The organism is Actinoplanes utahensis, assembly GCF_016862455.1.
GTDB lineage: Bacteria > Actinomycetota > Actinomycetes > Mycobacteriales > Micromonosporaceae > Actinoplanes > Actinoplanes utahensis.
The window spans coordinates 115,343-165,892 of the sequence record NZ_BOMZ01000027.1; the positions used below are offsets into that span (position 1 = coordinate 115,343).

At 71.3% G+C, this 50,550-nt stretch carries 42 protein-coding genes and 1 tRNA gene (1 of these 43 running past the window's edge); 20 read left to right on the forward strand and 23 right to left on the reverse strand.

Features of this window, described 5'->3' with window-relative positions; translation table 11 throughout:
* The 3 genes in view from Aut01nite_RS09145 to Aut01nite_RS09155 are tightly spaced (at most 46 nt apart) and all read left to right on the forward strand, a layout consistent with a single transcriptional unit that may run on beyond the window.
* Positions 1–2,487, forward strand: the end of a protein-coding gene (locus Aut01nite_RS09145; RefSeq protein ID WP_043522917.1) for a type I polyketide synthase. It extends 3,027 nt beyond the left edge of the window; 2,487 of the gene's 5,514 nt are visible here — the last part of the coding sequence; its start codon lies beyond the left edge, outside the window; the stop codon is at positions 2,485–2,487.
* Between the two features lie 46 nt (positions 2,488–2,533).
* A complete protein-coding gene (locus Aut01nite_RS09150; protein WP_052163254.1) occupies positions 2,534–7,987 on the forward strand; it encodes a type I polyketide synthase in 5,454 nt (1,817 codons plus the stop codon).
* Positions 7,984–8,814, forward strand: a complete 831-nt coding sequence (locus Aut01nite_RS09155; protein WP_083998521.1) for an SDR family oxidoreductase — start codon at positions 7,984–7,986, stop codon at positions 8,812–8,814. The genes Aut01nite_RS09150 and Aut01nite_RS09155 overlap by 4 nt, the downstream gene beginning before the upstream one ends.
* Before the next feature lie 55 nt (positions 8,815–8,869).
* Here Aut01nite_RS09155 and Aut01nite_RS09160 read toward each other — a convergent pair whose 3' ends face one another.
* From Aut01nite_RS09160 to Aut01nite_RS09180, 5 genes are all read right to left on the reverse strand, one after another.
* A complete protein-coding gene (locus tag Aut01nite_RS09160; RefSeq protein ID WP_043522918.1) occupies positions 8,870–9,208 on the reverse strand; it encodes an acyl carrier protein in 339 nt (112 codons plus the stop codon).
* 43 nt (positions 9,209–9,251) lie between these two features.
* Positions 9,252–9,968 carry an SDR family oxidoreductase gene (locus tag Aut01nite_RS09165; RefSeq protein WP_043522919.1) on the reverse strand — a complete coding sequence of 239 codons (717 nt, stop codon included), beginning with the start codon at positions 9,966–9,968 and terminating at the stop codon, positions 9,252–9,254.
* The gene (locus tag Aut01nite_RS09170) at positions 9,961–10,251 is read right to left on the reverse strand and encodes an acyl carrier protein (RefSeq protein ID WP_052163255.1); all 291 of its coding nucleotides are present in this window, start codon (positions 10,249–10,251) and stop codon (positions 9,961–9,963) included. The genes Aut01nite_RS09165 and Aut01nite_RS09170 overlap by 8 nt, the downstream gene beginning before the upstream one ends.
* Positions 10,248–11,708 (reverse strand): class I adenylate-forming enzyme family protein, encoded by a 1,461-nt coding sequence (locus tag Aut01nite_RS09175; RefSeq protein WP_043522920.1) that lies wholly within the window; start codon positions 11,706–11,708, stop codon positions 10,248–10,250. The genes Aut01nite_RS09170 and Aut01nite_RS09175 overlap by 4 nt, the downstream gene beginning before the upstream one ends.
* 80 nt (positions 11,709–11,788) lie before the next feature.
* The gene (locus Aut01nite_RS09180; RefSeq protein ID WP_043522921.1) at positions 11,789–13,150 is read right to left on the reverse strand and encodes a condensation domain-containing protein; all 1,362 of its coding nucleotides are present in this window, start codon (positions 13,148–13,150) and stop codon (positions 11,789–11,791) included.
* 181 nt (positions 13,151–13,331) lie between these two features.
* On the opposite strand from Aut01nite_RS09180, the gene Aut01nite_RS09185 reads away from it, so the two are divergent.
* Together Aut01nite_RS09185 and Aut01nite_RS09190 are read left to right on the forward strand one after the other, a co-directional pair.
* A complete protein-coding gene (locus tag Aut01nite_RS09185; protein ID WP_083998523.1) occupies positions 13,332–15,218 on the forward strand; it encodes an ABC transporter ATP-binding protein in 1,887 nt (628 codons plus the stop codon).
* Positions 15,215–17,011, forward strand: a complete 1,797-nt coding sequence (locus Aut01nite_RS09190) for an ABC transporter ATP-binding protein (protein ID WP_052163256.1) — start codon at positions 15,215–15,217, stop codon at positions 17,009–17,011. Before Aut01nite_RS09185 ends, Aut01nite_RS09190 begins: the two co-directional genes overlap by 4 nt.
* On the opposite strand, the gene Aut01nite_RS09195 is transcribed toward Aut01nite_RS09190, so the two are convergent.
* The 8 genes from Aut01nite_RS09195 to Aut01nite_RS09230 all read right to left on the reverse strand — a co-directional run bounded on the left by Aut01nite_RS09195 (position 16,999) and on the right by Aut01nite_RS09230 (position 25,310).
* Positions 16,999–18,177 (reverse strand): 2-oxo acid dehydrogenase subunit E2, encoded by a 1,179-nt coding sequence (locus Aut01nite_RS09195; RefSeq protein WP_043522923.1) that lies wholly within the window; start codon positions 18,175–18,177, stop codon positions 16,999–17,001. The genes Aut01nite_RS09190 and Aut01nite_RS09195 overlap by 13 nt on opposite strands.
* Positions 18,170–19,228 (reverse strand): transketolase C-terminal domain-containing protein, encoded by a 1,059-nt coding sequence (locus Aut01nite_RS09200; protein WP_236642543.1) that lies wholly within the window; start codon positions 19,226–19,228, stop codon positions 18,170–18,172. The genes Aut01nite_RS09195 and Aut01nite_RS09200 overlap by 8 nt, the downstream gene beginning before the upstream one ends.
* Positions 19,225–20,160, reverse strand: coding sequence for a thiamine pyrophosphate-dependent dehydrogenase E1 component subunit alpha (locus tag Aut01nite_RS09205; RefSeq protein ID WP_236642544.1), 936 nt, complete (start codon positions 20,158–20,160; stop codon positions 19,225–19,227). The genes Aut01nite_RS09200 and Aut01nite_RS09205 overlap by 4 nt, the downstream gene beginning before the upstream one ends.
* Positions 20,157–21,317, reverse strand: a complete 1,161-nt coding sequence (locus Aut01nite_RS09210; RefSeq protein ID WP_043522925.1) for a glycosyltransferase family 4 protein — start codon at positions 21,315–21,317, stop codon at positions 20,157–20,159. Before Aut01nite_RS09210 ends, Aut01nite_RS09205 begins: the two co-directional genes overlap by 4 nt.
* 4 nt (positions 21,318–21,321) lie before the next feature.
* Positions 21,322–22,617, reverse strand: coding sequence for a glycosyltransferase (locus tag Aut01nite_RS09215; RefSeq protein WP_043522926.1), 1,296 nt, complete (start codon positions 22,615–22,617; stop codon positions 21,322–21,324).
* A gap of 29 nt (positions 22,618–22,646) precedes the next feature.
* The gene (locus Aut01nite_RS09220) at positions 22,647–22,976 is read right to left on the reverse strand and encodes an acyl carrier protein (protein WP_161790581.1); all 330 of its coding nucleotides are present in this window, start codon (positions 22,974–22,976) and stop codon (positions 22,647–22,649) included.
* 133 nt (positions 22,977–23,109) lie between these two features.
* Positions 23,110–24,435: a condensation domain-containing protein gene (locus Aut01nite_RS09225; RefSeq protein WP_152628505.1), complete on the reverse strand. Its 1,326-nt coding sequence runs from the start codon at positions 24,433–24,435 to the stop codon at positions 23,110–23,112.
* Positions 24,432–25,310: a thioesterase II family protein gene (locus Aut01nite_RS09230; protein WP_083998535.1), complete on the reverse strand. Its 879-nt coding sequence runs from the start codon at positions 25,308–25,310 to the stop codon at positions 24,432–24,434. Before Aut01nite_RS09230 ends, Aut01nite_RS09225 begins: the two co-directional genes overlap by 4 nt.
* Positions 25,311–25,345: 35 nt before the next feature.
* Here Aut01nite_RS09230 and Aut01nite_RS09235 point away from each other — a divergent pair, with 35 nt between their 5' ends.
* Complete coding sequence (locus Aut01nite_RS09235; protein WP_052163258.1) at positions 25,346–26,098, forward strand: thioesterase II family protein; 753 nt, start codon at positions 25,346–25,348, stop codon at positions 26,096–26,098.
* Positions 26,095–26,361 carry an acyl carrier protein gene (locus tag Aut01nite_RS09240; protein WP_268871685.1) on the forward strand — a complete coding sequence of 89 codons (267 nt, stop codon included), beginning with the start codon at positions 26,095–26,097 and terminating at the stop codon, positions 26,359–26,361. The genes Aut01nite_RS09235 and Aut01nite_RS09240 overlap by 4 nt, the downstream gene beginning before the upstream one ends.
* Before the next feature lie 205 nt (positions 26,362–26,566).
* Here the strand turns inward: Aut01nite_RS09240 and Aut01nite_RS09245 are convergent, their stop codons facing one another.
* Positions 26,567–28,447, reverse strand: coding sequence for a serine/threonine-protein kinase (locus tag Aut01nite_RS09245; RefSeq protein ID WP_307837479.1), 1,881 nt, complete (start codon positions 28,445–28,447; stop codon positions 26,567–26,569).
* 527 nt (positions 28,448–28,974) lie between these two features.
* Between Aut01nite_RS09245 and Aut01nite_RS09250 the strand changes: the two genes are divergently transcribed.
* Complete coding sequence (locus Aut01nite_RS09250) at positions 28,975–30,090, forward strand: oxidoreductase (protein ID WP_043522933.1); 1,116 nt, start codon at positions 28,975–28,977, stop codon at positions 30,088–30,090.
* Positions 30,060–30,356, forward strand: a complete 297-nt coding sequence (locus Aut01nite_RS09255) for an antibiotic biosynthesis monooxygenase family protein (RefSeq protein WP_043522934.1) — start codon at positions 30,060–30,062, stop codon at positions 30,354–30,356. Before Aut01nite_RS09250 ends, Aut01nite_RS09255 begins: the two co-directional genes overlap by 31 nt.
* 58 nt (positions 30,357–30,414) lie before the next feature.
* On the opposite strand, the gene Aut01nite_RS09260 is transcribed toward Aut01nite_RS09255, so the two are convergent.
* Together Aut01nite_RS09260 and Aut01nite_RS09265 are read right to left on the reverse strand one after the other, a co-directional pair.
* Positions 30,415–31,203 (reverse strand): SDR family NAD(P)-dependent oxidoreductase, encoded by a 789-nt coding sequence (locus Aut01nite_RS09260; protein WP_043522935.1) that lies wholly within the window; start codon positions 31,201–31,203, stop codon positions 30,415–30,417.
* A gap of 52 nt (positions 31,204–31,255) precedes the next feature.
* On the reverse strand, positions 31,256–32,176 hold the full coding sequence (locus Aut01nite_RS09265) for a zinc-binding dehydrogenase (RefSeq protein WP_043522937.1): 921 nt from the start codon (positions 32,174–32,176) through the stop codon (positions 31,256–31,258).
* Positions 32,177–32,415: 239 nt separating this feature from the next.
* Between Aut01nite_RS09265 and Aut01nite_RS09270 the strand changes: the two genes are divergently transcribed.
* Positions 32,416–33,837, forward strand: a complete 1,422-nt coding sequence (locus tag Aut01nite_RS09270; RefSeq protein ID WP_161790582.1) for an AfsR/SARP family transcriptional regulator — start codon at positions 32,416–32,418, stop codon at positions 33,835–33,837.
* Here Aut01nite_RS09270 and Aut01nite_RS09275 read toward each other — a convergent pair.
* From Aut01nite_RS09275 to Aut01nite_RS09285, 3 genes are all read right to left on the reverse strand, one after another.
* The gene (locus tag Aut01nite_RS09275) at positions 33,722–35,311 is read right to left on the reverse strand and encodes an FAD-dependent oxidoreductase (protein ID WP_043522939.1); all 1,590 of its coding nucleotides are present in this window, start codon (positions 35,309–35,311) and stop codon (positions 33,722–33,724) included. The two genes, Aut01nite_RS09270 and Aut01nite_RS09275, sit on opposite strands and share 116 nt — an antisense overlap.
* Positions 35,308–36,285 (reverse strand): quinone oxidoreductase family protein, encoded by a 978-nt coding sequence (locus Aut01nite_RS09280; protein ID WP_043522940.1) that lies wholly within the window; start codon positions 36,283–36,285, stop codon positions 35,308–35,310. Before Aut01nite_RS09280 ends, Aut01nite_RS09275 begins: the two co-directional genes overlap by 4 nt.
* A 93-nt stretch (positions 36,286–36,378) precedes the next feature.
* Positions 36,379–37,836 carry a DHA2 family efflux MFS transporter permease subunit gene (locus Aut01nite_RS09285; RefSeq protein WP_043522942.1) on the reverse strand — a complete coding sequence of 486 codons (1,458 nt, stop codon included), beginning with the start codon at positions 37,834–37,836 and terminating at the stop codon, positions 36,379–36,381.
* A 189-nt stretch (positions 37,837–38,025) separates the two neighbouring features.
* Between Aut01nite_RS09285 and Aut01nite_RS09290 the strand changes: the two genes are divergently transcribed.
* From Aut01nite_RS09290 to Aut01nite_RS09300, 3 genes are all read left to right on the forward strand, one after another.
* Positions 38,026–38,484, forward strand: coding sequence for a MarR family winged helix-turn-helix transcriptional regulator (locus Aut01nite_RS09290; protein WP_052163260.1), 459 nt, complete (start codon positions 38,026–38,028; stop codon positions 38,482–38,484).
* Between the two features lie 25 nt (positions 38,485–38,509).
* The gene (locus tag Aut01nite_RS09295; RefSeq protein WP_043522944.1) at positions 38,510–39,523 is read left to right on the forward strand and encodes an MsnO8 family LLM class oxidoreductase; all 1,014 of its coding nucleotides are present in this window, start codon (positions 38,510–38,512) and stop codon (positions 39,521–39,523) included.
* Between the two features lie 78 nt (positions 39,524–39,601).
* Positions 39,602–41,539, forward strand: a complete 1,938-nt coding sequence (locus Aut01nite_RS09300; RefSeq protein ID WP_052163261.1) for an AfsR/SARP family transcriptional regulator — start codon at positions 39,602–39,604, stop codon at positions 41,537–41,539.
* Positions 41,540–41,595: 56 nt separating this feature from the next.
* Here the strand turns inward: Aut01nite_RS09300 and Aut01nite_RS09305 are convergent.
* Positions 41,596–41,667, reverse strand: a tRNA-Val gene (locus tag Aut01nite_RS09305).
* A gap of 52 nt (positions 41,668–41,719) precedes the next feature.
* Positions 41,720–42,094, reverse strand: a complete 375-nt coding sequence (locus Aut01nite_RS09310; RefSeq protein WP_043522945.1) for a TIGR02611 family protein — start codon at positions 42,092–42,094, stop codon at positions 41,720–41,722.
* A 310-nt stretch (positions 42,095–42,404) separates the two neighbouring features.
* Between Aut01nite_RS09310 and Aut01nite_RS09315 the strand changes: the two genes are divergently transcribed.
* From Aut01nite_RS09315 to Aut01nite_RS09330, 4 genes are all read left to right on the forward strand, one after another.
* On the forward strand, positions 42,405–42,836 hold the full coding sequence (locus Aut01nite_RS09315) for an SsgA family sporulation/cell division regulator (RefSeq protein WP_014446635.1): 432 nt from the start codon (positions 42,405–42,407) through the stop codon (positions 42,834–42,836).
* A gap of 190 nt (positions 42,837–43,026) precedes the next feature.
* Positions 43,027–43,905: a helix-turn-helix domain-containing protein gene (locus Aut01nite_RS09320; RefSeq protein WP_043522947.1), complete on the forward strand. Its 879-nt coding sequence runs from the start codon at positions 43,027–43,029 to the stop codon at positions 43,903–43,905.
* A 64-nt stretch (positions 43,906–43,969) separates the two neighbouring features.
* Complete coding sequence (locus Aut01nite_RS09325) at positions 43,970–44,425, forward strand: RrF2 family transcriptional regulator (protein WP_043522948.1); 456 nt, start codon at positions 43,970–43,972, stop codon at positions 44,423–44,425.
* Between the two features lie 63 nt (positions 44,426–44,488).
* Positions 44,489–44,671 carry a DUF4236 domain-containing protein gene (locus Aut01nite_RS09330; protein WP_043522949.1) on the forward strand — a complete coding sequence of 61 codons (183 nt, stop codon included), beginning with the start codon at positions 44,489–44,491 and terminating at the stop codon, positions 44,669–44,671.
* Positions 44,672–44,675: 4 nt separating this feature from the next.
* On the opposite strand, the gene Aut01nite_RS09335 is transcribed toward Aut01nite_RS09330, so the two are convergent.
* Positions 44,676–45,575: a hypothetical protein gene (locus Aut01nite_RS09335; protein WP_043522950.1), complete on the reverse strand. Its 900-nt coding sequence runs from the start codon at positions 45,573–45,575 to the stop codon at positions 44,676–44,678.
* A gap of 65 nt (positions 45,576–45,640) precedes the next feature.
* Here Aut01nite_RS09335 and Aut01nite_RS09340 point away from each other — a divergent pair, with 65 nt between their 5' ends.
* The 3 genes from Aut01nite_RS09340 (at position 45,641) to Aut01nite_RS09350 (ending at position 49,462) form a co-directional block, all read left to right on the forward strand.
* Positions 45,641–47,242 (forward strand): fibronectin type III domain-containing protein, encoded by a 1,602-nt coding sequence (locus tag Aut01nite_RS09340; RefSeq protein ID WP_052163262.1) that lies wholly within the window; start codon positions 45,641–45,643, stop codon positions 47,240–47,242.
* A 168-nt stretch (positions 47,243–47,410) separates the two neighbouring features.
* Positions 47,411–48,916, forward strand: a complete 1,506-nt coding sequence (locus Aut01nite_RS09345; protein ID WP_236642545.1) for a GGDEF domain-containing protein — start codon at positions 47,411–47,413, stop codon at positions 48,914–48,916.
* A gap of 33 nt (positions 48,917–48,949) precedes the next feature.
* Entirely contained in the window at positions 48,950–49,462 is a 513-nt protein-coding gene (locus Aut01nite_RS09350) for a mycothiol transferase (RefSeq protein WP_043522953.1), read from the forward strand.
* Positions 49,463–49,708: 246 nt separating this feature from the next.
* On the opposite strand, the gene Aut01nite_RS09355 is transcribed toward Aut01nite_RS09350, so the two are convergent.
* Complete coding sequence (locus tag Aut01nite_RS09355; RefSeq protein ID WP_043522955.1) at positions 49,709–50,485, reverse strand: endonuclease/exonuclease/phosphatase family protein; 777 nt, start codon at positions 50,483–50,485, stop codon at positions 49,709–49,711.
* Between the last annotated feature and the right edge of the window lie 65 nt (positions 50,486–50,550).

Here is a 50,550-nt window from a genome sequence, read left to right on the forward strand (position 1 = left end):
GCGCTGACGACTCCCGGACTCACGGCGGGTTCTGCCGGTACGTCACCGAGTGACCGGCTCACCGACACCATCACCACGGTGACCGCCGCCCTGCGGGCCGCATCGGCGTTCCAGCGCCGGACCGGGCGTCCGACACGGCTCGTCCTCCTCGGCTCCCACCTGATCGACGTCACCGGCGGCGACCGTGTCGACCCGCACGGAGCCGCCCTCACCGCGCTGATGCGAACCGCCGCGCAGGAGGCGCCGGCGGTCACGTGTCAAGTGATCGACCTGGGTTCGCGCCCGGCCCCGGACGCGGTCGTCGCCGCCCTGTCCCGGGCCGACCTGCCGCTGCAGGCCGTGCGCGGCGTCGCCCGGTGGGTGCCCCGGCTGGCACCGGTGCGCGAGGGCACCGGCACGGTATCGGCGCCATCGGCGCCGCGTCTACGCCACGGCGGCACCTATCTGGTGACCGGTGGCCTCGGCGGGATCGGACTGGTCGTCGCCCGCGCGTTGGCGGAGACCGGCCTCCGTCCCCGGCTCGCCCTGCTGAGCCGGACACCGCCGGCCGGCCGGCCGGACCGCGACGGCATCGCCACCGCACTCGCCGGGCTGGCCGAGGCGGGCGCCGACGTCGAGGTGGTGACAGCCGACGTGGCCGATCTCGACTCGCTACGGGCCGCGGTCCATGAGGTGGAGCGTCGGCTCGGGCCGATCGGCGGCGTCGTCCATGCCGCCGGAGTCGCGGGCGGCGGCCTCCTCGAACGTCGATCCGCTGACGAGATCCGGGCTGTGCTGCGGCCCAAGGTGGACGGGTTGCACGCCCTCGAAGCGGTCTTCGCCGACAGGTCTCCCCTGGATTTCCTGGCCGTCTTCTCCAGCGCAGCCGCCGTGGCCGGCATGTACGGCAGCGGGGACTACGCCGCGGCGAACGCGTACCTCGACGCGTACTGCCGGGGTGAATCCGGAGGGCCGCGCCGTACCGTCTCGGTGCAGTGGCCGGGCTGGGCCGAGGTCGGCATGCTCGCCCGGTCCGCCGCGGGCCAGACGATCCTGGGTGCCGGCGACGCCCGCGCCGCTACGGACGGCACCGCTGCCGCCGTCGGCGCCGGCGACGGTGCGCCCAAGGGCGCCGAGGTCGCTGTGGAATGGATCCGTGAGGCGGGCCGCGACTGGGAATTCGACGAACACGTCTTCGAGGGCACGCCGGTGCTGCCCGGCACCGCGATGCTCGAACTCGTCGCCCTCGCCGGGCGCCACGCGGGGGAGCGTGGGGACTGGCCGGTCGCCATCCGGGATCTCGTGTTCCTGTCTCCGGTCGTCGGTGACCGGCGCCGTCAGGTGCGTGCGGTCATCCGCCCGCTCCGCCGGGGCCACAAAGTCATCGTCCAGTCGCGCGGTGCGGGCACCAGTGAACCGTGGACCGATCACGCCACCGCGACCGTGGCCGCGGCAACCGAACTCGCGGAACAGCCGAGGTTTCCGCTGCCTGAGGACGGTCCGAAAACCGAGGCCATCGACGCCCCGCTCGCCGACTGGGTAGCGTTCGGTCCCCGGTGGGAGACGATGACCGAAGTGCGCGGCGACGACACGGAACGAACCGCCCGGCTGATTCTGCCCGAGCGCTACCACCACGACTTCGCTGATCACCCGGTGCATCCGGCGATCGTGGACGTCGCCGCGGGCCTTCTGCACGACCTGGACCGAGGTCAGTCGTTCGCCCCGTTCATCTACCGCAGTGTGACCGTCTTCGCTCCTCTCACCGGCGATGTCCGGGTGCACGCCCGGTTCAGCGCACAGAGCCGGACCGCGCGGCGGGCCGTCGACTTCGACATCTACGACACCGCCACCGGGCGGCTGCTGTTCCGGGCGGAGTCCTTCGCGATGCGCGAGGTCGCGGAGCGCCGGTTCGGGGCCACGGACGGCACCGTCCGCGAGGAGCCGGCCCGCCACGACAAGGCCGCCCGCGTCGAGGAGCACGTGTCGCCCGTTCCCTCGCGGCCAGCCGGGCCGCCACCCGGCCTTCTGCTCCCGGCCGAGGGTGCGGCCGCATTCCTGAGGCTGCTGAACGACGGCGAACCGGCGGTGGCACTAGTCGACCTGGTCGATGTCGCGCTGCCCGTACCCGGCCTGCCGTGGTCGGACACGCCGCCATCGGAGGCCCCGGCCACGCTACCGGCGATCGCCTCCACTGCGGCGCCCCGTCCGGTGGAGGCGGCACCCCCGCCCCCGGCAGTCAGCACGCCGGCCGCGGCCGGCGGCGACGTGATCGCCGTACTGCGGGAACTGTGGACAGCCGCACTCGGGGTGAAGGATCTCGGGCCGGACGACGACTTCTTCGAGGTGGGCGGCAACTCTCTGGCCGCGGTGCAACTCACCGCTCAGATCAACGCTCACTTCGGCACCGACCTGGGCGCCGGGACCCTGTTCGACCATCCGACCATGCGAGCGCTGGCCTCCGAGGTTCCGGCTCTCCGGGAGGCGTCCACCGACCGTGGCGCCCCCTGATCAGCCCGATGCCGACAGACCCAGCCGACGACTCGGAGGAGTCACCATGCCGTCATCCATCGCCATCATCGGCATGGCCGGCCGTTTTCCCGGGGCCATGGACATCGAGGCCTTCTGGCACAACCTGACGATCGGTCAAGACTGCATCACCGAGCTCGACGACCAGGACCTGCTGCGGCGTGGGGAGTACCCGGAGTACTTGGCGCATCCGAACTATGTCCGGCGTCGGCCCTGCCTGCCGGCCGCCGACATGTTCGACGCCCGATGTTTCGGCATGACCCCGCGCGAGGCGGAGATCCGGGACCCGCAGCAGCGTGTCCTGCTGGAGGTGGCACACAGCGCCCTGGAACACGCCGGCTACGACCCGGCCCGCTACCCCGGCGCGATCGGCATGTTCGCCGGCACGAACATCAACCGCTACCGGATGGACCACCTGGAGCAGGACGCGACGATCCGCGCCACGGTTCCCTTCCTGGCTCTGGAGATCGCCAACGCCCCCGACTACGTCGCGACCTTCCTGTCCCACCGGCTGGGCCTGACCGGGCCCAGCATGACGTTGCAGACGGCATGCTCCACGGGCCTGACCGCGGTGCGTACCGCGGCCCATTCCCTAGAGGCCGGCGAATGCGACATGGCGCTCGCCGGGGTGTGCAGCATCGAGATGCCGCTGGACTACGGCTACCTTCAGATGGAGGGCAGCATCCTGGCGCGCGACGGACGGCCGAAACCGTTCGACGCCGACGCGGACGGCACCAACTTCGGTAGCGGCTGCGGTGTGGTGCTCCTGAAACCCCTGGACGCGGCGATCGCCGACCGGGACACCATCCACGCCGTGATCCGCGGCGCGGCGCTGAACAACGACGGTACCCGTAAGGCCGGATTCACCGCCCCCAGTATCGAGGGCCAGGCGGAGTGCATCGCCGAAGCGATCCGTCAGTCCGGCGTCGACCCACGCGACATCTCGTATGTCGAAGCCCACGGGACGGCGACCCGGCTCGGCGATCCGATCGAGGTCGCCGGCCTGACCGAAGCCTTCCACCGCGCCGCCGGGGACACCGAGCTGCCGCACGGCTACTGTTCCATCGGCTCGGTGAAGTCGAACATCGGTCACGTGGGACAGGCATCCGGCGCCGCCGGGTTGATCAAGACGGTGCTGGCCCTCGCCCGCGAGTGGATCCCGCCGAGTATCAATGTCACACGAGTCAATCCCCGGTTGATGCTGGAGGATACGCCGTTCAAGGTGGCGACCGAGGCGCTCCCGTGGCCCCGGACCGCCGGCTCGCCGCGGACAGCCGGAGTCAGCTCGTTCGGCATCGGCGGCACCAACGCGCACGTGGTGCTCTCGGAAGCGCCGGCGCCGGGGCAGCCGGTGCCCACGCTACGGCGTACCGAGCTCATCGTCTGGTCCGGCGCTGACGCCGGAGCCGCCGACGAACTCGGGCGGCGGCTGGCCGAGCAGGCCGGAGAACTGGATCCGGTCGGGTTCGCCGACGCGGCACACACCCTGCGCGTCGGGCGGACCGAGCGCCGGGTCCGCCGCGCCCTGGTCGCCCGAGACGCCGCGCACGCGTCGCAGGCGTTGCTCAGCGGCACCGACGTGATCATGCCGGACGGGCCGTCCCGGCAACTGATCTTCTGTTTTCCCGGTCAGGGAAACGCGTTGCGGAACGCCGGCCTCGAGCTGTACCGCTCCGAGCCGGTCTTCCGGGACCACTGTGACGAGGTGTTCGGGCTGCTGCGCACACACATCGACGCCGATCTGCCCTCGATGTGGCGCGCCGACGACGACGTCGCGCTGACCGACACGGCCATCGCCCAGCCGTTGCTGTTCGCTCTGGAATACGCGATCGCCCGTACCCTGATCGATCTGGGCATACGTCCGGCTGCACTCATCGGGCACAGCGTCGGCGAACTGGTCGCGGCTACCGTGGCCGGCGTGTTCAGCCTCGCTGACGGCGCCCGCGCCGTCAGCGCCAGAGCCACCCTGATGCGGCAGATGCCGCCCGGCGCGATGCTGGCGGTCGCCGCCGGGGCCGCCGAGGTGAAGCCCTACCTGGATACGACGGTCAGTCTGGCCGCGGTCAACAGCGCACGGCAGTCGGTGCTCTCCGGCCCAGACCCGGCGCTGCGCGCGATCGCTGAGAAGATGCGCGCCGACGGAATCGCGAGCACCCCGATGTCCACGTCTCACGCGTTCCATTCGCCGGCCATGGCACCCGCCGCCGAGGAGTTCGAGGCCATCCTGACCGGAATGACCTTGCGGCCCCCCGCCATACCCGTCGTCAGCGGCATGACCGGTGCGCCGGTAGGTGACGACGAGGCCGTCTCCGCAGCCTTCTGGGCACGACAACTGGTGGCTCCGGTGCAGTTCGCGACGGCGGTGACCACAGCCCTCGGAGGTGGCCCGGCCTTCCTGATCGAGACCGGTCCGGGACACAGCCTGACCCGTCTTCTGCGAGCCGATCCCGCGGTGCGGTCGGGCGATTCTCTGCCGCTCCCGGTCTTCGACACCGATTCGGGTACGCCCGGCGCGTTCGACCGGCTGCTGGGCAGGCTCTGGGTGGAGAACCATCCGGTGGATCTCGAACGCCGCGACGGCGGGACGGGCCGACGGCGGGTGCCGGTCATCGGCTACCCGTATCAGCGCCGCCGGTTCTGGGTCGACCGACCGGCGGCGCACAAGCCACCGCGGGACAATTCCATGATCGTCGACCGGGCCGGTGGGGCCGGCGCACACCGGGACACTGTCGCTCCGGGGGTGTCGCCTACGGTCACCATGCCCGATCCGGTGGCCGTACCGGCGCCGCCCGCTCCACCAGCGGCACCCAGCCGGTGGAGCCTGGCTGCTCTGGAGTGGACCCGCCGCCGCACCACGCCGGCGCCGCTCACCACCCGGCGCGTGGAGGACGCCCACGCCGTTCTGGTGCTTCCCGGCGATCGCGACCTGGCCGCCACCGTGCGCGGCGCCTTCCAGCGCGCCGGCTACCGCACCACCCGTGCGAGCGCCACGGCGCTGATGACAGACAGCGACGCCGCCTGGGACGCGCTTCTCGGCGGCCCCACGCCTGTCTCGGTTCTGGCCTGCGCCGGACTGTTCGGCGCAGGCCCGGGTCTTCCGGCACACGACCTGGACCGGCAGATCGAGGCGGGGTTCCACACCGTCCATGCGGCCGCACGGGCGCTCGCCCGCGCCCACCGGTCCGGCCCGGTCACCCTGGCCGTCCTCACCAGTTTCGGCGTGGACGTCACCGGCGCCGAACCGGTCAACCCGGCCACGGCGATGGTCGTGGCACTCGCCCGCAGCATCGAGCAGGAGCTGCCGCAGATTCGGTGCACGGTCCTGGACGTCGGGCCGAACACCGGCGAGCACCATCTCAGCGCGGCCCTGGCCGACCTGCGCGAACCGGTGACGGCGTTGCGGGGCAGCGCGGTGTGGACACCGGAGCTGCGGCGGATGTCACCGGAGTCCGGCGCCAACCCGCCGCGGCTACGCGACAACGGTGTCTATCTGATCACCGGAGGACTCGGCGGGCTGGGGTCGGTGGTGGCGGCGGCCCTGGCCGACTCGGGGGTACGCCCCCGGATAGCCCTGCTGAGCCGCAGCGAACCGGCAGTGGCCGGCACGACACTGACCGCCCTTGAGGACGCCGGAGCGCAGGTGATGACGGTGACCGGTGACGTGGCAGACGCGGCGTCGTTGCGGGCGGCCGTCGCCGCGGTCCACGAACGGTTCGGCCCGATCCACGGCATCGTGCACGCTGCCGGGGTTCCGGGTGGCGGCCTGCTGCAGCGCCGGTCGCGTACGGAGATCGACAACGTCCTGGCCCCGAAGGTCCGCGGCACGATGAACCTGCTCGACCTTTGCGATGCGGAGACCGACCCCGACTTCCTGCTGTTGTTCTCCAGCCATGCCGGCCTGGCCGGGATGCTCGGCAACGCCGACTACGCCGCCGCGAACGCGTTCCTCGACGCTGTCGCCCAGCAGCACGGGCGGGGTCGGCTGCGGGTGTGCTCGGTGGCCTGGCCCGGATGGTCCGACGTGGGGATGTGGGCGCGCTCCGCGGTCGACCTCGACGCGGTGACGAACGGTCGCCCCGGGCGGGTCGCCGTGCCGGGCCACCAGGCCGCCGCCCCGGCCGGCGGCGCCGCTGAACCGGAGTGGCGCCGCGTCCTGGACGCCGCCACCCACTGGCTGCTCGACGAGCACCGCTTCGACGGGGTGCCGATGCTGCCCGGTACGGGCTCCCTGGAACTGGTGATCCAAGCAGCGCTGGATCTGCGACTGCCATCGGCCGGCGCATCGATCGAACTGCGCGAGGCGGTCTTCGTAGCGCCGGTGAACGGTGGCCGGCCGATCGAGGTCGGCGTGGCGTTCACGCCGAGCGGCGACGAGTTCCGCTTCCGTCTGATGTCGCGGGTCGCCGGTACCGGCACGGCGTGGACCCACCATGTCTCCGGTTACCTGGCATGGAGTGATCAGCGGCCGGAGCCGGCGCGTCTGGACGAGCTGTTCGGTGGGCACACCGCCGGTGATCCGCTGCCGGCACGGGGCCGGCTGGCGTTCGGGCCCCGCTGGCAGTCCGTGAGCCGGATGTGGCACGGCAAGGACTCCTATCTGGCCGAGCTGGCCCTGCGCGAACCGTTCCACGGGGACCTCGACGAGCATCCGATGCACGCTGCTCTGCTCGACCGCGCCGGCATCGCGATACTGTCCGCGGCGTTCCCGGGCGAACAGAACCAGTACCTACCGTTCTTCTACCGGCGGCTGACCCGTTTCGGTGCGCTCCCGGCCCGGATCGTGGCGCACGGCCGCCCGCAACCGGATCGGCCGGGCATGCGTTCCCTGGACCTCGATCTGTACGACGCGGACACCGGCCGGCTCCTGGTGAAGGTGGAGTCCTACACCACCCGCGAGGTCCGGGTCACTGACTTCGCCCGCCGGCTCAACCCACCAGCCGACAGTGCCCCGCCGGCCGTCCCGGTGGCCCGCACCGAACACACAGGCGGGGCCGGAGTGGGCGGCGAGGCGCCGGTGAACGGCCCGGCACTGCTGCACCCGCGTGACGGGGCCGCCGTCTTCCTGACTCTGCTCGCCGGCGAGTTCCCTCCGGTGGTCGTGGTGAATCCACCGGGTGCCTCGCTCGACGTGCGCGGGGTGCCTTGGCTCGACGAGTCGGCCCCACCGGCACCGGTTCCCCTCGAGGCGGTCACCGCACCACCCATGGCCGTACCGCCGGGCACTCCCGGCCCCGCGGCGTCGGCACCCTCCGGCGGCGATGTGATCGACATACTGCGCTCGCTGTGGATCGAGGCCCTCGGGGTGGAGGAGGTCGGGCTTGACGACGACTTCTTCGACCTGGGCGGCGACTCGCTGGTGTCGGTCCAGATCAGCGCACGCCTGCGCCAGCTTTTCCGCATCGAGATCAGTGCCGGCATTCTTTTCGAGGCGAGCACCATCCGTGTGCTGCGCGAGCGCCTGGCCGAGTTGGGAGTCTCATGAGCACCATGCCCGCCGCCCTGCACCGGATATACCATCCCGAGTTGCTCGAGGGCGAGGTCGCGGTGATCACCGGAGGTGGCTCCGGCCTGGGTTACGCCATCGCCCGCGACTTCGTCTCTCTGGGCGCCGAGGTGGTGATCACCTCACGGTCGGCCGACCGGCTCGCGGACGCGGAGGCGCGGATCAGTGACGAGACCGGGCGGAGCTGCGACAGCGTTCCGTGCGACGTCCGGGACGAGGCCGACGTCAGCCGGCTCCGCGACTACGTACTGGCCCGGCACAACGGCGCCACGATCATCGTCAACAACGCTGCGGCGAACTTCTTCAATCGCGCCGAGCGAATGACCCGGCGCGCCTTCGACACTGTGGTGAACACCGACCTATACGGCACGTTCAACGTCACGCGCAGCCTGATACCCGAGATGCTGGCAGCCGGCCGGGGCACCATTCTCAACATCACCGTGCCGATGCCGGAGGTCGGCTTTCCCGGGTTCGCACATTGCGGCGCGGCCAAGGCCGCCATCGTGTCCCTGACCGCCACCTGGGCGTACGAGTGGGGCCCGCGCGGTATCCGGGTCAACGGCATCGCACCGGGACCGGTGCCCACCGAAGGGGTCGCCGCCAATATGCTGGCCGTGGACAACGCCGCCGAGGCCTTCGCCGACCACACCGGCTTTGTGCCGTTGCGTCGGCTGGGCCGGCCGGAGGACATCGCCGCCGCCGCGGTCTTCCTCTGCTCCCCCGCCTCCTCCTGGGTAACGGGGCAGAACCTCATCGTCGATGGCGGCGTCTACCTCAACACTCCGGCCACTCCGGGCTCGTTCTGAGGTTCGCTCCAGACCCGGCAAGCCGATCATGGGGGACGGCTTGCCGGGCCGGTCGTCAGTGAGTCGGTTCTGCGGTGTCCCTACCGTCCTTCGGCGTGGACCAGTCCAGTTCCTGCCATGGTTGGACACCCGTCCACGCGGGCGCCCGGGTGATCAGCCCGGCCATCTCCCGTGGAGTCGGGTGATCCAGGATATCGATCAGTTCGATCTCCTTGCCGAGTTCCGCCTGGATCCGGGACCGCATGCGGACCGCGGTCAGCGACGACGCCGGCACGTCGAACAGGTGGGTGTCGGCCTCGATCTCCGGCATCTTCAGCAGGCTTCGCCAGAGGTCGACCACCCACTGGACCAGTTGTTCGCCGGCTACCGCCGTGTTCGCCTTCTGTTCGTCCATCTGCTCTCCTCCTCAGCCCGACGTGCCGGCACCTGGGCACCGGTCACCATTCCAGCGGCTTGCGATCACGGAAGAATCCACCGGTGGGACCGTCCGATGGCAGGGTGGCCAGCCAGACCGGTGTGTCGGCGGCGTCGGCCGGCGAGACTCCGTACTGCCCGCCCCCCATCTCGGTCCGCACCCGGCCGGGGCAGCAGGAATTGACCAGGATGCCGGCATAGCGCAACTCGTCGGCGAAGATCACGGTGAGCGCGTTGAGCGCGGTCTTCGACAAGCGGTAGGCGGGAATCCCGGTGCCCAGACTGCCGAACCGGCCCACCCCGCTGGAAACGTTGACGATCCGGCCGTAGCCACCGGCACGCATGGCGGGCGAGAGGGCCTGGACGAGCCGCCACGCCCCGTAGAGGTTCACCTCCATGGTGCGCCGCACCACGTCGAAGTCGGCGGTCATCGCGTCCTGCGCGCCGTCGACGGCGATCGCCGCGTTGTTGACCAGCACGTCGCAGCGCCGGTAACTGCCGTGTATCCAGCGAACGAGGTCCACCACACTGCGCTCGTCGGCGACATCGAGTTCACGCACGACGACCCGCTCCCCCACCGCGCCCAACTGCTCCCGCGCCTCCAACCCGGCCGACATCGACCGGCTGCCGAGCACGACCCGCAGGCCCCGCTGCGCCAGCTTCCGGACGATCTCGATGCCGAGGCCGCGGTTTCCGCCGGTGACCACGGCGATACGGGCGTCCGTTCCGGGTTCAGCCATGTCCGGGTGCCTCCGCGGTGAGATGAGCGCTGACGATCCGCCACAGCGTGGCCGGAGACTCCACCGCTTGCGCGGTGATCTCCTCGTCGTCCAGCAGGATGCCGTAGTGGTCCTCCACCTCGGCGAGCAGTTCGACGACGCCGAACGAGTCGAGGCCGGCAGCGACAAGGTCGAGTTCCGGAACGATCCGCGTCCGCGGGGGCAGGAGGGGCAGCAAAGGGCGCAGCAGCTTCTCGAAGGAGTCGTCCCAGGGCACGGGCCCGCCGCCGGTGGCGACGGTCACGGCGCCACCGCCTCGAGGGCGCGGAGCGCGTCCCGGTCCACCTTGCCGTTGGCGGTAGTCGGCAGCCGCGGCAGCACGACGCACCGATCCGGCACCTTGGCCGGTTCGATCCGGCTCGCTACATCGGCCAGCACCTCGGTGGCCTCCCGGTCCGACACGACATACGCCGTCAGAGTGCCGTCTTCGCCCGGCGGTACCACGGCCGCGGCGGACACCTCGGGCACGTCCAGCAGAACCGCCTCGATCTCGTGCGTGTTCATCCGCACGCCACGTCGCTTGAAGATGTCGTCACGCCGACCGGCGAAGTACAGCCGCCCGCCCTCGTCGAGACGGCCGTAGTCGCCGGTACGCAGCATCACGCCCTCCTGCGCCCGCTGATGGAAACGGCCGGCGGTGGCCTCGGGCGAACGCCAGTAACCGGCCATCACATGCGGGCCGGTGACCACGATCTCCCCCGTGACCCCCGGTGCCACCGGGTGGCCGCTCGCGTCGACCACCGACACCTCCGTACCGTCGAGCGGCCTGCCGACGGTGCCCGGAAAACGCAGGTCCTCGTCGGGCTCGGCGATGGTGATCCGCTTGCATTCGGTCATGCCGTACATCGGGACTATCCGAGCATCCGGGAAGATCCGCCGCAGGCCGGAGGCGTGTGCCGCGCTCAACGCCGCACCGGTGTTGGTGACCAGCCGCACCGGAGGCGCCCCGGTGTCGCGCCGGGCCAGTCGGAGCAGGATCGCCGCGAGCGAGGGCACCAGGGGCAGCACCGTCGCCGCCACCGTCCGGGCCTCACGGAGCATCGAGGCGTCGACCAGATCCGGGCGGAGCACCAACTGGGCGCCGGACAGCGCGCAGAGGAACAACTGGTAGAGACCGTAGTCGAAGGCAACCGGCACCCGGCTGAGCACCACATCGGCCTCGTTGTACCCCAGCCGGGCCTGGATGGCCTCGGCGGCGAACCGCACCCGGTCGTGGGGACAGACGACAGCGCGAGGCATGCCGGTGCTGCCGGAGGTATACAGCAACATAGCCACGGCGTCACCCGGGACCGGCGCGCCGGTGTCCGGCCCGCACTGTGCCAGCAGCTCGGCGGGAGACACGACGTCGGTGGCCGGCACCCCGACGGCCTCGGCGGTCCGGGCCGGATCACCGAGGGCGACGACCAGGCGCGGTTCGGCGTCACGCCGCATCCATCGCAGGTGGTGCTCACCGACGGTGGTGCCGACCGGTACCACGACCGCACCGGCCCGCATCACTCCGTAGAGCACCCGCGCGAAGTCACGGCCGCCGGGCAACCGCAGCAGAACACGATCGCCGGCGCGTATGCCGCGCCGGGCCAGCCCGGCCGCGACCGCCCGGCTGGCATCCGCCAGTTCTGCGTAGGTGTCGGCGCCGGAGCCGTCCCGTACCGCCAGACGGCCCGGCCAGAGCCGCGCCGCGAGATCGAGGACGTCATGCATGGCGGTCCGCTGCCGGCTCGGTGCCGGCGGGCCGAGCCACCGGCAGGCTGAACGCTGCTTCCCTGTCGTGCGCCAAGCCTCTACCCCTGCCCCTCGTTCGCCTCGGCGTGCACCGCGACCTCGTCCAAGGCGAAGTCACTCCGAACCCCCCGCGTCAGCAGCTCCTCCACGGCGCACAGCAGGGCGCGCGCCCCGTCGGCCGCGACGAGCCGGGGATCGGTGATCAGGTTGAGCCGCAGCCCGACCGCGCTGTCGCGTATCTCCAGGCTCAGGCCCCGCGGAATCGGCCAGGCGGCACTCTCCCGAAGACGGCGCGGGGTGGCGCCGTCCGCGTGGCCGGCCGTGTCGAACCGAGCGAAGTTGTTGACGAAACAGTGGACTTCGGCGCCAAGGCCACGGTCGTGCTCGACCTCGTCCAGCACCGCCTGGATCATCTGCGGGGGGTATCGGCCGTGCCTGTTCGCCAGTGTCATCCCGGCCCAGGTGCGCCGTACCAGCTCGTGAAGAGTCGTGCCGGAGCAGTCCACCGCGAACAGGGCCCGCTGCACCGTCGTCCCGACCATGTCGCGCAGCCCTGCCGACGGGCGGTTGGCGGAGATCAGCTGGACGACCACCGTCTCGTTGCCGGTCCACCGATGCAAGAACCCCGCTACCGCGGCGAGGATCACGGCCATCGGCGAGGTACGTTGCTCGCGCGCGATGGCACTCGCGGCTACCGCCATGGCCGCCGACTCCAGCTCCACCGCGGGCCATCCGGGGCGGCTGCCCTTCCGCTGCGGCGGAAATCGCATCGGTGCCGTGGCCATGAGGGTACGCCGCCAGTAGGCGGCGGCACGTTCCGCGATCAGCCGCCCGCGGGGGGACTCCTCGTCGGCGGCCAGGTCCAGCGGATGCCGGCCGGCCGGGGACGGCTCGGCACCGGCCAGCAGCCGGCTCAGGGCACGGGACACCACGTCCAGACCACCGCGGTCCACCGCCAGATGCGAGACCATCAGGACGATGAATGCCGGCTTCCCGGCACCACAGATCACCGCCACCCGCAGCGGCCAGTCCTCGTCGCCGAACGAGTGCCCAAGGTAGTCGACCCGGACCATCTCCGCGAAGGAACCGGTCTCCCGGACATCGGCCTCGTAGATCTCCAAGGTGAGCTCGCCGTCGGCGGCCAGTACCTGTCGGGGTTCGCCGTCCGCGGCGCACCGCACGGTGGTACGGAGGGCTTCGTAGCGCTCGACCAGCACACGCAGCGCGGCGCACACGTCTTCGACACCGCGCCCGCCGGGTACCGCGTACACCCGGCCGTAGTTGTAGTGACAGCGCCGGGCGCCGGGCTTCTGGAACAGCTCCCAGATCTCGCGCTGGCCCCAGGTCAGCGCGGCGGTCCCGTGCCGGTCACCGGTGAACCGGACAGCTGTCCGCCGGTGCGGTGTGAGAGTTTGATCCACGCCGACTCGGCTCCTTCCCGCAGATGCCTAGCACGGCAGGGACGATGTGGCCGAGCCGTGTCTCACGCTAACGGCGGGCTCCGCCCGGCTGGTGTCCCGAGATCGGGGGACGGGCGCGGCGAGTCCCCGAAACCGGCGATGCCGGCGAGGTTCCGGCCTGTGATGATTGACCGTCGTGAGTATGCGAGCGGGGGTGCGGATGCGTCAGTGGGAGATACGGCGATGGTGGACGCGGGCGGCACCGGCCGCCGAGATCGCCCGGGCGCGGGCACGGCTGCTGCGGTTGCTGCTCCATGCCCGGCCCGTTCCCACCACCGCGCTGGTGGCCCTGCATCTGGTCAACGCCGTCTGTCCCACTCTGCACGCGCTCGCCGTCGGCCATCTGATCCTGGTCGCCGCGGACGCCTCGGACGATCGCCGCCTGCTGTGGGCCAGCGTGCTGGTGGCGGGCCTGCTTCTGCTGGACCAGATGGCCTGGCTGCTGCGCCAGGCGGTGCGTGACCTGGTGGTACGGCAGATCGACGGCGCGCTGCGCGATACCGTCCGGATGCTGGCGACCTCGGCGCCGACCCTGGACCGGCTGGAGACCACGGAGTTCCATGATCTTGCCGCCCGGGCGGTGGACGGCGGGATCAGCCTGGCCCGGACCCGGTCACCGGGCACTGCCGCCGCGGGCCAGCTTCTCGTCGTCTTCCGGATGCTCGCCGCGGTCTCCGCCACTGTTCTGGTGGCGACCCGGTTCCCGGTTCTCGCGATGGCGCTGCTCACCGTTTCGCTGGTGGGGCGGGCCATCGTGCGGCGACAGTGGATCCGGCTGATCGACATCCTCGATGCCGACGTCGAGGGTCAGCGCCGGATGTTCTACCTGTCCGAACTGGCCGTGACGGGCGCCGCGAAGGAGGTGCGCATGTTGGGCCTCGCCTACTGGGTGTCGGCCCGTTTCCGGGCTACCGCGATCAGCGTCTACGCCCCGGCCTGGCGAGAACTGTGGGGTGTGCTGCGGCGGCAGTGGCTGACCCTGTTCCTGGCCACCTCGTCCGCTGTCGCGGCGCTGGCCGTCCCGGCCGCCGCGGTGCTCTCCGGTGAGCTGAGCAGTGGCGCTCTTGTCACCTACGTGCTGGCGGCGATGGGCATCCTCGCCATGAGTGGCATGGGTCACGAGGCCTACGACATCGAGTACGGTCTGCGCGGGATGACGGCCGCCGAACAGTTGACCGCCGCGCATGCCACCACGCGGCCGGCTACCACCACCCTGCTGCCGGCGCCGGAAACGCCGCCGGTGATCCGCTTCGAGGGGGTCTCGTTCACACACCCGGGAGCCGACCGGCCCACCATCGATGGCCTCTGCCTGACCCTGTGGCCGGGTCAGACCGTCGCGCTGGTAGGCCGCAACGGCGTCGGCAAGACCACCTTCGTGAAGCTGTTGAGTGGCCTTTACGCCCCGCAGGCGGGGCGGATCACCGTCGACGGCGTCGACGTAGCGGAGGTGGAGCCCGCCCTCTGGCGGTCCCGGCTCGCCGTGCTGTTCCAGGAGTTCAACCAATATCCGGCCTCGCTCGCGGACAACGTCGCGCTCGCCTCCCCGGAACACCTCGGAGACGTCCCGGCGATCCGGGACGCGCTCGGCCGTGCTGGCCTGGCCGACCTGCCGGAGCGGCTGCCGCACGGTTTGGACACCCTGCTCTGGCACGAGGGCGCCGGCGGTACGAACCTGTCCGGAGGGCAGTGGCAGCGTGTCGCGCTGGCGCGGGCGTTGTTCGCGGTGAACGCCGGCCGGCGTGTGCTGGTTCTCGACGAACCCACCGCTCACCTGGACGTCCGTGCTGAGGCCGAGTTCCACGCCGAGGTGGTCAGCAGTGTCCAGGAGACCACCACGCTACTCATCTCGCACCGGTTGTCGACGGTCCGTCCCGCTGACCGCATCCTGCTGCTGGACGGCGGCCGGATCGTGGAGGACGGCACCCATGACGAGCTCATGGCGCTGGACGGCGAGTACGCCCGCTACTTCCGGTTGCAGGCGGAAACGTTCGCCACCCCGGGTTCCCTCGAGTCCAGGAGGTCGCGGTGAAGGGCTGGTTCCGGCTCCTGCAGCACGTCACGGTCCTGACGTTGCGGGCGGGCGCCCGTCCTACCGTGCTGGCCGCGGGATTACTCCTCGCGCTGAGCGCGGTGGTCGCCGCCACCGGCCTCAGCCAGCGCTGGCTGGTCGACAGCGCCGGGATCGGCCGGATCGCCGGCGTGGTCGCCGCGGTCGCCGTCGGTGCGGCCGCCCACGGCCTGGCGGCGGCGGCCGGCCGGGTGCAGAGCAATATCACCCTCTACCTCACCGGGCGCGTGCAGATATCGCTGAACGAGGAGGTACAGGCCCGCGTCGCCGGCGTGCCCGGCCTCGCCCATGTGGAACAGCCCGCGCATCTGGACCGGCTGAGCAGGCTGCGGATGAGCCTGGGATCCATGGCGGGCCTGCCGTGGGCGGTTCTGGCCGGGTCGTCGACCGTACTCAGCGTGCTGTTCAGCGTCCTGCTGCTGGCGTCGGTCGATCCGTGGCTGTGCCTGCTGGCGGTTCTCGCCCTGCCCGTGATGATCGCCAACCGAAGGGCCGAGCGTGCCCTCCGTGTCACCCGCGACGAGTGTGCGCAACTCCTCCGCCAGGAGCGCCGCCTGCACGAACTGTGTACTCTTCCCGGCCCGGCGAAGGAGGTCATGCTGGCCGGCAGCGGAGAAGAGCTGCAGAACCGGGCCCGGAAGTTGTGGGACGAGGCCGCGGCCCGGGAGGCCCGGACGCAGATGCGGTCGGCGGTCCTGCAGGTGGCGGGGTGGGCACTTTTCGCCGTCGCGCTCGCCGGCACCGTCCTGTGGGTGGCCGGCCACGCCGCCCGGGGCAGGGCCAGTCTGGGTGACGTCGTCCTGGTGATCTCCCTGGCCACCCATCTGCAGGTCCAGCTACGCGCCATGCTGGACAGCGTCAGTACCGTGGCGGAGGCCGGACAGGCGGTGGGGCACTACTGGTGGTTACGGGAATACGAGCGGGAGAACAGGCGCCCCGGCCTACCGGTACCCACCCGGATGCGCGACGGCATCCGGCTGCGCGGGGTGAGCTTCCGCTATCCGGGCGCAGACGCCGACGCCCTGCACGGTATCGACCTGTTCCTGCCGGCCGGCGGCACCATCGCGGTCGTCGGCGTCAACGGCGCCGGCAAGTCCACTCTGGTCAAGCTGCTGGCCGGGATGTACGCCCCGACCGCGGGCGAGATAGCCGTCGACGGCACACCGCTGCCGGCGTTCGACACAGCGGCCTGGCAGGTCGGCCTCTCCGCCGTGTTTCAGGACTTCGCGCGTCTCCAACTGCTTCTGCGGGAGTCGATCGGAACCGGCGACGTCGCCCGGATCCGGGACAGGACAGCGGTCACCGCAGCGGTGGAACTGGCCGATGCCCAGGCCGTCGTGGAGAGTTGCCCGGACCGGCTCGACACCGTGCTGGGGGCGATGTTCGGCGGTGTCGAACTGTCGGCCGGTGAATGGCAGAAGGTGGCCCTGGCCCGGTCACTCATGAGACAGGCGCCGCACAGCCGACGCGGCGCGCCGCTCTGCGTCCTCCTCGACGAGCCCTCGTCCGCTCTCGACCCGGTGGCTGAGCAGGAGATGTTCCGGCACATGATCGGCCAGGTCCGCACCGCGACCGCCGAGAGGGCGGTCACCGTTCTGGTGTCCCACCGGTTCAGCACCGTACGGATGGCCGATGTGATCGTGGTCCTCGATCAGGGACGGGTCACCGAGACCGGCAGCCACGAGGATCTCATGGCGGCCGGCTCCCGCTACGCCGAGCTCTATCGACTGCAGGCACACGCCTACCGGGACTGAATCTGCCCGGAGGGTTCCCCGGGATTCTCGAGCCGGCTCTTGACCGCTTTGAGAAAGCGCACCGCGTCGCCGCCGTTGACGTATCGGTGGTCGTAGGCGGCACCCAGCATGACCGTCCTGCGCTCCCGCACGGCACCGGTGACCGGGTCGAGCACCGCTTCGCTGTGGACTCCGCCGAGCGACACGGCGCAGACCATTCCGGGCGCGACGATGGGCTGCGTCAGCACCACATCGGCGTCGGTGTTGAGGGACACCACAATGGCGCCGCCGGTCAGGTCGGCGGCGCGGAACCGCGCTCGCATCGCCAGACGGCGCAGCCGCATCAGCTCCGCCGCCAGCTCGCGGAGTGGCCGTCGGTCACAGTCGCGTACCACCGGCAGGTACAGGCCGGCGCCGACGTCCACGGTGACCGCGACATGGATGCCGGTGGCCCGGCGCATGGTGGCCGGCCCGTGGGGAGTGGCGAAGCAGACCGGGAAGTCGGCGGCGACCGCGCCCAACGCCTCCAGCAGAAGCTCCGGGAGCCCGACCAGAACGTGTAGGCGCCGGGTGGCCGCCAGCGCGTAGGCGAGGCCGGCACCGACATCGACGCGGACCACCGTGAAAGCCGCGGGGATCTCGGCATGGGACCGCGTCACCGAGTCCGCCACTCCGAGCTGGCTGCGCGGGAGAGTCAGATCCTCGCGTTCGCCGGACCGCGTCGCCTCGTCCGGTGGCCCCGCGGTGCCGCTCTCCGGTGCCGCCAGCCTACGAACGTCGGCGCGCCGGACCACCGGAACGCCTAGGCCCTGGAGGCGGGCGAGGTCGACCCCGAGAGTCGCGGCGAGCGCACGCGCCGGCTCGGTGATCAAGCTTTCGCTCGGAGAGGGGCCGGTCACCGTCGTGTCCGATGCCCCGGCGGGCTCCGCGGAAAGATGGCGCCGCCTGTCCCGGTCGGCCGGGAAGACCCTGCCGATGACCGCGCCCACCGGGTGCTCGCTGCCGGGTTCGGCCATGTGGTGGAGCACGCCCGAGGCCCCGGCGACCAGTTCCTCCGCCGCTTTGGAGCCCTCCACCACGGCTACCACGGTTTCCGCGGTCACCGGCTCACCGCCGGCTATCAGCCATTCCACCAGGATGTATGTGACATCGTTGTTGTTCAGCTTCGGGACCGTGATGTCAGTCAAGGAATGCCTCCCGGATCGCCCGGCCGATCGTCTCCTCCTGCACGATCACTGTCCGTTCCAGGTGCGGCGCGGCCGGGATCACCGCATCGCGTGAGTGGAGGAGCCGGACCGGGCCGGACAGCGCCGGCCAGCAGTTCTGCGCGATGCGGTGCGCCACCTCGGCACCCCAGGTCCCGCCGGCCGTACTCTCCTCCGCCACGAACACGGTCCCCGCCTGGCGTACCCAAGGGGCCACCACCTCCGTCTGGAAGGGATGGAGACGGGCGGGGATCAGCATGTGCCCGGCAAGGTCGTGTTCGACGAGCAGGGTCCGCAGAGCCGCATGGACTCGGTCGGCGAGCCCGCCGGTGGCGATGACCAGGAAGTCAGGTGGAAGGCCCACCGGGTGCACGTGCATCACCGGCGGGCCGTCGGCGGTCGTACCGATCGGCTCGGCACGGAACAGGTCGTCGACCGGACCGGGCCTCCGGTGCGGCCGACCGTAAAGGATCTTGTCCTCGAAGAGCAGGGCCGGCACTCCCACCGCCAGCATCTCCCGCAACAGGTCCGTGCTGTCGTGCCAGCCGGTCAGTTCGTAGAGGGCCAGGTTGGGCACGCCGATGAAGTGCTTCTGCGGACTCTGGCTATGGGTCGGCCCGTAGCCCCGGTTGCCGCCCACCGGGCAGCGCACGACCAGCCTCATCGGCACCCGGGTGCCGTACATCGTGACGGTCTTGCTGGCGAAGTTGACGATCTGGTCGAACGCCAGGCCGACGAAGTCCCCGAACATCATCTCGACGATGGCGGTGTCTCCGGCCAGGGCCAGTCCGGCCCCGGCACCCACGACGCCACCCTCGCTGATCGGGGTGCTGCGTACCCGGTCCGGGAACCGGGTGGACAGTCCTCGGGTGATCCGGAAAGCCCCACCGTACGGATCCTCGACATCCTCCCCGAGCAGGTAAGCGCCCTCGTCCGCGCCGAGGACGGCATGCAGCCCACGGTTGAGGTTCTCCGCGACCGTCTCACCGCGCCCACGGCCGCCGCCGCGCATCCCTCCGCCCGGCGGCGTCATGGCTCCCACCGGCTCAGCGGGCGAGCAAGCACGTCGGCGGCGACGACCGACATCCGGTGGCGCTGCGCCTCGTCGGCCGGCGCGAACTGCTCCGGATATCGGTCCCGGTAGCGCAGGTACCAATCCCGTGCCGCTGCGGCGGCACGCTCCGGCGCCGGGCGGGTGTCGTCGCCCTTACTGTGCGGGCCGAGCCGGTCGGTGCGGAACTCGAGCACGGCCGGTGTTCCGGCATCACGCACCGTGGCGACGGCGGCGGCGGTCTGTTCACGGATGACGTTGACGTCGCGGGAGCCGACACAGAGATGGGGTATGCCGAAGGCAGCGGCCCGTCCCCCGATGGTGCCGGCCATCTGCCGGGACGTCGGGGTCGACTGGGCGATGCCGTTGTTCTCCACCACCACGAGGACCGGCAGCCGCCACAGGGCGGCGAGATTGAGCGCCTCGTAGACCGCGCCTTCGCCCCACGTTCCGTCGCCGATGTAAACGCAGGCCAGCCCGTCGGAACCGGTCCGCCGCAGATGCAACGCGGTGCCGGCGGCGACCGGCAGGGACTGCCCTTGCACGCCGGTGGAGTGGAACCGGGCCCGACGGACGTGCTGGCTGCCGCCGACCCCGGCGCAGAGGGCGCCGTGACGGCCGGTCATCTCGGCGAGCAGCCCCTCCGGGTCGTCGAAACGAGCCAGATAGTGCCCGTGGCCTCGATGGTTGCTGAAGACGTAATCGTCGTCCTTGAGTAAGGGTTCGAGCGCGACCGGCACGTATTCCTGTCCCAGGCAGGTGTGGGTGGTGCCGGACAGGTGACCCCCGGCGAACAGGTTCTGCACGGTGAGTTCGAAATGCCGGATGAGTAACAGGCGGCTCAGATCCTCGTCCCGGAGCCGGCTCAACGGCGCTGTGTCGGGGAGCCGCCGGGTGCCCATCGAGGTGGTCACCGGACGTCCGCCGTTTCCGGCGCGCGGCGCCGCAGGAGAGTCTCCAGCGCGTCCGGGTCCAGCCCGGCGACGAATTCTCCGGCCGCCCGGCGCCCGGCCCGGCGGAGGGCATCACGGTGCGCTTCGTCGGTCAAGACCCGGTGCAAGGTACGCCTCCACGGCTCGAGGTCCTGCGACGGGACCCGTGGCACGGGCCTGCCGTTGTCGTCGCCGTACCGGGAGATGGGTATCACCGGCAGGAGGTGCGGTACACCCAGCATCGCCTCGGGCAGGCCACCGACGTTGCTGGCCAGCACCGGCACGCCACGCAGCAGCGCTTCCAGGGCCGTATAGCCGAACGTCTCGTCCCAGAGAGAGGGCATCACCAGCGCCCTGGTCCTGGCGAACACCCGGTCGATGTCGTCCTCCGGGGCCATGACCTCGATGTTGAGCCGCTGCCGCAGCGCGGTGTGGTCGGCTTCGGTAGCGCCCCAAGTGGGCACGGCCAGGAACGGCACGCCCGGGAAGGCGTCCGCCAGACCGAGGAAGATGTCGATGCCCTTGTAGGCGCACGGGTTCACCATCGTGACCGAGTCCCCGTCGGCGACCGGGTACGGGCCGTCACCGTAGACGGCCGGATGGATCAACTCGGAATCGAGGTCGCCCCAGCGCCGCAGATGGTCCTGGACGGCACGGCTGACCGCGACCACGACGGCACAACGACGGACGAGGCGGGTGACGGCCGCGCTGGGGTGGAACGACGCCGGGCCGAACGGCAATCGCTGGACGGTGTGTGCCAGGTAGACCACCCGGTCGGGAGCGGCTACCAGCGCGGCGCCGAGCATCAGCGCGCCGGGATCGTCGGACGGCACCAGGATCCAGTCGGGCTCCGTCTCCGCGACGCTCCGGCCCACTTCTCGCATCAGGCGGTGGGCGGCGGTGACCGCGCGTACCTTGACTCCGTTCAGTTCGAACACGAGCGTTTCGCCGTCGGTGCACGGTTCGACGCCGTACCCGGCGAGCCGCTGGTCGAACTCGGGACGGGTGATGTGCATCGGAGCGACCACGGTGCAGTCGTGTCCACGAGCGGCGAGACGCTCCAGCATGATCCGGTTGGAGCGGTTGGCGCCACCGTAGGCGGGCACGTGTGGCATGTTCTGGGCCAGCAGGATCCGCATCCGCTCACTCGCCTGTTCCGGGGCGCAGCCGTGCCGCCAGCAGCTGTCGTTGTCGCGGGGTGAGGTCGTGCAATCGCCGGCGCAGGTCCGCGGGGGTGTCCGCCTCGGGACCACCGTGGTCCTGCGACGCCGTGATCAGGTCTGCGGCACGCCGCGCCCCCGTCATGACGTCGTCCGCAGCGGCCCGAAGTGCCGTCACCGGGCGCGGGCCCCCGGCCAGCGCCGCGGTCAGCGAGGCTGCGACCGCGTCCGTCTCCCATCCCTCCGGTCCGGTGGCTTCCAGAGAATGAGCCAGGCCGTACGCGGCCAGCCTGCGGGCATTGTCCGGCCGATCGGCGCCGTCGGCCAGGATGACCTGGGGTGTTCCGCTGCGCAGAGCCTGGACGGCGGTTCCGATGCCCCCGTGGTGCACCACCGCGCCGCACGTTGGCAGCACGGCGGCGAACGGTGCTTCCGCCTGCCATCGCACTCCCGGCGGCAGGCGCGCGGGAAGCAGGTCGCGGTGTGGAGTGACGACGAGGCCGGGCCGCCCGGCAGCCGCGAGCGCGGCCAGCGCGGCCGGATAGAAGCCGGGATGCAGCATGCGGCCCGTCCCACCGGTGACGAGGACGCCGCCCGCCGGCAGAACCGCGGGCATCGTTCCCCCGGTGGCCTCGCCCGGCTCGTCGCCGAGGACGAAGCCGGCCAGGGCGACGCCCGGCCCCGCAGGCCGGCCGGCCGTGTCGAACCATTCCGGCCACGTTCCGATCACGGCGGACGGGGATCGGAACCAGGTGTTCCAGTCCTTCACCGGGCCCAGGCCGAACCGCTCCCGTACCGCCGCGAAACCGGCGGCCAGCGCGTGCCGATGGTGAGCCGCCGCTACCGGCGCCACCATGAGCTGCGAGGGAGCCAGCGCCACCCAGCAGGCCGGCACGCCCAGCAGCTCGGCGGCGAACAGCACCGAAGCGGCTGAGGTGTGCCGCCCGACCAGGACGGTGCGACCCGCCCGGTTCCGGCCCACCAGTTCGGCCAACTCGCGATGGGTTCGCTCGTAGAGGTTCCCGGCGCGGTAGAACGCCTCAAGGTCGGCGGGGCGGCGAACATCGCGCAGTGAAGCGGACTGGTCCATTCCCCGGCGGTGTTCGGCCACCGTGTCGATGGCGACGAATTCGATGTCCGGCCCGGCGTATCGGGCGTACCCGGCGTGGCTGAGCAGGGTGACGGCGCAGCCGCGGCGGGCCAGCTCCTCGCCGACCCGCACGAACGGCAGCACATCGCCGAGGCTGCCGTGGGTCACCATCAGGACGGTCTCGCTCATGGCCGGAACTCCCCCATCATGATGCGCCGTCACCCTTCGACGGTCTGGTCCGAGAGGAGGGCCATTACCTCCTCCTCGGGGAGATCCGCCAGCCTGTCCGCCAGGTCGTCCACTTCAGCATCCGCCTCCATGGCACGGGCGATCACCGCCGCGGCGCGCCGTGCGGTGAACTCCTCGGCGAACAGCTCTGTCACCTCCAGGTCGACCCGGTATCGCTGGTACACCTGCTGAAGGAACTGCACCAGGTGCAGCGACTGTCCCCCCGCGTCGAAGAAGTCGACGCCGGGTCCGGGAGAGTGGGGAAGGATGCCGGCCCACATGGCCAGGACCGCCTCCTCCGTCGGCTGTGCTTCACCCATGCCCACCGGACCTCCTCCGCGTGGCGCGGCTCCGGCTGTCACCGGAGCCGACCAGGACCATGCTGGTAGCGCACGTGGCTGCCGGGCACGTCCCACAAACGCGGGAGGCGTCCTCCGGCCCGACCGCCGTCGCTCACCACGACGGGGGCCGCATGTTGACCAGAGCTTCGGCGAACGCCGCCTCCAGCTCGGCGAGCCGCCCCCCGCTGCCGTGCGGCGTGGGTGAGGCTGCGGCGAAGCCCAATCCGTCGTCGCGCAATGAGATCCACATCCCATAGCCGCGGCGCCGGGCGGGTGGCATCGAATCGCGGCTCCAACCGTGCTCCATCGCCGTATCCACCATCTCCCGCACTGGTCCGTCGGCCCTGACGGAGCCGCGGTCGTCGGTGAACGACAGAAAGCAGGTGGGGTGGTCGTCGCGGGCCTGCTCCGGCGGCAGCTCTCCGGCGGCCCGGGCCAGGGGCAACTCGTGGAACTCGAGGGTCGCCATCAGGGCACGGCGCACCTCCCGCACCGTGCTGGCGAGGTCGCCGGTCACCGGGAAGTAGAGCGGCAGCATGTTGGCGTACCAGCCGATCCCGGTCCGCACCCGGTCGTCGTCCCGGTTATGGGTCGCGATCAGCATGCCGGCCTCGCGTACCCCGCCGACTTCACGCAGCGCGGCCCCGAACGCGGCCACCACGGCCATGAAGAGCGTGGACTTCAGCTCCTTGCACCAGGCCGCGACCGCTGCCAGCTCCCCGGCGTCCAGAACGTGCCGGCGCTCGTAACGGCTGCCGGTCTCGTCCCAAGACAGATCCAGCCCGAAGGGAGGATGCAGCAGACGACCACCCAGACTGCGGCGCAGCGCCGTCATCGGCAGCTCGAGACCCGCGCCGGCGGTGAAACGGCCCCGTTGGGCGGCGGCGAAGGTGAAGAAGTCCGCAGGCGGCGGCAGCGGATCCGGCGCCCCGGTGAGCACGGTCTGGTAGAGGACCGGCAGCTCGAGCGAGACCAGTGACTGTGACCAGGCGTCCGCCACCAGGTGGTCCGCCGACAGATAGCACACCGTGGGGTCACCTCGCACGACACCGACCCTCACCAGGGGCCAGCCCAACACGTCGAAGGGGTGGTCCAGCCGGGTACGGACGTAGCGGTCGATCGCCGCGTCGGCGGCCTTCCGGCTGACGTCGCCGGTGACCAGATCGGCGGCATCGGTCACCTCACAGTGGATCGCCCGCACGCCCACACGGTCGAGCGCGACCGTCTCGCCGTCCTCGACGAAACGGTACTGGAGAACCGGGTGACGTAGGATCAGCCGACGTACCGCCTCCTCCAAGGCCGCCAGGTCCACTCTGCCGGGGACCAGGCACACCATGGGAATCGTCTTGCCGGACGGCTCACCTCCTTCAGCGTCCTCGGCGGTGACCGCGAGCACTCGACGTTCCTGGGCGAACGACGGCAGCGAAGGGGGGATCACTCGGCGCCTCCGGGCACCTCAGCGGGCTCCGCGGCCAGATCCGCCGCCACACAGCCCAGCACGTCGGCGGCATGATCGCGGAGGAACAGATGTCCTCCTGTGAACGGGTACACCTGACAGGTGCCGGTCGTGTGCCGTTGCCAGCCCAGCATCTCGTCCACGCGCACCTCGGGGTCGTCCACGGCGGTGAAGCAGGTGATCGGCATCGTTAGCGGCTCCTGAGGACGGTATCGGTACGTCTCGCACAGCTCGAAATCGGCGCGGATCATCGGAGCGAGGAAGTCGAGCAGCTCAGGGTCGATACGGCCCACACTCGACGGTCCGGCCATTTCCGCGAGCCGTGCCCGGAACTGCGGCGGGGGCAGGGTGCTCGCCGCAGGACGCCAGGGGGGCAGATCCGGCGCGCGGTGCGCGGACACGAACAGCCGCACCGGCAGCGGTGCGCGGCGGTGGCGCAGCTCACGGCAGAGCTCGAAGGCGAGCAGGGCGCCCATGCTGTGCCCCAGTAGGGCATACGGCACGTCGAGAGCCGGCACGAGCTGCTCGGCGAGCTGCGGGACCAGCTGGTCGAGCCGCCGGAAAGCCGGCTCCTGCCGCCGGTTCTCGCGGCCGGGTGGCTGAACGGCCCAGATCTCGGCCCGCAGCGGGTCCGGCAGTGACCATCCGTTGAACATGGATGCTCCGGCACCGGCATTGGGCAGGCAGATGAGCCGCAGCGCCGGCTGGGAGTGCCCGCCGCTCCGCCTTATCCAGCGTGTGTTCGGTGCTGGATCCGACCACCCTTTCATGCGGCGTCCTTCCCTGAACGTACCCGGCCACCGGGCAGATGGTGCCAGTAGCCCGGCCGGGTGGGCGGTCGCGTCAACTGGGGACATGCAGCCCCTTCGGGAGTTCACCGACGATGGGGTACGTGCGCCCTACCGACTGGTTCATCCCCCTGTCCGACCCTGATCGGGCGACGCAGCACGTCTGTGCGATTCCCCAGGCGGGTGGAGGCGCGACCGCGTTCGCCGCGCTCTCCGACGAGCTGGGTCCCGACATCGCCGTCTGGGCCCTCAATCTGCCCGGTCGGCAGGCCCGCTTCGGTGAGCCTGTCCGAACCGAGCTGGAGCCCCTGCTCGACGACCTCGTGACGGCGTTCCCACGGCGTGCGCCGATGCTCCTGTTCGGTTACTGCTCCGGTGCCCTGCTCGCCTTCCTCCTCGCCCGCCGACTGCGCCGGGATGGCAATCGGTTACCGGACGGCCTGGTGGCGGCTTCCTATCCGGCACCCGACCGGGCTGAGCCGACGCGGGACATCCACCGGCTGCCGGGCGCGGAGTTCTGGACGGAGATTCTGTCCTACGGTGGGGTGCCGGAGCGGATCGCAGCCCAGCCCGACTTCCGGGAGATCTTCGAGCCGGCGCTGCGCGCTGACTACGAATTGCTTTCCGGATACCACTATCGTGACGAGCCGCCGCTGCCAGTGCCGATCACGGCGGTCTCCGGCACCGACGACGCGGTGTTGCGCTCGGCGGACGTCGACCGCTGGCGGACACACACCGAGGGCGCCTTCCGGTCGGAGACCGTCGCCGGCGACCACTGGCTGCTGGAGAACGCGCCGCACGAGGTGGCCGGCCTCCTGCGCGACAGCCTCGCCCGGGCCACGCCGGCCTCGCGGTGACCGGCGGTCAAGAGCCGGGCCTGGCCGGCCTCCACGCCCGATTCACCCAGCGCCGACCGTTGGATATGGACACCAACTTCTTCGAGGCCGGATTCACTTCGGAACTCCTCGCCGATGTACTGAACGACCTGCAACAAGCCGGCCATGCGGTGTCATTGGTCGATCTGTACCGCTATCCGACGGTTCGTTCCCTCGGCGCCGCACTCGGCGTGGTGGAACGCCGAGCTACCGTTTCTCCGCCGTGGCTGCGTGACCGGACCTGACCGGCGACTCCAGGCCCCAGCCGCCCGCCCGGTTGCGCGTTCCAGGATGGTGACGGCTCGCAGCGGGCGTCGCAGCCGGGTCCACACGCGTCCAGCCATGATGTCGATCTCGCCCTTGTCGAGCCAGTAGACCCGGATCGAGCGACGAGCGCGCTCCGCTGGGCCTGCGTGCGCCCTTGGGGGCACTACCTTCGCCGCCTGCCGGTCATCCGATGATCTCCAGATTCCGCAAGGCGATCTGGTAAGGCGCCTCCCCGCCGGCCGGGTCACCATGGCCGCCGATCAGCACGTCTCCCCCGCCCGGTGGTACGCCCTTCTCCAAACTGACCTCGGCGACTTCGCGAGCGTCTCGATAGAAAGTGGCCGTACTCCCGCGGATGTCGACAGCGATGCGATGCGGCTCGCCCAGCCGTGTGCGTTCGGGCAGCAGGTAGGTACCCAGTTCCTCGACGGTGTCGCCCTCGTACCAGTTGAAGACGTATCCGTGGGGGCATGCGTTCACGCCGTAGGCGCCGGCCTCGGTGCTGAGGAAATGCACGGCGGCGCAGCTTCCAGCCGTGCGCAGGTCGGCCTCCACCGAGATCCGGTGAGCGCCGGCGAAGGTCTGCGGAGCCGGTCCACACTCGTAGGTGCCCTCTCGAGCCACCGTGACCAACAGCGCGTCTGCGTACCGGCAAGAACTGCTGCCGTCGCTGTTCGCGCGGATCACATCCGGGCGGGTCAGCGGATCCGCCACGTCGGCGTTCGCCGCGAAGCGGAACGGGCGCGCGATGGACGGCGCCGGGTCCGATTCCCCAGGCCCGGCGCCGCCCGGCTGCGGTGGGCGCTGCGGCGAGGGAGAGACGCTGGTGGCTCGTGACGGTGCGGCGTCCCGGAGACCAGGGAGTACGGTCGTCCCCGTCGGATCATCAGGCCGCGTGCGTAACGCCCATCCGAGCGTCGCCATGCCCGCCACGGCGGTCAGCATGGCTACGACCATCCTGTACCGGCGCCGGGAGGCAGCCGTCGGCCGGCGGGGGTCGGTGACCGGCCGACGGCTGACGATGATGGGACGCGGAACGCCGCCGAAGGTGGTTTGGACCTCCTGCGCCGCGTTGCGCAGCGCCGGCTGCGCCTCCATGGCGGACTCGGCGGCCATGCCGGTACTCAACAAGTGATCCAGCAGCTCTCGGGCGGTGGGCCGGTCGCCTGGCCGCTTCCGCAGCGCCGCCTCCACCAGCTCACGCAAGGGCCCGTTGATGCCGGTCAAATCGGGCGGCTCGGTCATGATGCGGGTCGCCGTCGCGAGTGGTGTCTCCCCGTCGAACGGGCTGCGCCCGGTGCCGGCATAGGCCACCACCGCGCCCCACGCGAAGATGTCCGCCGCCACCGTCAGCGACTTGTCGGGTCCGTTGCCGAATCGCTCCGGCGCCATGTACGCCACGGTGCCGACCATCTGGTCAGCCAGCGTGTGCCGGGTGGAGGCATGCATCGCCTGGGCGATCCCGAAGTCGATGACCTTCGGCGTGCCGGGCGGCAACAGCACGTTGGCCGGCTTCAGGTCCCGGTGGATCACTCCGGCGGCATGGATCGCGGTCAGCGCGGTGGCCACCCCGATCGCGACCCCGTGCAGGTTCGCCGAAGTCAACGGCCCGCGGTGCCGGACCACGTCGGCGAGACTCGGCCCGTCCACGTACTCGATCACCAAGTACGGCGGCTCGTGGTTCGGGTCCGCGTCGAGCACCTCGGCGGTGCAGAAGGGGGGCACCTGCCGCGCTCGTTGCACCTCGGTGCGGAACCGGCGGCGGAACGCCTCGTCGGATGCCAGGGCGGGACGCACCACCTTCACCGCCACCAGCCGTCCCTGACCGCTTTGGGCGAGGTAGACGGTCCCCATACCGCCAGTTCCCAGACGCCCGATGACACGGTAGGCCCCCAGATGAGTCGGGTCGCCCGCGCCGATCGGTTCGGCTCGCCCGCCAGGCACGGCATCTTCGCCTCGTGTCGTCATCAAGTTCAAATACCCCGTCCGATCGGGGCTGACAAAGGCGCCGCAACGGAAGAGATCAAGATCATGGCACGACGCCAGCCGTCTGATGACGACCAATGATCCGCCGGGGCACCGCCGAAGTCTGGCCGACACAGCTACGAGGACACGGCGCCAACCGCCCCGGCACCACGGCCCAGCACTACCGAAGCCTAGGAGAGGTCACCCCTGGATGGGCGGCACTGCTCCACATCTGCTCCCAGAACCATGACCGAACACCCGCCGTCGTGGATCATGACGGCGGGTGTCTCTGCAGCTAGATGACTATGTGGGCGATACGGGGATCGAACCAGTGACCTCTCCGGTGTGAACGTGGCCCAATCAAGCCGCTGACCACCGAGAACACAGATCTGTCCTGCTCCGCCGCCGTCGCCCGACACTACTGAACGCTGCCCGGCTCTGTTCGGTGCCGACCCCGGGCTGACCTGCAACATCAGGTTGAAAATGGCTCAGCCATCCACTCGGCTCCCGGCTGACCACAGTAGGCGCACCTGCGCTGGCCCCGACCGGTGACCGACACGCCGGTGCGGTATGCCTCTGTAGGCGGGCTCCATGGTGCCTCCACCGCCGCTCGCGACCATCCCGGTATGCCGACACTCTTCGAACCGGTTCAGCTGGGCCGTCTCCGGTTGCCCAACCGGATCGTGATGGCGCCGATGGGCCGGGGACGAGCCGACCGAAACGGGACGCCGCTGCCTTACGTGGCCGACTACTACGCTCAACGGGCCGCAGCCGGACTGATCGTCAGCGAGGCCACCAGTCCGGCTCCGCATGCTGCCGGCCATCCGTACGGGGTGCACTGGCACTCCGCAGACGACACCGCGGCCTGGAAGACGGTCGCTGCGGCCGTGCACGCCGCCGGCGGCCGCATGACTCTGCAGATCATGCACGCGGGCCGGATCGGCCATCCGGACCTCTACGGCCACATTCCGCTGGCACCGTCGCCCGTACCCGCGGCTGGGCTGGCTCGCACATGGAACGGTCCCCAACCGTATCCCGTACCGCGGGAGATGTCGCCGAGTGACATAGCCGGTGCCATCGACGACGTCGTACGATGCGCCGTCGCGGCGGTCGAGGCCGGTTTCGACGCTGTGGAGATTCACGGGGCGAACGGATATCTGATCCATCAGTTCCTGTCGTCCACGGTGAACCGCCGCACCGACGGCTACGGTGGGCCTCCCCACCGGCGGGTCCGGTTCGCGGTGGACCTGGTGGAAGCGGTGGCCGCCGCCATCGGCGCGGAACGGACCGGGATACGGCTGTCCCCCGGTTTCGGCCTCAACGACATGAGCGAACCCGACGCCGCGGAGTTGTACCCGGTTCTGCTCGAGGCGCTGCGGCCGGTCGGTCCGGCATACCTGCACCTGGTCCATGGCTCCGACCCCGACCTCGTCCGAGCGGTGCGTGCCCGGTGGGAGGGACCGATCGTGCTCAACCCGGGCACCGGCGACCTGGACCCGGACGCCACCCGTGCGGTGGTGGCCGATGCCCTGGCCGCGGGGTTCGACGCGATCTCCTTCGGTAAGCAGTTCCTGGCCAATCCGGACCTGCCCCATCGTCTGGCCGAGGGCATCGGCTTCAACCGTCCTGACCCGGCGACCTTCTATCAGGGTGGGCGGCAGGGCTATCTCGACTATCCGAAAGCCGACCTCAGAGAAGGGGACACCACGTCATGGTCGTTTTCGTCAACAAGCTCACGCTGATCGGTGCCGCAGAGGACCTGGAGAGCCGGTACGCGAAGGTCGCCGAGTACATGCGGACCCGGCCCGGCCTCGTCAGCTATGTCCTGAGCCGCTCCCAGAAGGACCCGTCGACCTACTACAACATCGCCGAGTGGACCGATGAGGAGTCATTCCGGGCCGCATTGCAGGAGCCGGAGTTCCGCAGCCGGCTCGACCGGCTGACCGGCGTCATCAAGGGTGAGCCGCACCTGACCGAACCCGTTCTGCGGTACGACGCGGCCAACTGAGCAACGTGTCCGCGGCGGCTGTCCGGTTTCCTGCCGGGCGGCCGCCGCGTCTCGTGGGTCAGTAGTTGCCCAGGCCGCCGCAGACGTTGACGGCCTGCGCCGTCATCGAGGCGGCTGAGTCGGTGACCAGGTAGCCGACCAGTCCGGCGACCTCCTCCGGTGTCGAATAGCGCCCGAGCGGGATCTTCGCCTGGAACCGTTCCAGCACCGCCTGCTCGGTGGTGTCCCAGTGCGCGGCGTACCCCTGCCGGACCCGAACCGCCATCGGCGTCTCCACGTAGCCCGGGCACACCGCGTTCACGGTGATACCGCTGCCCGCCAGTTCGAAGCCGAGTGCCTTGGTGAACCCCACCACCCCGTGCTTGGCGGCGGTGTACGGCGCAGCGAGGGCGACGCCCTGCTTGCCGGCGGTGGAGGCGATGTTGATGATGCGACCCCAGCCGTTCTCCCGGATGCCGCCGGCCCGCAGCACTTCGCGAGTGACCCGGAAGGTGGCGGTGAGGTTGGTGGCCAGGACGTCGTCCCACAGGGCGTCGTCGAGGTCGGCGGTGACGCCGCCACCGGACCGGCCGGCATTGTTGACCAGCACGCTGACCGGCCCGAACCGGTCGACCGCGGAAGCCACCAGGCAGGTGATGTCGTCGGCCGAACGGACGTCGGCCACCACGCCGTCGACCTTCAGCCCGCGTCCACGGAGCTTGTCGGTGACCGTGGCCACCTGCGCGGCGTCCCGGGCGCAGAAGTAGGTGGCGAGGCCGCTCTCGGCCAGCGTCTCGACCACGGCCAAGCCGATCCCGCTGGTGCCGCCGGTGACCAGGGCCGCTCCGCGGCCCCTGGATTCCGTCATGGTGGTGTCCTTTCTCAGGTGTCGTCAGTGCGTGGGCAGAGGTGTGCCGGTTTCAGAGGCTGAGGACGACCCGGCCGGTGACGCGGCGTTCGAGCAGGGCTTCGATCGCGGACCCGGCGTCCGCCCAGTCGGCGCGCAGTCCGATGTGTGGTCGCAGGCGGCCGTCGGCGACGAGACCGAGCAGCGTGCTGAGGTCATCGGCGGCGTTACGCCGTTCGACCTCGTCGAGCAGGAACAGGTGTTCCAGGCGTACGCCGGGACGGGCGTGTCCCCAGTCCGGGGGGAGTACCAGGTCGGCCCGGACGGTGTTGCCGAACACCACCGCGACCCCGCCGGCTCGCAGCGTGACGAACGCGTCCCGCAACACCGTGCCGCCGACGCTGTCGATGAGGAGGTCGACCGCCTCGCCGGGCGGCGGCCCGTCACCGATGTGCAGCCGGTGACCGCGTTCGACGAGATGTGCTCCCCGCTGCGGCGAACCGACCCATCCCAGCACCGAGGCCCCGGCCGCAGCGGCGAGGTCGGCCACGAACCCGCCGACACCGCCGCTCGCGCCGGTGACCAGCACCGTACGGGCGAGGAGCCACCCGGCCCGCTGCAGTGCGTAGAGGGCGGTCAGGCCGGCCACCGGCACCGCCGCCGCGACGCTGGGCTCGACCCCTTCCGGCAGGATCGCGAGCCGGTCGGTTCGCACAGCGGCGAGCTGGGCCCAGCCGGTCGAGGCGGCCAGGGCGGCGACGGGCGTACCGACCGGTGGTCCCGTGCCGTCGGGCGCGGCGCGGACGACGACACCGGCGACGTCCAGGCCGAGTTGCGACCCCGGTGGCCTACGGGCGGCGAGCAGCAGGTCGGCTCGATTGACGGCCACGGCCCGTACTTCGATCAGCACCTCACCGGGTGCCGGGTCCGGGTCGGGCAACGATTCCAGGCGTATCCCGGGGGACACGGCCGCGGACGTGACGAGTGCCTTCACAGTGATCTCCCCTTTCGCACTCTTCGTACCGGCGGCTCCTGGAGTCCTGGTGGAGTGCGGCCCGTGCGACCGGTATCACTGCCCGGGCGCGTTGCTGAGCGCGGATCACCGCGGGCAGGATGAACCCAGCGACTGCAAAGGGTGACGATAAACCCACAGTGCGCAACCGCCTATCGACGGGGGACTCCTTGGCGACCGACTTTCGCCTGCTTGGCCCGCTGAACCTCACGATCGCCGGGATGCCGGTGCCGATCCGCGCTCCGAAACAGCGGGCGCTTCTGGTGACGCTGCTGTGGCGCGTCAACGACGAGGTGTCGATGGAGGAGCTCTACCACCGGCTGTGGGACGACCGGCCACCCGCCGCGCCCTCAGCCGCTCTGCACGTTCATGTTGCTCGGCTACGCGCAGCACTCGGAGATCGCAGCGGATCCGGCGACCGGCCGGGACGGCCCCAGATCCGGTCCCTCGGCGGCGGATACGTTCTGCACACCGCACCGGACACGGTGGACCTGTTCCGATTCCGGGCGGCGGCCCATCGGGCGCTGCAGGCCCGGCAGGCCGCCGACGCCGCCGCCGAGCTGGCACACGTGCGAGCCGCGTTGGCACAGTGGACCGACGGCGCCGCCGACGGCGGCACGATCGCTTCGCTCACGGCAGTGACGTCGCTCGCCGCCGAAGCCGGGCCATCGCTCCTGGAGGAACGGCTGCGCCTGCTGGAACGCGAGTGCGAGCTCGCACTGGCGGTGTCGCCTCCGGCCGAGGTCGTACCGCGCCTGCGTTCGCTGGTGACCCTTCATCCGCTGCGCGAGCAGCTGTGGCTCCTGCTGCTCTCGGCACTGCACCGCACCGGGGATCGAGAGGCGGCGATCGACGCGTACGACCGGGCCACCACGACGCTGCGCACCCGGCTGGGTATCACGCCCGGCCCCAGGCTGGTGGCCGAGTTCCGGCGGATCACCGGCGACGACTGGCACGCCCGGACCGACCTGCCGCCGGTCGACACCCCCCGCACCATCCGGGGACACGGTTGGGCCACGGTCGCCAGCACCCTTCTCGGCCGGGGTGCGGACACCGGGCTGCCGGTGGTGTGTCTGGCCGGGCCTGCCGGAGCGGACCGGACCGCCGGTCTGGTCGCCCTGGCTCACCGATTGCACGACGACTTCCCGGACGGGCAGTGGTACGTCCGGTTGACCGGCCCCGACGGCCGGCCGCGCGATCCGAGTACGGTGCTGGCACGGTTGTTGCGGTTGTCCGGGACGGCGCCCGAGGCCGTCCCGGCGGCACGGCGAGACCTGGTCAACACCTACCGGGCCCGGCTCGCGGACCGGCGTGTGCTGCTGTTGCTGGACGACGCCCGCGACACCGAGCAGGTGCGCGATCTGCTGCCCGGGACCTCGCGATCCGCCGTGGTCATCGTCGGCGACAAGGTTCTTCCGGAACTGGTGGCCCTGTACGGCGCCCGGTCGATCGACCCCTCCAGGCGCGAGCCCGCCGGGCCGCGGGACCCGCGCCTGGAGAGCCGGCAGCCGCCGGTCGCCATCGGCGTCACCGCCGCAGCAGAGTCCGCAGCACCTCCTCCACCCGGGCGGCCGGATCCTCCACAAGCTCAGGGGCCCGCCAGGCCACGAAACGATCCGGGCGAACCAGCGATGCGCCGGTGAGCCCGATGCCGTACCGGGCGGGGAAGCTGTCGGCGTCGACGACATGCACGGTGAGTGGTACGCCGAGACGCTCGGCGACGAGCGTGGCCGGCTTCGCCCACTCGCCTCCCTGGGGACCGGTCAGCAGCACGAACCCGGCTCCGAACAGCGCCGTCGTCGACGACGCGGTCCCGTCCGAGGCCACCAGCGGCAGATATGGCGCTCGCGATCCCGGCCTTCCGGTGGCCGAAGCCGGATCCTCCACCGGCGCCTGATCGTCGTCGGGGTCGAGCAGCACGGCGCCGGTCGGGTACCGGTAACCGAAAGCCAGCACTGCCGGCGGCAGTGGATCAGGGACGTCGCCGTCCCGCAGTTCCGGCGCGACCCGCTCGACGAGATTGGCGAACTGCTGCTCGACGAGCAGACGGGCGTACGGCCGGCGCTCGGTCTCGAAGGTGTGCAGAAGCTCCGGGCCCGCCCAGCCCTCAACCACAGCCGCGAGCCGCCAGCCCAGGTACAACCCGTCCAGAATCGCGGTGTTGCCGCCCAGTCCGCCGGTCGGCGGCATCACATGTGCGGCATCGCCGGCCAGCAGTACCCGGCCGACCTGGAACCGCTGCGCGACCGCGCAGGCGATCGAGGTCTCGCCGGACTCGACGACATTCAATGCAACGTTGTCGTCGAGTCCCAGATCGGTCGCGATCTGCCGGACGATTCCCTCCCGGGATTGGTACCAGTCGTCGGACAGCTCCGGGGTGAGGTTGCGGAAGTACCCGTAAAGACCGGGAATCTCGGTGTTGAACAGCACCGCCCGTCCGACGTGGAACGCTACGAATCGCGAACCGTCGGCGGCCCCGGGAGTATGGGCGAGAGGCTCGCTCAGGTCCGCTTTGAAGAGCACCCGCAGAACCCGCCCCACCACACCGCGGCCTTGCAGGGGCACACCGAGCGCCTCGCGGATCGGGCTGCGCCAGCCGTCCGCGGCCACCAGGTAACCAGCCCGGATCCGGCGACGCGTTCCGGTCGCGACGTCCTCCACGAAGGCGGTGACGCCCTCGGCGTCCTGCGCGAGACCGGAAACCCGGGTTCCGAAACGGACTTCGGCACCGAGTTCGCGGGCTCGTTCGGCCAGCGCGCGTTCGGCGCCGGACTGACTGGCGGTACCCCACTCCTCCGGTGACACTTGCCGCATGGTCAGTTCCCGGCCGCTGATCAGCGTCCGGGTCACCGGCCCGGCCAGTCGTGGCGCGAGAACCATGGCGAAGCCGGTCCGGTCCGGGCGGCTCAGCTCCCGAATCCGGTCGGCCACCCCCGCGATGCGCAGAGCCTCCATCGTGTGCGGGTACTGGCCGGTGGCCTTCACGGCGGTCGAGGCACCAGGACGGCTGTCCACGACCAGCGGCCGGACCCCGTGCAGGGCGGAGAAGATCGCGGTGCTGAGCCCGGCCGGCCCGGCGCCCACCACCAGAACGGAATGGTGTTCGACGGCGGTCACGGGACCAGGACCACACGGCCGAGCTGACGGCGGTCCTCGATGAGTCGGTGTGCCCGCGCTGCCTCCTCCAAGGGCAGGACGGCGTGCACGGCGACGCGCAGGCGGCCGTCACGGACCAGTTCGGTCAGCTCCCGCTGGGTGTTCGCCGCCTCCTCGGGGGCGGCGGCGAGCCACGCGTCCAGGGCCGTGCCGACGACGGTCTTCAAGCCGAGCAGATCGGTCAGCGCGACGCGGCCCGCCTCGCCGGAAGCACCGGCGAAGCCGTAGTAGACCAGCCGGCCCAACGGCTTGAGCAGGGCCAGGCTGGGCGCGAACACCGCACCTTCCACGCTGTCGAGGACCAGGTCGACTCCACTGCCGCCAGTGACCTCCCGGACCCGGTCGGGCCAGTCCGGCCGGGAGTAGTCGACGACGGCGTCGGCACCGTGCTCGCGCACGAAGTCGGCCTTCACCGGTGAGCCGACGGCGCCGATCACCCGGCCCGCGCCGCGCAGCCTGGCCAACTGGGTGACCAGGTGGCCGATCGCGCCGGCGGCGGCGTGCACCAGCACCGTGTCGCCGGAGGCGAGCCGGCCGACACTCAACACGCCGGCGGCGACCTGGGCGGTCGAGGCTAGCGCGGTGGCGACCGGCGCCGGAACGTCGTCCGGCACCGGCACGGCCCGGGCCTCGTCGACCAGCACCAGGTCGGCGTACGCGTCGTCCACACCCCATGCCGCCAGCCGGTCCCCCACGGCGAAGCGGTGTGTGCCCGGCCCGGCCCAGACGACCCGGCCGACCACGTCGCCGTGTGGCGCGCGCGGCACCGGTGAGGGGAAAGGTGCCGTACCGGAACGCAGTTGGGTCTCGATGAAGTTGACGCCGACGGCCTCGACACCGACCACGAGCTGACCGTCGCCCGGCACCGGATCCGGCACCTTCTCGACGGTCAGCACCTCCGGGCCGCCGTGCTCGTAGTAGCGGATGACGCGCATGCGAATACCCCTTCCGTCACGGCGGTAGCGGGACACCGCCACCGCCGGTTGTAGCCGGGTGCGCTCGTGGGCCGGTCGAGGAGAGCCGGAGGGTCACTCGGTCTGCGGTGCGGGCGGCCGCGCGGGTCCGGGCACGAGCGCGGCGGCGAGCCCGGCCACGAGCGCGAATCCGGCCACGATCCAGTAGGTCCGGCCGTACGCCTCCGGGGGGAAGCCGGCGGCAGCGGCGAGTCGTTGCTGTAGAACCACCGCGACGACGGCGATGCCCAGCGACCCGCCGATCTGGTTCAGAATGAACAGCGCGCTGGTGGCCCGCGGGGCGTCGGCGGGGCCGACCGCGAGATACATGAACGCCATCATGCCCGGCACGGTGAAGCCGATACCGAATCCGGCGACGCCGAAGGTGAGTGCGGTGAAGACCTGTGAGGTGTGTGCGCCGACGGTGGACAGAGCGAGAGCGGCCACGGCGGCGAGCAGCATACCGATCGGGGCGGTCGCTCGGGCGGTGAGCCGGGCCCCGGCTTTGCCGACGGAGATGGCCCCGGCGGCGCCGAGGATGCCGGACGGGATCATGAGCAGGCCGGCGTGCAGGGCTCCGAACCCGCGTGCCTGCTGGTAGTAGAGCGGGGTCAGGAACAGCAGGCCGTTGGCGACCGCACCGACCAGCAGCATGGTGACCACCGACATGGTGAACCCGCGCCGGCCGAACAGCCGCACGTCGATCAGTGGCGCGGTGGTGCGCAAGGCGTGCAGTACATAACCCACGAGCAGTGCCGCGCCGACGGCGAAGGCGGTGAGGGCCACCGGGTCGCCGAAGTCGCCGCGATGCGCAGCGGTGGTGAGCCCATAGATCAGCACCGCGAATCCGGGCGACAGCAGGATCAGGCCGACGATGTCGAGCCGCGGCCGGGGCCCTTCCGGGTCGGAGTCGGCCGCCGGGAGGACCTTGAAGGCCAGCACCAGAGCGATGACCCCGACCGGAAGGTTGATGAAGAACATCCAGCGCCAGCTGATGTCGTCTACGAAGAACCCGCCGAGGACGGGACCCAGCACCGGGCCGATGGTCAGCGGGATGGAGACCAGCCCCATCGCCTTGGTGACCCGGGCGGGGCCGGCTGCCCGGGCGATCGCGGCCTGCACGACGGGGAAGATCATCCCGCCACCGAGGCCCTGGAGCACCCGGAACGCGATCAGGCTGCCGGCCGACCAGGCCAGGCCGGACAAGAGCGAGCCGAGGGTGAACAGCACCACCGCGAGGACCCAGACCCGGCGGACACCGAACCGGTCCACGCCCCACCCGGAGACCGGGGTGGCGACGGCGACGGCGAGCAGGTATCCCGCGGTCACCCACTGGATGGTCGCGAGCGGCGCGCCGAACACCGCTCCGAGATGGTCCACGCCGACGTTCACGATGGTCTCGTCGAGCAGGGCCATCAGCAAGGCCAGCAGCAGCACGCCGGCCATGCGCAGGAACGCGGGATCGAGGCGGTCGTCTGCGGGGGCAGCTGCCGCTCCCGGGCTTCGCTGGGGTGCGCTGGTCTCGCTGGACATGTGTTTACCTCCGCACAGCGGGTGACAATCGTCGGGACGGGCACAGAATACATGTAGGTGCAGACATATTCTTGCCGTCCTGCCCGCGTGAATGCGGAAGTACCGATCTGAGCTGAGGAAAAAAACATGCGTGTACATTGAATCCGCCTGGAGTGTAGGGTGCACTGCGACGACCCTGGGAGCGATTCGATGGCGGAACGACGCGGCGGACAGCCGGACGTGCTGGACCTGTGGCGACAGCTGACGGTCCTCACCGGCCGACTGGGCCAGGCACTCGACAAGAGGCTGGTGCGCGACTTCGACCTCACCCTGTCCGAGCTGCTCGTGCTCGACCAGCTCAGCCGGGGCAATCCGCGCGGCCTACGGATCCAGGACCTGAGCGAGGCGGTGGCCCTGGATCAGTCATCCATGAGCCGCCTGGTCTCCCGCCTCACCACCAAGCAGCTCGCCGCTCGGGTCAGCTGCGAGCACGACCGGCGCGGCGTCTACTGCCAGATCACCGACCAGGGCCTCGAGCGATACACCGCAGCCGTCAAGGTCAGCCGCGCCGAACTCGGCGCAGCACTGGAGGCCGCCGCGTTCGACGAGCACCTGGCCTCCGTCGTCGCCCGGCTCACCCGGCCCATCGCCGCGCCCGCCGATACCTGAGCGCCCCGACCGAGGGAGTCCTTCAGTGCAGCTTTCGATCCTCGACCAGTCGATGATCCCGGAGGGATCCACACCGACACAGGCCCTGACCAACACCATCGCTCTGGCTCGGGCCGCGGACGCGCTCGGCTATCACCGTTACTGGCTCGCCGAGCACCATGCCACGGCGTCGTTCGCGAGCCCCGCACCCGAGATCATGACGGCGCGGCTGTCGGCGGAGACCACCGGGTTGCGCATCGGCAGCGGCGGCGTCCTGCTGCCGTACTACAGCCCGTTCAAGGTGGCCGAGACCTTCCGCGTGCTGCAGGCATTGGCTCCCGGCCGCGTCGATCTCGGCATCGGCCGGGGCGCGGGGGCAACCGCCCGGGACGCGCGGCTGCTCAACCCGGCCCTCGGCCACTCCTCGGATCACGCGTTCGCCGAGCAGGTCAGCGCGACGCGCGCGTTTCTCGGCGAGCGAGGCGACCAGGACGGGATCATGCCGTCGGTGGACGGCATGCCGGAGATCTGGCTCCTGGGCGCCAGTTCGTCGAGCGCGGCGCTGGCCGGCCGACTCGGCCTGCCCTACTCGTTCGCGCACTTCGGCCGCCCGGAGATTGTCGCCGAGGCGGTCCGGACGTACCGGCACAGTTTCGACAGCCGCGGCGGCGGCAGCCCACGGGTGATGGTCGGTATCGGGGTGTACTGTGCGCCGACCCGCGCCGAAGCCGAACGCGTCTTCGCGAGTCAGCGACTGTTCCGGCAGCGCATGACCCGCGGAGATCTGCGGCCGGTGCCGGCCCCGGAGACCGCACTGGCGCAACTGCACGGCCGGCCCGAGATCCCGCGGACCTCAGGGCCCGAGTGGCCGCCATACGCGGTCGGCTCCTCGGCCGATGTCGCGGAGCAGCTCACGGCCATGGCCGCCGCGGTGGGCATCGACGAGTTCGTGGTGCTCTCCACGATTCACGGGCACGAGGACCGGGTGCGCTCGTACGCGCTGCTGGCCGAGGCCCTCGGCGTACGGCCTCGCAGGGTCGCGGCGACACAGGACGCATAACACTCGTCAACCGACGGAGCCGGTGGCCGTAATATTCACGTGTGACGATTGAATCCTCGATCCACGAGGAGGAATCGGGTGACCGCGATCGTCGATCCCGGGGCTCCGCCGGCGGACGAGTACCGCGTGCTCGGCCCGCTGACGGCGGTCCTGCACGGCCGGCCCGTGCCGGTGACCGCGCCGAAACAACGCATCATTCTGGCGGCTCTGCTGCTGCGGGCGGGCTCGTGGGTCAGCACCGCGGAGCTGGCCGGCGCGGTGTGGGACGACCGGCCACCGCCGGAGAACCCGCGCGGCGCCCTCCAGGTGCACCTCACCCGACTGCGATCCCAGTTCGCTGCGTGCCTGCCGGGCGCGGCCGGGCCGATCGAGGCGCGTCCCGGCGCCTACCGCATCGTGGTGCCGCCGGGATCCCTGGACCTCGACCGGTTCCGGGACTCGATCCGCCGTGCCCGCAGCGCCCGGCGCGACGCGACACCCGACGTCGAACTGGCATGGGTCCACCATGCCCTCGCCGAGTGGCGGGGCGAACCACTGGCTCTCGTACCCTCGGTCCGTCTCCAGCGGGAAGTCGTCACCGCCCTGGTCGACGAACGCCTGCGGTGGACCGAGCGCCGATTCGAGCTCGAGCTGGCCCTCGGCCGCCATGCCCCGATCGTCGGGGAGCTCCGGGCCGCGACGATCGCTCACCCGGAACGGGAACGGTTGTGGGGCCAGCTCATGGACGCCCTCGCCGCCGGCGACGACCGACCGGCTGCCATCGCCGCATATCACCAGGCGCGCCGGCAGCTGCGCGACGAACTCGGGGTGACACCGGGCCCAGAGCTGCGACGCCGGTACCGTGCCCTGATCGCCGTGGCCGGCCATGGCCCCGGCAGCGACACGGCGGCGCCGGTCACCGGCCGTGACCGGTGGTGGCCGCAATGCCAGCTGCCGCCGGACCTCACCAACTTCGCCGGCCGTGTGGCCATTCTGGACGAGCTGTGCGCCACGCTGCGACCGGACGACTCGTCGGTGGTCTACGTAACCGGCGCACCCGGAGTCGGCAAGTCCGCACTCGCCGTCCGCGCGGCACACCGCCTGCGGGCCAGGTTCCCCGACGGGCAATGGTTCGTCCGAGCCGGCGGGCGGACCTGGTCCGACATTCTCGCCGAGATGCTGGCCACCACCGGTGTGCGGCAGCCGCCGGCCGGCACCATCGCGGCCGTGACCCGGCTGCGCCGCCAGATCGACGGCCGCAAGGTGCTGCTGGTCATCGACGACGTCCCCGAGGGCTCCCCACCGCCCGGCCTGTTGCCCCCGCCGGCCGGCAGCGCCGTCCTCGCCGTGCGGCGTGCCGATCCGGACGCCCACGCCTGTGACTTCGCCCATGTCGTCAGGCTTCCGGTGCTTCATCACGCCGAGGCCGTCGAGCTGCTGACCGGCATGGTCGGACCCGACCGGGCCCGTCGCGAGCCCGCCGCTCTGGACACACTGGTCGAACGATGCGACCGGCTGCCGCTGGCACTGCGGATCGCCGGCGCCCACCTGGCAACCCGCCCCGGCCGCAGCATCGCCGCGTTCGCGGCACTCCTCGGCGCCGACCCGCTCGCCGCCCTCACCCTTCCCGGCAGTCGGCGGGCAGCGGTACGCAGCACCTTCGAGCTCGCCTACTCCGCCCTTCCCCGCAACGCCCGGCGGCTGTTCCGGTACCTGGTACTCGTACCGCGCCTGTCGCATCGCGTCGAGACGATCGCCGAGCTGACCGGCATGCCGTCGTCCGCGGCATCGGCGATCGTGGCGGACCTGGTCCGCGCCCAGATCGTGGGCCTCGGCCCGGACGGCGTGATCCGGTTGCACAGCCTGATGGCCTGCTACGCCGCCGAACGCGGGCACGACGAGGACTCGGTGGCAGACCAGCGAACGGCGGTGCGCCGTCTGGCGGAGTGGTACCGGCGACTCGCTGACGAGGCCGTACGCCTGTGCCATCCGGACGTGCTGCGAGCCGACGCCGGTGGTGGACCGCGCACCTTATGACAAAACACCCGCTGCCTGGATCATGGCAGCGGGTGTTTTCGCAGGTAGATGCAATGTGGGCGATACTGGGATCGAACCAGTGACCTCTCCGGTGTGAACGGAGCGCTCTCCCGCTGAGCTAATCGCCCTCAACGAGATGGAACTCTACTAGACGCCCGCGCGGGCACGCGAACCAGGGGGTCAACGCCACCCGAGGAAGTCGAGCGTCCAGGTGAACAGGTTGAGGTCGAAACTGAGCAGAACGCTCAGCCAGACCACCGCACTGATGAAGATCATGCCGACCAGGCCCACGAGCGCCCGGATCGGGAGAGACTGACGGCCGATCCAGTGCGTCCAGCTCTGGACGTGGCGCTTCGTGAACGCGAGGACTCCTTTGGCCCACGCGAACTCGACAGCCAGGATGGCCAGGCCGAGGATCACGATCGCCCAGCCGGGGCCGGGGAACGGGATCAGAACGATGCCGACGGCGACGACCAGGCCACCGACGATGCCGACGCCGACCTTGAGAGCGAGGCGGCCGGTGGAGTTGGAGCGGATACGGTCAAGCACACGCACGTCACATAACCCCGTCGTCCGGTTTTACACCCATTTCATCCCCCAGTGTCCGGGAGCCCCGTCACTACCCGGGAGGAATGGACGTTACCGGAGTAAGTCAACTGCTGGACCACCCGACGCCGGGCGGTACCGAGTACATGGGCAGAACAGGACAAGATATATCTTTACGTCCTGCGCGGAGGGGTTTTCGGAACCGTCTTCCCACTACTGGGTGAGATCAGCGTATGGCGGAGCGTAACGACAGGGATCACCTGAGTATGGGAAACGCGGGGTTCACCAGCCTCGCAGCGGTGCCGGGGGGAGTTCGTCCATGAGTACCATTCGTCCAACGACCGTCGAGGTCGAAACCTCGCTGCGGCTCGTAGCGCCTGACGCGACGGCACTGCCCGTGCGCGCCAGCCTGCGGTACGACCCAGCCGACCCGTATGCGGTGCACGTGTTGTTCCACGCAGAATCAGCCGGTGGGGAAGCCGTGAGCTGGTCCTTCGCGCGGGAACTTCTCGTCACCGGGCTCGACGAGCCGGCCGGGATCGGCGACGTCCGGGTGTGGCCGTGGGCCACGCCGCGTGGCGACTTCGTCGCCCTGGCACTGTCGTCACCCGATGGAAACGCGCTGTTCGAGGTGCCGCGCAGCGTCCTGGTCCGATTCCTGCGGCGCACCTATGTGGTGGTGCCCCGCGGCCGGGAGTCGGATCACCTGGATGTCGACGCGGCGGTCAACCGGCTGCTGGCCGGTAGATAAGCGATATCAGGGCGACCCGCGCGGACTCTGCCGGTCCGCGCGGGTCGCCCTTTATCCGGATAAACAAGCGATCTCCGAAAAGAAATCGGAATCGGACGTATAGCGAATACCGCGCCGGGAATCGGACATACACCTCAGTCAGTGCGCTAGTGGATGCGCGGGAAGACATCGACGACTACCGTCAGGCGCGATGTCAGCACTCATTCATGACACTGAGCCAGCACCCGCCTGCCTTCCGCCGGAGTGGTCGGGCATCGGGGGATGCGCCCTGCCGCTCGCCGCCGGTGCGGCGACCGGCCTGCTGAACTGTCACGCGCTGGTCCTCACCACCGCCGGCCCGCTGCTCGCCGAGATCGACTTCGCCGAGCACCTGTGCGGACCGGGCACCCTGCTCTGGGTCCGCCCGGGGCAGGCGGTCCGGTTCGCCGATCCGGCGGACGATCCGGTCACGGTGGTGTTCCGGCCCGGGCTGTTCGGCCCCGAGGAGTTGCCGGAGGTGAACCCCGAGGATCCCGCCGGTCCGGCTCGCACGCCGCTGACCCCGTCCGATCCGGGGCCTCTCCGAACGGCGCTCACCCGTCTCACCGCGGACGCCGCCGGCTCCCCGGGACCGGTCACCGCCGCGCTGTTGCGTCACCAGCTGGCGGCGCTGCTGCTGCGGATCCGGGTGCTCGATCCGGTGGACGACCGGCACGCGCACGTGGAGAGCCGCACCTTCGAGCGGTTCCGGGTCCGGCTGGAGGAGGGGTACCCGCACACCCGCCGGGTGGAGGACTACGCGTCGGAGCTGAACTGCTCGGTGCGTACCCTCACGCGGGCCAGCCTCGCCCTGACCGGCCGCACCGCCAAACAGGTGGTGGACGACCGGGTCGCGCTGCAGGCGCGGCGGCTGCTGGCCGCGACGTCACTGTCGGTCGCCGAGGTGGGCCGCGTGCTGGGGTTCGGGGAGCCGACGAACTTCGGCCGGTTCTTCCACCGCGAGACGGGTCTGAGCCCGGGCCAGTTCCGAGCCCGGTTCGCGGGCGAGCGCACGGCCGTGGTTCCCGCCCCACGGCGTCCCGTGGATTGACCGAATCCCCATAAACCCCTGGGGTATGTGCATCCGGGATGCGGGGGCGGGGCATGATAGTCAGGTGCAGATCTCCGCGCGCGGCGACTACGCGGTCCGGGCCGCCCTCAGTTTGGCGCAGGCCTACCCCGCCCTGATGTCCGCCCAGGCCATTGCCCAAGACCAGGAAATGCCCCGCAAGTTCCTCGAGGCGGTGCTCGCCGATCTGCGGCGCGCCGGTGTGGTGCGGGCGCAACGCGGTGCCGAGGGCGGTTACACGCTGTCGCATCCACCTCGCGACGTCACGGTCGGCCAGGTGATCCGGGCCGTCGACGGCCCGCTCGCCGGGGTGCGCGGCCTCCGTCCGGAGGAGACGCAGTACACGGGCGCCGCGGAGAACCTGCCGAACCTCTGGGTGGCGGTGCGCGCGGCGGTGCGTGAGGTGCTGGACGAGGTCAGTCTCGCCGAACTGGTCAGCGGGCGGATGCCGGCTCACGTGCGCAAGCTGACCACCCGCCCCGACGCCTGGCAGCCACGCTGACGTTTGTGAATCGAGCCCGTCGGGCATCCTCCGCCCGTCAGCAACGAGATGGGAGAGGTTCCGATGGGCATCGTTTACCGCAGCCGGAAGAAGATCGGCCCGCTGGTCCTGAACTTCACCGAGAACGGCTACTCGTCCTGGAGCCTGAAGATCGGCCGCTGGTCCTGGAACTCCAAGACCCGCGCGCACCGCGTCGACCTGCCCGGCCCGCTGTCCTGGAAGCAGGACAAGAGCCGGTCCCGCTGAGCGTCTAGAGCCCGATCACGACGTCGCCGCCCAGCCGGCCGACCGCCGGCTCCCGGGTGACCGTGCCCGCGTCCACGAGCGCGTGCAGCACCCGGGAGGCGTCGGCGGCGCGATAGACGGTTCCGGTCAGCGCGAAGCTGCGCAGCTCGGTAACGGTCGCGCGGCGCACGTCGGCGAGATGGGCGAGCAGCTCACGCCGGAGCGGTTCGGGGTCCGGGCGCGACGAGACGTCGATCAGGCGCCGTTCCGGATCGGCGGGGTCGCGCAGCCGTACCCCCTCTGATTCACCGACCTCCCACAACGCCTCCTTGAAGCTCTCCAGGCTCTTCGCGGAGGTGGTGGCGAGGGCCACCACCTCGCCCGGCTCCGGCCCGGTGACCGTCTCGACCGCCGTGACCAGCGGAAATCCCAGGCCCCGATAGGGGTCCGGCGAACCGCCGGGCGGCAGGACCAGCAGCACCTCGGCCGGTTTCCCGGCGGCGACGGCACGGACGGTGCTCACCGCGGGCGGACCGCTTGCGGCTGTCGCGTCGAGAAATCCCAGCAGGGGTACGCCCGAAGCACCGGCCGCCCGCACCGCGACCGCGAGCCGCTCGTCCGTCCCCCCACCGACCGGGAGCACCGTCAGCCCGGCGCCGGCCCCCGCGTCCCCCTGTGCCGTGGCGAGCCGCTTCCCCACCACCGTCACGTCGCCGCCGACCGCCACCATGGACAGTTCCCGTCCGCGGGCCAGGTCCGGCAGGCCGGCGAGCGCCCGCAGCGCCGCCTCGGCCGTGGCGCCGTCGTCGGCGTCCGCATAGCCGTGCACATAGGTCGCCCGGCGCGCCCGTTGCAGCGCCCCCGTCGCCCAGGTTTGCAGGTGGCGGACCAGGAGTTCACGGATGACCGTCGAGTTCGGGGACATACCGACTTTCTACCGTGTCCGGTGAGCCACGGAAAACTTGTACGTAGGGTGTCGACGTGAGCACTATGGGATACATGCCCCCACCGCTCGCCGAAGTCACCGCTCAGGCACAGACTCTGTCGTCCTCCGGGGATCTCGCGGGCGCCCGCGCCGTTCTGGACGGGATCCTCCGCACCGCCGACGCCGACCCCCGCCGCGCCACCGCCGATCTCGCCGTCGCCGCGGCTCTGCACGCCCGCGTCCTGATCGCGCTCGGCGATCCCGAGTCGGCCCGCCTGTGGGCGGCATTCGCGCACTCGGCGGAGGAGCGGCTGCACGGCCCCCGCGACGAGCGCACCATCGCCGCGGCCGCCATGCACGCCGCAGTGCTCCAGCGGATCGGCCAGCACGGCCGATCCGCGTCGGTCTATCACGATCTGATCGGCGAGCTCGCCCTGATCGAGGGCCCGGATTCGCCGCGGGTGCTGGCCGCCGAGGCCGACCTGGCCACCGCCGAGCACGCGGCCGGGCACTGCTCGACAGCCCGGTCCCGGCTGGCCCGGGCCTGGCGCCGGCACCGCCGGGTGCACGGCGACCCCGCTCCGGCCGGCATCAAGATGCTCGCCCGGCTGGGCGCCATGGAGCGCGACTGCGGCGAGGACTCCGAGTCGGCCGCGCATCTGGCCCTGGCCGCCGAGCTGAGCGCCCGCCATCTGCCGGCCGGCCACTCGCTGGCCCGGCAGGCGGCCGCCCTGGCCGCCGGGACGCCGTCCGGTCGGCACGTCTGCGGCCGGCGGGACACGACAGGGGAGAAACAGTTCCGCCCGTTCCCGCGCCGGCCCACCGTGTCCGACCCCGGCGGGGCCCGGCCGTCGCCGTTCCCGGTGCACGCGCCCGGACAGCCGCCGCCGGACGACCGCCCCACCGATCCCAACGGCCGGGTCTATCCGGCCCCGCCGGACGACCTCGGCGACGGCCGGCCGCCGCCGGACAACCGGGCCACCGATCCCAACGGCACCCTCTACCAGCAGCCGCTCTATCTCAGCGACCTGCATCGGCTGCCCGGTGACCCGACCGGCCGGCACGCCCGCGCGGACACCCCGCCGCCGCTGCCCGGCGGCCGCGCGCCCGATCACGGCGAGGACGGCAGGGCGGCGCCGGTCGGCACCGCGCGGACCGGCACCCGGACCGACCCGCCGAACTCGCGGCGGCTGCCGGTGCCGGTCGGGCGGGCCGGCGGCCGGTCCCGGATGGCCCATCCGCTGCTGCTGTCCTCGGTGCTGGCCGGCGGGGTGGCAGCGGCCGCCGCGATCGTCATCGTGATGCTGCCCGGCGCCGACGGGGCGACTCTCCCACCGTCCGGGCCGTCCGGGCCGCCCGCCCCGGCCGCCGGGCCGCTGGAGAGCGCCACCATCGCCGAGCCCGGCGCCCCGCAGAACGTGCGGCTGCGCGACAACGGCGGGAGCGTCATGCTGTCCTGGGCCTATCCGAGCGGCGCCGCCGGCAAGGTCGTGATCATCGGCGGGCGGGCGCAGCAGACCCCGGTGAAGATCACCACGTTGCCGGCGGGCGCCGCCGACTACGTCGTCTACAGCCTCAACGAGTCGCTGAACTACTGCTTCACGGTCGGTGTCGAGACCGGCGGGCCGGTCCCGGCCACCGCCGCTCCCGTCTGCACCCGGCGCTGACCCGTCACTTCCGCACCCGTCTCGCAACCGGATACGACCCGGTCTGCTACCCCGGCACCGGACCGTAAGACGTCACGGCGATCAGAGGGAAGAGGGACATTGACGACGGAAGCGGCAAGCCTCGTCCCTGCCGAGCCACGCCATCGGCTCGATGAACTCGATGACGCCGTGGCCGAGCTGGAGAACCGGCCGCTGTCGCAGTTCCGGACCGTCTGGGCGCCCGCGACCGCGCTGCGACAGCGGGCCGCCGAGGTCGGCGCCGAGGAGGTCGGCCAGCGCGCGACGCTGCTGCAGGCCGGAGTCCTCCTCCGGGAGGGGCACACCGGCGACGGCGGGCAGCTCGCCCACCAGGTCCGTGCCTGGGCGGAGGAACACGACTCGCGGTACCTGCTGTCCCGGGCGCACCGGGAACTGTCGGTCTTCTACCGGCATGTCGGCGACTTCTCCGACGCTCTGACCCACGCGGTGCAGAGCGTCGCCCTGCTGACCGACGAGGTGCCCGGGCCGCTGCGGGCCCGGCACCTGATGACCCTCGCGGTGGCGCTGGACGACACCGGTTCGCACGCCGACGGACGGCGCCGCGGCCGGGAGGCGCTGGCCCTGGCCGCCGCGGCCGGCGATCACGAGCTGACGTCGTCGCTGCTCAACAACATGGCGTACTCGGCGGTCGAGACCGGTGACGAGGCCGAGGCCCGATCGCTGATCGCGCAGATGTGGGAGCTCCAGGCCCGCACCGGGCACCGGTTCACCGCCAACGAACTGGACACGGTGGCCCAGGTCGAGATGATGGGCGGGCGGTACGCCGCCGTCGAGGAACTGCTCTCCCCCGTGATGGCCGACCTGGTCGTGGCGAACGAGGGTGACGCGGTCGCCGAGTGCCAGCTCACCCTGGCGCAGGCGCGCCGGCTGGACGGGCGGCACGACGACGCGCAGGCGGCACTGGACGCGGCCCGGTCGGTGTGCGCGCAGCGGCAGCTCGCGGCGATCGGGGCACGGGTACGCCAGGAGCAGGCGGCCCTGTTCGCGGCGACCGGGCGGTTCGCGGAGGCGTACGAGGAGCACCGCGCCTTCCACGCCGACATGACCGCGCTGCAGTCGGTGCAGCGCGACGCCCGGGCCCGGGCGCTGCAGGCCGTCTTCGAGGCCACCGAGGCCCGCCGGGCCAGCGAGCACTTCCGGGAGATGGCCCACCGGGACGCGCTCACCGGTCTCTACAACCGCCGTTTCGTCAACGAGCGGGTGCCCGACCTGCTGCTGGAGTCGGCCGCCCGGGGCCGCCCGATCTCCCTGGCGATAATGGATCTGGACCACTTCAAGCGGATCAACGACACGTTGTCGCACGCCACCGGCGACACGGTCCTGCAGCGGGTCGCCGAGATGCTGGAGGAGGCGGCGCCCGGCGCGGCGATCGCGGCCCGGATGGGCGGCGAGGAGTTCCTGCTGGTCCTCCCGGGGGTCGATGCCGAGGAGGCGGCGCTGCGCTGCGAGCGGCTGCGGCTGCGGATCCGGGCGTTCGGCTGGCAGCCGATCACCGGCAGTCTCCAGGTGACCACCAGCATCGGCGTCACCACCGCGCCGGACGGGCTGGGCACCTTCTCGGCGCTGCTCTCCACCGCGGACCGTCATCTGTACGCCGCCAAGCGCTCCGGCCGGGACCGCGTCGTCGCCGGCTGAGAAATGTCGTAGGGGCAGGGCAGGATCGTGGGTATGTCAGCGATCCCCTTCCCCTCGCCGATGACCCCGGCCGCCGGGCACGCCGAGGTCTTCGTCCGCTATCTGGATTACTACCGCGAGACCCTGCTGGCCAAGGCCGCCGCGCTGCCCGCGGCGGAGCTGCGCGCCAGCCGCCTGCCGTCCGGGTGGACGCCGCTGGAGCTGCTCAAGCACCTCCGCTGGGTGGAGTTGCGCTGGCTCGAGTGGGGTTTTCAGGGCTCAGCCGTCGAGGACCCCTGGGGTGACCGGAGAGACGACCGCTGGCACGTCGAGCCGGCGGAGACGCTCGACGATCTGGCCGCGGCCCTGCGGGCCCAGGGCGCACACACCACCGCCGTGATCACCGGCAGCGACCTCACCGCGGCGGGCCGGCCGGGTCCCCGGTGGGCCGGCGCCGAGCCGGCCACCCTGGAGCGGATCTGCCTCCACCTGATCCAGGAGTATGCGCGCCATGCCGGCCACCTGGACATCGTCGCCGAGCTGGCCGGTGGCCCGACCGGTGAGTGACGCCCGGAGATCGATGCCGACATCAAAGCGGTAAGCGGGCGGCGGCCCGACGGCGGCCCGGCGGCCCGACGGCGGCCCGGCGACCCGACGGCGGCCCGGCGACCCGACGGCGGCCCGACGGCCTGGCGGCGGCCCGACCAAAGGATGACGCCGGAGACCGGCGACGGCACCCAGCGGTGGGTGACGCCGGAGGCCGATGTCGGCACCGACAGGTGACCGGGCGGCGGCCTGACCGGTGGTCGACGGTCAGATGTCGATGTCGGCGCGGACCGGGTAGTGGTCCGAGGCGTGATCGGTCCGGTCGTCCCGGACCGTCCAGAGGCGCCGCGCGCGGGCCGTCAGCGGCGGGCTGGCCAGCAGATAGTCGAGGCGGACCGCCCCGAACTCACGGCCCGCGAAGCCGGTCGGCACGGTCCGGCCGTCGCCCTCGCCGACGGCGTGCCACAGATCGGTGAAGCCCTCCGACCGGATGGCGGCGATCGCCCGGGTGTCCTGGGTCCCGTCCGGTCCGAGGTGCCGCCGGCGGTACAGGGACGGCTGGGCGGCCAGCTCCGCCTCGTGGTCGCCGTCCGGGTCGAGGCCGTTCATGTCCCCGGCGATGAAGACCATCGAGCGGGCCGAGGCGTACCGGGCGGCCAGCCAGCGGGCCTCCCGGTAACGCCGCTGCGGGGAGAACGGGTTGAGGTGGGCGCTGATCGCGGTGAGCGTGCCGGCCGGGGTGCCGATGACGGCGACCGCCGCGGCGTGGTGCAGCCGGCAGGTGATCGACACCCGGCGGATGATCCGCAGCGGCTCGCGCACCAGGACGGCGACCGGCTGGGCGAACAGCGAGCGGGCCAGGTGCGCGGTCATACCGGTCGCGTCCGCCAGTTCCCGCATGCGCCGTCCGCCGTACCGCTGGAAATGCTGAAGCTCCTGCAGGCACAGGACATCGGGCCGCTCGTCGCGGATGACCTCGATGATCGCCGGCAGGCGATCCCCGCCGCCGTTCTTGATGTTCCAGGTCATCAGGCGCACCGTCATGCGACAGCCTCCAGGCTCACTACGCGGGCCGTCCTGCGCCGGGCTCCGGGCTCGCCGTCATGCGA

Bases quoted from the DNA above. Each gene is read 5' to 3' on its own strand.
- Aut01nite_RS09350 (WP_043522953.1), top strand. From the start codon at position 48,950: ATGTCAGCGATCCCCTTCCCCTCGCCGATGACCCCGGCCGCCGGGCAC.
- Aut01nite_RS09160 (WP_043522918.1), bottom strand. From the start codon at position 9,208: ATGGACGAACAGAAGGCGAACACGGCGGTAGCCGGCGAACAACTGGTC.
- Aut01nite_RS09230 (WP_083998535.1), bottom strand. From the start codon at position 25,310: ATGTCCCCAGTTGACGCGACCGCCCACCCGGCCGGGCTACTGGCACCA.
- Aut01nite_RS09320 (WP_043522947.1), top strand. From the start codon at position 43,027: ATGTCAGCACTCATTCATGACACTGAGCCAGCACCCGCCTGCCTTCCG.
- Aut01nite_RS09315 (WP_014446635.1), top strand. From the start codon at position 42,405: ATGAGTACCATTCGTCCAACGACCGTCGAGGTCGAAACCTCGCTGCGG.
- Aut01nite_RS09290 (WP_052163260.1), top strand. From the start codon at position 38,026: ATGGCGGAACGACGCGGCGGACAGCCGGACGTGCTGGACCTGTGGCGA.
- Aut01nite_RS09280 (WP_043522940.1), bottom strand. From the start codon at position 36,285: ATGCGCGTCATCCGCTACTACGAGCACGGCGGCCCGGAGGTGCTGACC.
- Aut01nite_RS09175 (WP_043522920.1), bottom strand. From the start codon at position 11,708: ATGCATGACGTCCTCGATCTCGCGGCGCGGCTCTGGCCGGGCCGTCTG.
- Aut01nite_RS09270 (WP_161790582.1), top strand. From the start codon at position 32,416: ATGCCGGTGCCGATCCGCGCTCCGAAACAGCGGGCGCTTCTGGTGACG.
- Aut01nite_RS09330 (WP_043522949.1), top strand. From the start codon at position 44,489: ATGGGCATCGTTTACCGCAGCCGGAAGAAGATCGGCCCGCTGGTCCTG.
- Aut01nite_RS09200 (WP_236642543.1), bottom strand. From the start codon at position 19,228: ATGACGCCGCCGGGCGGAGGGATGCGCGGCGGCGGCCGTGGGCGCGGT.
- Aut01nite_RS09260 (WP_043522935.1), bottom strand. From the start codon at position 31,203: ATGACGGAATCCAGGGGCCGCGGAGCGGCCCTGGTCACCGGCGGCACC.
- Aut01nite_RS09355 (WP_043522955.1), bottom strand. From the start codon at position 50,485: ATGACGGTGCGCCTGATGACCTGGAACATCAAGAACGGCGGCGGGGAT.
- Aut01nite_RS09220 (WP_161790581.1), bottom strand. From the start codon at position 22,976: ATGGGTGAAGCACAGCCGACGGAGGAGGCGGTCCTGGCCATGTGGGCC.
- Aut01nite_RS09250 (WP_043522933.1), top strand. From the start codon at position 28,975: ATGCCGACACTCTTCGAACCGGTTCAGCTGGGCCGTCTCCGGTTGCCC.
- Aut01nite_RS09185 (WP_083998523.1), top strand. From the start codon at position 13,332: ATGCGAGCGGGGGTGCGGATGCGTCAGTGGGAGATACGGCGATGGTGG.
- Aut01nite_RS09285 (WP_043522942.1), bottom strand. From the start codon at position 37,836: ATGTCCAGCGAGACCAGCGCACCCCAGCGAAGCCCGGGAGCGGCAGCT.
- Aut01nite_RS09155 (WP_083998521.1), top strand. From the start codon at position 7,984: ATGAGCACCATGCCCGCCGCCCTGCACCGGATATACCATCCCGAGTTG.
- Aut01nite_RS09165 (WP_043522919.1), bottom strand. From the start codon at position 9,968: ATGGCTGAACCCGGAACGGACGCCCGTATCGCCGTGGTCACCGGCGGA.
- Aut01nite_RS09255 (WP_043522934.1), top strand. From the start codon at position 30,060: ATGGTCGTTTTCGTCAACAAGCTCACGCTGATCGGTGCCGCAGAGGAC.
- Aut01nite_RS09335 (WP_043522950.1), bottom strand. From the start codon at position 45,575: ATGTCCCCGAACTCGACGGTCATCCGTGAACTCCTGGTCCGCCACCTG.
- Aut01nite_RS09340 (WP_052163262.1), top strand. From the start codon at position 45,641: ATGGGATACATGCCCCCACCGCTCGCCGAAGTCACCGCTCAGGCACAG.
- Aut01nite_RS09210 (WP_043522925.1), bottom strand. From the start codon at position 21,317: ATGCGGATCCTGCTGGCCCAGAACATGCCACACGTGCCCGCCTACGGT.
- Aut01nite_RS09150 (WP_052163254.1), top strand. From the start codon at position 2,534: ATGCCGTCATCCATCGCCATCATCGGCATGGCCGGCCGTTTTCCCGGG.
- Aut01nite_RS09215 (WP_043522926.1), bottom strand. From the start codon at position 22,617: ATGAGCGAGACCGTCCTGATGGTGACCCACGGCAGCCTCGGCGATGTG.